The sequence below is a fragment of the Bradyrhizobium sp. BRP56 genome (genome assembly GCF_020194035.1).
GTDB lineage: Bacteria > Pseudomonadota > Alphaproteobacteria > Rhizobiales > Xanthobacteraceae > Bradyrhizobium > Bradyrhizobium australafricanum.
The window spans coordinates 1-54,988 of the sequence record NZ_JADYVV010000056.1 but is presented as its reverse complement, the minus strand read 5'-3'; the positions used below and the strand labels follow the sequence as shown (position 1 = coordinate 54,988).

At 64.8% G+C, this 54,988-nt stretch carries 55 protein-coding genes and 1 tRNA gene (1 of these 56 cut by a window edge); 34 read left to right on the top strand and 22 right to left on the bottom strand.

From position 1 onward, the window contains the following. Positions 1-155, top strand: partial view of a nitroreductase family protein gene (locus tag I6F38_RS31530; protein ID WP_225163153.1) — the 3' portion only. The gene continues 463 nt to the left of window position 1, outside the view; 155 of the gene's 618 nt are visible here — the last part of the coding sequence; its start codon lies off the left edge, out of view; its stop codon occupies positions 153-155. Between the two features lie 21 nt (positions 156-176). Continuing rightward, entirely contained in the window at positions 177-722 is a 546-nt protein-coding gene (locus I6F38_RS31525; protein WP_225163152.1) for a peroxidase-related enzyme, read from the top strand. Positions 723-1,262: 540 nt separating this feature from the next. Here the strand turns inward: I6F38_RS31525 and I6F38_RS31520 are convergent. After that, complete coding sequence (locus I6F38_RS31520) at positions 1,263-2,321, bottom strand: polysaccharide deacetylase family protein (RefSeq protein ID WP_076834987.1); 1,059 nt, start codon at positions 2,319-2,321, stop codon at positions 1,263-1,265. A 311-nt stretch (positions 2,322-2,632) separates the two neighbouring features. Here I6F38_RS31520 and I6F38_RS31515 point away from each other — a divergent pair, with 311 nt between their 5' ends. Then, on the top strand, positions 2,633-2,848 hold the full coding sequence (locus I6F38_RS31515; RefSeq protein ID WP_057021318.1) for a cysteine rich repeat-containing protein: 216 nt from the start codon (positions 2,633-2,635) through the stop codon (positions 2,846-2,848). Positions 2,849-2,963: 115 nt separating this feature from the next. On the opposite strand, the gene I6F38_RS31510 is transcribed toward I6F38_RS31515, so the two are convergent. Beyond that, positions 2,964-4,643 carry an MFS transporter gene (locus I6F38_RS31510; protein ID WP_092087790.1) on the bottom strand — a complete coding sequence of 560 codons (1,680 nt, stop codon included), beginning with the start codon at positions 4,641-4,643 and terminating at the stop codon, positions 2,964-2,966. 184 nt (positions 4,644-4,827) lie between these two features. Here I6F38_RS31510 and I6F38_RS31505 point away from each other — a divergent pair, with 184 nt between their 5' ends. The 7 genes from I6F38_RS31505 (at position 4,828) to I6F38_RS31475 (ending at position 12,680) form a co-directional block, all read left to right on the top strand. Next, positions 4,828-6,189, top strand: a complete 1,362-nt coding sequence (locus tag I6F38_RS31505) for a hydrolase (protein ID WP_225163151.1) — start codon at positions 4,828-4,830, stop codon at positions 6,187-6,189. Between the two features lie 83 nt (positions 6,190-6,272). Beyond that, on the top strand, positions 6,273-7,658 hold the full coding sequence (locus I6F38_RS31500) for a cytochrome P450 (protein WP_225163150.1): 1,386 nt from the start codon (positions 6,273-6,275) through the stop codon (positions 7,656-7,658). A gap of 41 nt (positions 7,659-7,699) precedes the next feature. After that, positions 7,700-9,109 (top strand): adenylate/guanylate cyclase domain-containing protein, encoded by a 1,410-nt coding sequence (locus tag I6F38_RS31495; protein ID WP_076834983.1) that lies wholly within the window; start codon positions 7,700-7,702, stop codon positions 9,107-9,109. A 175-nt stretch (positions 9,110-9,284) separates the two neighbouring features. After that, positions 9,285-9,788, top strand: a complete 504-nt coding sequence (locus I6F38_RS31490; RefSeq protein ID WP_016847256.1) for a TerB family tellurite resistance protein — start codon at positions 9,285-9,287, stop codon at positions 9,786-9,788. Positions 9,789-10,014: 226 nt separating this feature from the next. Further along, positions 10,015-10,794, top strand: coding sequence for an SDR family oxidoreductase (locus I6F38_RS31485; protein WP_225163149.1), 780 nt, complete (start codon positions 10,015-10,017; stop codon positions 10,792-10,794). A gap of 144 nt (positions 10,795-10,938) precedes the next feature. Beyond that, on the top strand, positions 10,939-11,754 hold the full coding sequence (locus I6F38_RS31480) for a glutamine amidotransferase (RefSeq protein WP_225163148.1): 816 nt from the start codon (positions 10,939-10,941) through the stop codon (positions 11,752-11,754). Between the two features lie 116 nt (positions 11,755-11,870). Continuing rightward, positions 11,871-12,680 (top strand): enoyl-CoA hydratase, encoded by an 810-nt coding sequence (locus I6F38_RS31475; protein ID WP_225163147.1) that lies wholly within the window; start codon positions 11,871-11,873, stop codon positions 12,678-12,680. Between the two features lie 137 nt (positions 12,681-12,817). Here I6F38_RS31475 and I6F38_RS31470 read toward each other — a convergent pair. Beyond that, positions 12,818-12,893: transfer RNA gene (locus I6F38_RS31470), tRNA-Ala, on the bottom strand. A 297-nt stretch (positions 12,894-13,190) separates the two neighbouring features. Between I6F38_RS31470 and I6F38_RS31465 the strand changes: the two genes are divergently transcribed. Genes I6F38_RS31465 through folD form a run of 3 tightly spaced genes read left to right on the top strand, consistent with a single transcriptional unit; the run spans position 13,191 to position 14,724 of the window. After that, a complete protein-coding gene (locus I6F38_RS31465) occupies positions 13,191-13,481 on the top strand; it encodes a YggT family protein (RefSeq protein ID WP_016847252.1) in 291 nt (96 codons plus the stop codon). A 21-nt stretch (positions 13,482-13,502) separates the two neighbouring features. Next, positions 13,503-13,838: a DUF167 domain-containing protein gene (locus I6F38_RS31460; RefSeq protein ID WP_016847251.1), complete on the top strand. Its 336-nt coding sequence runs from the start codon at positions 13,503-13,505 to the stop codon at positions 13,836-13,838. A 1-nt stretch (position 13,839) separates the two neighbouring features. After that, positions 13,840-14,724 (top strand): bifunctional methylenetetrahydrofolate dehydrogenase/methenyltetrahydrofolate cyclohydrolase FolD, encoded by an 885-nt coding sequence (gene folD / locus I6F38_RS31455; protein WP_225163146.1) that lies wholly within the window; start codon positions 13,840-13,842, stop codon positions 14,722-14,724. 173 nt (positions 14,725-14,897) lie between these two features. On the opposite strand, the gene ppa is transcribed toward folD, so the two are convergent. Both ppa and I6F38_RS31445 read right to left on the bottom strand, forming a co-directional pair. Further along, positions 14,898-15,428 (bottom strand): inorganic diphosphatase, encoded by a 531-nt coding sequence (ppa, locus tag I6F38_RS31450; RefSeq protein WP_028337382.1) that lies wholly within the window; start codon positions 15,426-15,428, stop codon positions 14,898-14,900. A 165-nt stretch (positions 15,429-15,593) separates the two neighbouring features. Next, a complete protein-coding gene (locus tag I6F38_RS31445; protein WP_016847248.1) occupies positions 15,594-16,103 on the bottom strand; it encodes a GNAT family N-acetyltransferase in 510 nt (169 codons plus the stop codon). A 374-nt stretch (positions 16,104-16,477) separates the two neighbouring features. Here I6F38_RS31445 and I6F38_RS31440 point away from each other — a divergent pair, with 374 nt between their 5' ends. From I6F38_RS31440 to I6F38_RS31430, 3 genes are all read left to right on the top strand, one after another. Next, positions 16,478-16,945, top strand: a complete 468-nt coding sequence (locus I6F38_RS31440) for a DUF2269 domain-containing protein (RefSeq protein WP_225163145.1) — start codon at positions 16,478-16,480, stop codon at positions 16,943-16,945. Between the two features lie 125 nt (positions 16,946-17,070). Beyond that, entirely contained in the window at positions 17,071-18,399 is a 1,329-nt protein-coding gene (locus I6F38_RS31435; protein ID WP_225163144.1) for an SDR family oxidoreductase, read from the top strand. Between the two features lie 58 nt (positions 18,400-18,457). After that, positions 18,458-18,865, top strand: a complete 408-nt coding sequence (locus I6F38_RS31430) for a thiol-disulfide oxidoreductase DCC family protein (RefSeq protein ID WP_225163143.1) — start codon at positions 18,458-18,460, stop codon at positions 18,863-18,865. Between the two features lie 88 nt (positions 18,866-18,953). Here the strand turns inward: I6F38_RS31430 and I6F38_RS31425 are convergent, their stop codons facing one another. The 6 genes from I6F38_RS31425 to I6F38_RS31400 form a co-directional block, all read right to left on the bottom strand. Next, a complete protein-coding gene (locus tag I6F38_RS31425) occupies positions 18,954-20,201 on the bottom strand; it encodes an NAD(P)/FAD-dependent oxidoreductase (RefSeq protein WP_225163142.1) in 1,248 nt (415 codons plus the stop codon). 179 nt (positions 20,202-20,380) lie between these two features. Continuing rightward, the gene (gene typA / locus I6F38_RS31420; RefSeq protein WP_016847242.1) at positions 20,381-22,207 is read right to left on the bottom strand and encodes a translational GTPase TypA; all 1,827 of its coding nucleotides are present in this window, start codon (positions 22,205-22,207) and stop codon (positions 20,381-20,383) included. A gap of 276 nt (positions 22,208-22,483) precedes the next feature. Continuing rightward, on the bottom strand, positions 22,484-22,705 hold the full coding sequence (locus I6F38_RS31415; protein ID WP_057021309.1) for a hypothetical protein: 222 nt from the start codon (positions 22,703-22,705) through the stop codon (positions 22,484-22,486). A gap of 11 nt (positions 22,706-22,716) precedes the next feature. Continuing rightward, positions 22,717-22,995, bottom strand: coding sequence for a hypothetical protein (locus I6F38_RS31410; RefSeq protein ID WP_225163141.1), 279 nt, complete (start codon positions 22,993-22,995; stop codon positions 22,717-22,719). After that, positions 22,992-24,437 carry a radical SAM protein gene (locus I6F38_RS31405; RefSeq protein ID WP_225163140.1) on the bottom strand — a complete coding sequence of 482 codons (1,446 nt, stop codon included), beginning with the start codon at positions 24,435-24,437 and terminating at the stop codon, positions 22,992-22,994. The genes I6F38_RS31410 and I6F38_RS31405 overlap by 4 nt, the downstream gene beginning before the upstream one ends. Continuing rightward, a complete protein-coding gene (locus tag I6F38_RS31400) occupies positions 24,418-25,137 on the bottom strand; it encodes a prolipoprotein diacylglyceryl transferase family protein (RefSeq protein ID WP_225163139.1) in 720 nt (239 codons plus the stop codon). Before I6F38_RS31400 ends, I6F38_RS31405 begins: the two co-directional genes overlap by 20 nt. A gap of 304 nt (positions 25,138-25,441) precedes the next feature. On the opposite strand from I6F38_RS31400, the gene I6F38_RS31395 reads away from it, so the two are divergent. The 4 genes from I6F38_RS31395 (at position 25,442) to I6F38_RS31380 (ending at position 30,902) form a co-directional block, all read left to right on the top strand. Next, positions 25,442-26,821 (top strand): hypothetical protein, encoded by a 1,380-nt coding sequence (locus tag I6F38_RS31395; protein WP_225163138.1) that lies wholly within the window; start codon positions 25,442-25,444, stop codon positions 26,819-26,821. A gap of 264 nt (positions 26,822-27,085) precedes the next feature. After that, positions 27,086-27,544: a hypothetical protein gene (locus tag I6F38_RS31390; protein ID WP_225163137.1), complete on the top strand. Its 459-nt coding sequence runs from the start codon at positions 27,086-27,088 to the stop codon at positions 27,542-27,544. A gap of 146 nt (positions 27,545-27,690) precedes the next feature. Continuing rightward, positions 27,691-29,430 carry an ATP-binding cassette domain-containing protein gene (locus I6F38_RS31385; protein WP_225163136.1) on the top strand — a complete coding sequence of 580 codons (1,740 nt, stop codon included), beginning with the start codon at positions 27,691-27,693 and terminating at the stop codon, positions 29,428-29,430. Further along, the gene (locus I6F38_RS31380; RefSeq protein WP_225163135.1) at positions 29,427-30,902 is read left to right on the top strand and encodes an HlyD family type I secretion periplasmic adaptor subunit; all 1,476 of its coding nucleotides are present in this window, start codon (positions 29,427-29,429) and stop codon (positions 30,900-30,902) included. Before I6F38_RS31385 ends, I6F38_RS31380 begins: the two co-directional genes overlap by 4 nt. A 15-nt stretch (positions 30,903-30,917) precedes the next feature. On the opposite strand, the gene I6F38_RS31375 is transcribed toward I6F38_RS31380, so the two are convergent. The 3 genes from I6F38_RS31375 to I6F38_RS31365 form a co-directional block, all read right to left on the bottom strand. Continuing rightward, positions 30,918-31,688 carry a response regulator transcription factor gene (locus I6F38_RS31375; RefSeq protein ID WP_225163134.1) on the bottom strand — a complete coding sequence of 257 codons (771 nt, stop codon included), beginning with the start codon at positions 31,686-31,688 and terminating at the stop codon, positions 30,918-30,920. Between the two features lie 206 nt (positions 31,689-31,894). Next, positions 31,895-32,479 (bottom strand): hypothetical protein, encoded by a 585-nt coding sequence (locus tag I6F38_RS31370; RefSeq protein ID WP_225163133.1) that lies wholly within the window; start codon positions 32,477-32,479, stop codon positions 31,895-31,897. A 200-nt stretch (positions 32,480-32,679) separates the two neighbouring features. Continuing rightward, on the bottom strand, positions 32,680-33,444 hold the full coding sequence (locus I6F38_RS31365) for a Crp/Fnr family transcriptional regulator (protein WP_225163132.1): 765 nt from the start codon (positions 33,442-33,444) through the stop codon (positions 32,680-32,682). Positions 33,445-33,646: 202 nt separating this feature from the next. Here I6F38_RS31365 and I6F38_RS31360 point away from each other — a divergent pair, with 202 nt between their 5' ends. Both I6F38_RS31360 and I6F38_RS31355 read left to right on the top strand, forming a co-directional pair. Continuing rightward, complete coding sequence (locus tag I6F38_RS31360; protein WP_225163131.1) at positions 33,647-34,021, top strand: response regulator; 375 nt, start codon at positions 33,647-33,649, stop codon at positions 34,019-34,021. Between the two features lie 92 nt (positions 34,022-34,113). Continuing rightward, positions 34,114-35,235: a hypothetical protein gene (locus I6F38_RS31355; protein ID WP_225163130.1), complete on the top strand. Its 1,122-nt coding sequence runs from the start codon at positions 34,114-34,116 to the stop codon at positions 35,233-35,235. 22 nt (positions 35,236-35,257) lie between these two features. Here I6F38_RS31355 and I6F38_RS31350 read toward each other — a convergent pair whose 3' ends face one another. The 3 genes from I6F38_RS31350 to I6F38_RS31340 form a co-directional block, all read right to left on the bottom strand. Beyond that, positions 35,258-36,190 (bottom strand): N-acetylmuramoyl-L-alanine amidase, encoded by a 933-nt coding sequence (locus tag I6F38_RS31350; RefSeq protein ID WP_225163159.1) that lies wholly within the window; start codon positions 36,188-36,190, stop codon positions 35,258-35,260. 211 nt (positions 36,191-36,401) lie between these two features. After that, a complete protein-coding gene (locus I6F38_RS31345) occupies positions 36,402-37,964 on the bottom strand; it encodes an alkaline phosphatase D family protein (RefSeq protein WP_225163129.1) in 1,563 nt (520 codons plus the stop codon). A 181-nt stretch (positions 37,965-38,145) separates the two neighbouring features. Beyond that, positions 38,146-39,549: a TAXI family TRAP transporter solute-binding subunit gene (locus tag I6F38_RS31340; protein ID WP_225163128.1), complete on the bottom strand. Its 1,404-nt coding sequence runs from the start codon at positions 39,547-39,549 to the stop codon at positions 38,146-38,148. A 212-nt stretch (positions 39,550-39,761) separates the two neighbouring features. Here I6F38_RS31340 and I6F38_RS31335 point away from each other — a divergent pair, with 212 nt between their 5' ends. Both I6F38_RS31335 and I6F38_RS31330 read left to right on the top strand, forming a co-directional pair. Beyond that, positions 39,762-40,067 carry a 4a-hydroxytetrahydrobiopterin dehydratase gene (locus tag I6F38_RS31335; protein ID WP_225163127.1) on the top strand — a complete coding sequence of 102 codons (306 nt, stop codon included), beginning with the start codon at positions 39,762-39,764 and terminating at the stop codon, positions 40,065-40,067. Positions 40,068-40,158: 91 nt separating this feature from the next. Continuing rightward, positions 40,159-40,536, top strand: coding sequence for a YkvA family protein (locus I6F38_RS31330; RefSeq protein ID WP_225163126.1), 378 nt, complete (start codon positions 40,159-40,161; stop codon positions 40,534-40,536). A gap of 355 nt (positions 40,537-40,891) precedes the next feature. On the opposite strand, the gene I6F38_RS31325 is transcribed toward I6F38_RS31330, so the two are convergent. Then, on the bottom strand, positions 40,892-41,872 hold the full coding sequence (locus I6F38_RS31325) for an NADPH:quinone oxidoreductase family protein (protein ID WP_225163125.1): 981 nt from the start codon (positions 41,870-41,872) through the stop codon (positions 40,892-40,894). 105 nt (positions 41,873-41,977) lie between these two features. Here I6F38_RS31325 and I6F38_RS31320 point away from each other — a divergent pair, with 105 nt between their 5' ends. From I6F38_RS31320 to argG, 7 genes are all read left to right on the top strand, one after another. Further along, complete coding sequence (locus I6F38_RS31320; RefSeq protein WP_225163124.1) at positions 41,978-42,814, top strand: SDR family oxidoreductase; 837 nt, start codon at positions 41,978-41,980, stop codon at positions 42,812-42,814. Between the two features lie 154 nt (positions 42,815-42,968). After that, positions 42,969-43,562: an invasion associated locus B family protein gene (locus I6F38_RS31315; protein WP_050383624.1), complete on the top strand. Its 594-nt coding sequence runs from the start codon at positions 42,969-42,971 to the stop codon at positions 43,560-43,562. Between the two features lie 125 nt (positions 43,563-43,687). Continuing rightward, positions 43,688-44,902, top strand: a complete 1,215-nt coding sequence (gene rlmN, locus I6F38_RS31310; protein ID WP_092087850.1) for a 23S rRNA (adenine(2503)-C(2))-methyltransferase RlmN — start codon at positions 43,688-43,690, stop codon at positions 44,900-44,902. Between the two features lie 150 nt (positions 44,903-45,052). Beyond that, complete coding sequence (locus tag I6F38_RS31305) at positions 45,053-45,538, top strand: hypothetical protein (protein ID WP_225163123.1); 486 nt, start codon at positions 45,053-45,055, stop codon at positions 45,536-45,538. Between the two features lie 19 nt (positions 45,539-45,557). Then, positions 45,558-45,860 (top strand): hypothetical protein, encoded by a 303-nt coding sequence (locus I6F38_RS31300; RefSeq protein ID WP_156436599.1) that lies wholly within the window; start codon positions 45,558-45,560, stop codon positions 45,858-45,860. Positions 45,861-45,897: 37 nt separating this feature from the next. Further along, the gene (locus I6F38_RS31295) at positions 45,898-46,680 is read left to right on the top strand and encodes a phosphatase PAP2 family protein (protein WP_225163122.1); all 783 of its coding nucleotides are present in this window, start codon (positions 45,898-45,900) and stop codon (positions 46,678-46,680) included. A 90-nt stretch (positions 46,681-46,770) separates the two neighbouring features. Next, positions 46,771-48,108, top strand: coding sequence for an argininosuccinate synthase (argG, locus tag I6F38_RS31290; protein WP_225163121.1), 1,338 nt, complete (start codon positions 46,771-46,773; stop codon positions 48,106-48,108). 168 nt (positions 48,109-48,276) lie between these two features. Here the strand turns inward: argG and I6F38_RS31285 are convergent, their stop codons facing one another. Beyond that, positions 48,277-48,864 (bottom strand): TetR/AcrR family transcriptional regulator, encoded by a 588-nt coding sequence (locus tag I6F38_RS31285; protein WP_225163120.1) that lies wholly within the window; start codon positions 48,862-48,864, stop codon positions 48,277-48,279. Positions 48,865-48,961: 97 nt separating this feature from the next. Between I6F38_RS31285 and I6F38_RS31280 the strand changes: the two genes are divergently transcribed. Both I6F38_RS31280 and I6F38_RS31275 read left to right on the top strand, forming a co-directional pair. Then, positions 48,962-49,327, top strand: coding sequence for a hypothetical protein (locus tag I6F38_RS31280; RefSeq protein ID WP_028340880.1), 366 nt, complete (start codon positions 48,962-48,964; stop codon positions 49,325-49,327). 110 nt (positions 49,328-49,437) lie between these two features. Next, positions 49,438-51,195, top strand: a complete 1,758-nt coding sequence (locus I6F38_RS31275) for an alkaline phosphatase (RefSeq protein ID WP_225163119.1) — start codon at positions 49,438-49,440, stop codon at positions 51,193-51,195. A gap of 298 nt (positions 51,196-51,493) precedes the next feature. Here the strand turns inward: I6F38_RS31275 and I6F38_RS44285 are convergent, their stop codons facing one another. After that, positions 51,494-52,705 carry an OmpA family protein gene (locus I6F38_RS44285; RefSeq protein ID WP_346657147.1) on the bottom strand — a complete coding sequence of 404 codons (1,212 nt, stop codon included), beginning with the start codon at positions 52,703-52,705 and terminating at the stop codon, positions 51,494-51,496. A gap of 412 nt (positions 52,706-53,117) precedes the next feature. Here I6F38_RS44285 and I6F38_RS44280 point away from each other — a divergent pair, with 412 nt between their 5' ends. Then, on the top strand, positions 53,118-53,846 hold the full coding sequence (locus tag I6F38_RS44280) for a hypothetical protein (RefSeq protein ID WP_346657146.1): 729 nt from the start codon (positions 53,118-53,120) through the stop codon (positions 53,844-53,846). Positions 53,847-54,069: 223 nt separating this feature from the next. On the opposite strand, the gene I6F38_RS31265 is transcribed toward I6F38_RS44280, so the two are convergent. Together I6F38_RS31265 and I6F38_RS31260 are read right to left on the bottom strand one after the other, a co-directional pair. Then, on the bottom strand, positions 54,070-54,303 hold the full coding sequence (locus I6F38_RS31265; protein ID WP_225163158.1) for a hypothetical protein: 234 nt from the start codon (positions 54,301-54,303) through the stop codon (positions 54,070-54,072). Between the two features lie 109 nt (positions 54,304-54,412). Continuing rightward, positions 54,413-54,799, bottom strand: coding sequence for a VOC family protein (locus tag I6F38_RS31260; RefSeq protein WP_225163117.1), 387 nt, complete (start codon positions 54,797-54,799; stop codon positions 54,413-54,415). Positions 54,800-54,988 lie beyond the last annotated feature (189 nt).

Sequence of the window (54,988 nt, the reverse complement as noted above, 5' to 3'; positions counted from 1 at the left end):
CGATGATCGGTTTCGATGCCGAACCGGTGCACCGCGAGTTCGGATTGGCGAAGGACGAAGTGCCGGTCCTGCTGTTGGCCGTGGGGCCGGAGCGTCCGGGAAACTGGGCGCAGAAGCCGCGCCGTCCGGTGGCCGATGTGCTGGACCTGGTATAATACGATCTACGGAGATTACTGATGGCTCGAACTGCATTGCCAACACCGGCTCAGGTGCCGGCAGCTTCGAAACCGACTCTCGATGGATTCACCAAGAACATCGGGTTCACTCCGAATATGATGACGACCTTCGCGCTGAGCCCGATCGCGTTCAACGCATGGGCTACACTGCTCAGCTCTTTGAGCAAGGCGCTTGACGTGAAGACACGTGACAGCATCGGCCTCGCTGTCTCCGAAGTGAATGGGTGCAACTACTGCCTGACGGTTCACAGCTTTACGGCCGAGCATATGGCCAAGCTGCCGGCTAACGAAATCATTCTCGCTCGGAAGGGTCATGCCAGTGATCCGAAGCGGGACGCCGCTCTCCAGTTTGCGCGCAAAGTCATCACAACCCGCGGCAAGGTCGGTGACGCCGATATGAAAGCCGTCCGGGACGCTGGCTACACGGATGCGAACGTCATGGAGATCGTCGCGCTAGTGGCCATGTACTCCCTGACGAACTTTTTCAATAACGCGTTCGATCCCGAGCAGGATTTTCCCGCCGTTGCGCCGGCTGGCTCGATCTGAACTCTATCCGATCGCATCGGCGTTTCCGAAGATGGTTGGAGGTTTCATGTGATGCGAGCGTGAGACCGGACAATTCATCTCGGCCGATCCGAACACCCGCTGCGCCCGCGCCGGGGCGAAGGTGAGGATGCGCCTGGCCGGCACAATCGAGCAACCCGGTCAACGTTCCGGTGCTCCCGATCCGAACCACGAATGGAAACAAGCCGGTAGATGCTGCGTCGAGGGCTCAAGCCTTCGCCGTCTTGCAAAAGGAGGGCTCCAGAGGGCTATGGAGTAAAGATAGTTCTCGTCTTCACTTGGTGCGGCGCACCAGCCCTCAAACGGTCAGTCTGGAGACGGCATCTGCCAGCTCCTTTGCATGGGGTTGTTTTCGATATTTTGGTTGAGCCGCAGCCACCGGGCGCGATGGTGCCACTCTCGAAGGCACATGGGCGTTCAACGTCGTCCGGCCGTGTCGGACCAGCACAAGGTGGCTCAGAAAGCGAAAGCGCCCCTGGATCGGATCCAGGGGCGCTTTACGTTGAGAGTGCGTCTGCGGCGTTACTCGGCGACCGTCTGCACGACGTTGCCGATCGGCCGGCCCGTTGCGATCGGCTTCTCGGTCTTCGCCATCATCGCGTCGTATTCCGGCAGCGTCTCGAGCTGGGTCTTGGCCTTCATCCAGACCACCTTGTAGCCGCCGGCCTTGAGCTTGCGGAGCAGCGTCGGCAGCGCCTGCGCGGTGTGCTTCTGCAGGTCGTGCATCAGGATGATGCCCTTGTGCTCCTTGTCGAGCTTGGTCATCACGTTGTTGATCACCTCGTCCGCGCTCTTGGACTTGAAGTCGTTGGAGTCGACGTCGACCGAGAACATCGCAATGTTGCGGGTGCCGAGATAGGCGGTTGTCGCCGGGGTGTGCGCCAGCGCCGGGAAGCGGAAGAACGGTGCCGGGTTGGCACCCAGCGCCAGCTTCACCGCGCTAAAACCCTTCTCGATCTCGTCCTTGGCCTGCTGCTCGGTCAGCTTCTTGCTGGCGAGATGCGCATGCGACCAGGTATGGGCGCCGATGGTGTGGCCGGCGGCGGCGACCTGGCGCAGGATGTCCGGGTGATAGGTGGTGTGCAGGCCGATCGGGAAGAACACCGCCTTGGTGCATTCGTCAGCCAGCGCCTTGAGCACGGCCGGCGTGGTCGGCCACGGACCGTCGTCGAAGGTCAGCACGACCTCCTTGTCGGTCAGGAAGTCATACTGCTTGTACTGCAGGAAACCGAAGCCCGGGCCGCCATTGGTGTCGACCACGACGGTGCGGCTGATGCCGAGCGCGTCGGGGTTGGCGCATTTGGGCGCGGCCGCGACGGGCGCCGGCGCCGGCGCCGGGGCAGGAGTGGCGGCCGGTGCCGCGGCCTGGGTGGCATCGGCGCGCTTCGACAGCGCGGCGGTCGTCTCGACATCGTCCCTGGCGGCCTGTTTTGCCGCCGCAGGCATCGGATCGGCCTTGGCCGCAGCCGTGGTTTGCGGAGGAGCCGCGTCGGCACGCGGCGAGGAGGTCCAGAACCACACGCCGGCGATCACGATCGCCGTTACAACACTGGCCAGCATCAGGCCCAACGCACTACGCATCGCTACACACTCTCTCGGAACTTAAGGATACGCCACAGCCGTAACGAGCGATTAATGCCAACAAGGTCTTAACGCGATCCCAACAAGGCGCCGGAAGGACAAGAAAAAGCGGGCGTTACCATGCGTGATGACCGTCACAGTCGGTTTCAAGCTTCTTTGCGGCACGGAAACGCTATAGAACCGGCGTCGCATTCCCTGGAGCCGCTTCCGCTGCGATGAAATCGGAACGGGGCTCCGGATTCCTTATTTGACGCGTTTTCTTCACGCGAACCGCACCCCTTCGCGCGGAAACGCTTGAGAGGCTTTGAGAGATGACCCGATTTCTGTTCGCCGTCGTTCCGCTGGTTTTGTTGACGTCGGCCGCCCCGGCGCAGCAGCAGGGGCGCGATGCCTGCTCACGCGATGCCTCGCGGTTCTGCCGCGCCCATCTCAGCGAGGGCGATCAGGTCGTATTGGCGTGCCTAAAGGAGCATCGCAGCCGCCTCAGCAAGGCCTGCCAGCAGACGCTCGCCGATCACGGGCAGTAGACCCATCAACTGTCATTCCGGGGCATCGCGGAGCGATGAACCGGGAATCTCGAGCTAATAATCTCCAGATTCCGGGTTCGCGCTATTCGCGCGCTTCGGAACGACAATGGAGAGACTACGTACTGCTTCCCGCTGCGGTCGCGACCACCGGGATCACCTCCTTGGCGGCGCGGTCGGGGGTCTCGTCCTTCCAGCGCACCGATCCGAACGGACGCTCCAGCATCCGGCGCACGCGGATCGGCTCGGCGCCGATGTGGAAGTCGGCCGCCTTCTGATGCAGTTCGCGCTCGATCTGCGTGGCGCGGTTGCGCTGGCGCAGGAAATCGAGCCAGGTCGGGCAATGATAGCGCTCGGTCCACAATTCGGGATCGGCGATGTCGCGCGCGATCGACCAGCCATAGGCGCCGTTGCGCTGGCGGCTGAGCTGCACGTCCTGCATCACATTGTGGAACGCGCGGGCGTTGTCCTGCGCCACCCGGTATTCGATCTCGACCACCAGCGGGCCGCTGCGCCCGCTCAGTTGCAGCCGCACCTCGGGATCGGCCAGCGCATCGGTCGCGTCCTCGTTGCGTGCGCCGATCGGCGGCATCCTGAGCCAGATGCCGAGCAGCGGCGACAGCAGCATCAGACCGGCGGAGATCAACAGCGCCATCTCGACGCCGCCGACGTCCGTGATGCGGCCCCAGCACCAGCTGCCGATCGCGATACCGCCGGCGATCGCGGCCTGGAAGGCCGCCAGCGAACGTCCCGCGACCCAGCGCGGTGCGGAGAGCTGCACGCCGATATTGAACAGCGCGATCGCCAGCATCCACACCGCTCCGGCAACCACCAGCGCGGCGGCGGTGATCACCGGCTGCTTGCTCACGGCAACCGCGGCGATCGCCGCGCCCATCGTCAAAGCGCAGACCCGTATGGCGGCTTCGCCGCTGAGCCGGCTGCGGATCTCGCTGATGTTGAGCGCGCCGATCACCGCGCCCATGCCGAAGGCGCCGAGCATGATGCCGTAGGTTTGCGCGCCGCCATGCAACAGATCACGCGCCACCAGGGGCATCAGCGCCGAGACCGAGCCGCCGATGATGCCGGTCACCATGGTGCGGGTCAGCACGATCTTGATCGACGGCGAATTGGTGATGTAGCGCACGCCGGAGACGATGGCGCGGTTCAGCCGCTCGCGCGGCAGGCGCGACGGCTCGCTGACGCGATTCCACAGGAACAGCACGACGAGCAGCGGCAGGTACAGCACGGCATTGGCGGCGAAGGCGGCGACGGCGCCCGCGGACGCCACCACGATGCCGCCGATCGCCGGACCAAAGCTGCGCGCGATGTTGTAGCTGATGCCGTTCAGCGCGACCGCCGCGGGCAGCGTCTCCGGCGGCACCTGCTCGCTGACCGAGGACTGCCAGGCCGGGCCGAACAGCGCCATGCCGCTGCCGACCACGAAGCACAGCGCGAGCAGGATGTTCGGCGTCACCAGATTGAGCCAGGCCAGCACGGTCAGGATGGTGGCGCCGGTCAGCGCAATCGCCAGCGACACGAGCGCGACGATGCGGCGGTCGTGCATGTCGGCGATCGCTCCGGCCGGCATCGAGATCAGCATCACCGGCAACATCAAGGCGGTCTGCACCAGCGCGACCTTGTCGGCCTCCGCGGTCATCTGCGTCATCGCCCAGGCCGCGCCGACGCCCTGGATCAGGATGCCGAGATTGGAGAGCAGGCTCGCGAGCCAGATTCGCCTGAAGATTGAATGCCGCAACGGTGCAGTGATACTGTCGGAGCGATCACGCGGTTCGGTCATATCCGGTTCCGGTTGGCCTGCTATGGTTTGTTGGACGATTCCGGCTGCACCAACTGATGCCCGCGAAACGCGTGTCCTGTCCAGCGATTACGGCATCCTTGGCGTGGACAGGGCACAGCTAAAGCACTGAAAGACCTGAGGAAGGCCAAGGGCAGGTCAAGGGAAGGTCGGGGGAAGAAGGCCAATGGCGCTGTCGCGGCGGAGAATATTGCAAGGGGCCGGCGCCCTGTCCCTGCTGGCCGGCCGCCTTGGCGCCCCGGCCTTGGGTCAGCCGGCGCCTGCCGGTGACACCCCGCCGATCCTGTTCGTGCACGGCAATGGCGATCACGCCGCGCTTTGGATGACGACGTGCTGGCGGATGGAATCGAACGGCGTGCCGCGCGAGCGCATGGCGGCGATCAATTTCACCGATCCGTTGGCGCGCGGTGACGACAAGATCGAGCAGGCGGGCCGCTCCTCGACCGAGGACCAGCGCCGCGAGCTCGCCGAGGCGATCAGGGAGCTGAAGCAGAAGACCGGCGCGCCGCGGGTCGCGCTGGTCGGCAGTTCGCGCGGCGGCAATGCGATCCGCAATTACATCAAGAATGGCGGCGGCGGCGACATCAGCCACGCGGTGCTGTGCGGCACGCCCAATCACGGTGTGTATGCGTGGGACGACGGGCTCGGCAACGAATTCAACGGGCGTGGTCCGTTCCTGCGCGGACTGAACGATGGCGACAGCGAAGTGACTGTTGGCACCCTGTTCCTGACGCTGCGCAGCGATGGCCTCGATAAATATGCGCAAGCCGACGGCCGCTTCGTCGGCAAGCCGGGCACGCCGACCAACGTCACGGCGGAAGGGCCAGCGCTGAAAGGCGCGACCAATCTGGTGCTCGGCGCGGTCGATCATCGCGAGACCGCCTTTCATCCGCGGGCCTTTCGCGAGATCTACAAATTCATCGCAAGGCACGAGCCGTCGCGGATCGAGATCGTGCCGGAGACGGCGGTGAGGCTGAGCGGCCTCGTCACGGGTACGCCCGGCGGCGTGCCGACCAACCGGCCGGTGCCGGGCGCCACGGTCGACATCTATCATGTCGCGGCGGAGACTGGTGAGCGCATCGGCGGCCCGCTGCACAGCTCGCAGACCGGCGCCGACGGTCGCTGGGGTCCGGCGCAGGTCGACCCGTCGTGGCCGCTCGAATTCGTGCTGACGTCACCTGGTACGGCGACGACGCACATCTATCGCTCGCCGTTTCCGCGCTCGTCCGAGATCGTGCATCTGCGCGCGGCGCGGCCGCTGGGGCCGGCCGATGCCGGCGCAGGCGCGGTCGTGCTGATGTCGCGGCCGCGCGGCTATTTCGGCCTGCCGCGCGACATCGTGCTGTTCGACGGCAAGGAGCCCGCCGATGTAAAACCCGGCGTGCCGACCGATTCGGTGACGACGCTGCGGCTGGCCGCGGCCGACGTCGGCCGTCCGGTCGCCGCGATCTTCAACGGGGAGCGCATTATGATGCGGGCCTGGCCGGCATCGGAAAATCGGATTGCGGTCGCCGAGCTGACTTATTAGGTCTTGTGCAGGGTCCGCGCGCCTTCTTGGCGCCGGGATCGCATGGCCGGATCGGCCGTCGCGTGAGGCAGGAAGCGAGGACCATGAGCATAGCCGAGGTCTACGATATCACGGTCACGCGGCGGCCCCTGGTCCCGCCGGCCCCGCCGCGCGCGCCGGACGATATGGGCGCGTTCCAGCGCATGCGGGTGATGCGCAACTCGCCGATCGAGACCTGGGGCCAGCGCGCCTATGAGGACGACATTGTCCAGGGCCGTTTTCTCGGCCACTCGAGCTTCATCCTCAACACGCCGGATGCGATCCGCCATGTGCTGGTCGACAATTACGAGAATTACACCCGCACGCCGGCCGGCCTTCGCGTGCTGCGTCCGATGCTCGGCGAGGGGCTATTGATCGCCGAAGGGCGTGCATGGAAACACCAGCGCCGCACGCTGGCGCCGGCGTTCACGCCGCGCGCGGTGACGACGCTGGTGCCTTACATGATTGCGGCGGTCGACGAGACCATCGCCAAGCTGAACTCCGCCAGCGGCGGCCCGGTCGATCTGCGCGAGGCGATGCAGCGGATGACGCTGGAGATCGCCGGCCGCACCATGTTCTCGTTCGGCATGGATCGCCACGGCGCCGCGCTGCGCGACTTCGTGATGGAGTATGGCGATACGCTGGCGCGGCCGCACATGCTCGATCTGGTGCTGCCGTTGAACTGGCCGACGCCGCAGGATTTCCGGCGCGCCCGTTTCCGCAAGCGCTGGACCGCGTTCGTCGGCATGCTGATGGCCGAGCGACGTGCGGCCGGCAAGGATGACAATGCGCCGGCGCGGGACCTGTTCGACCTGATGGGCGCCGCGCGCGATCCTGAAACCGGCGAGGCCTTCACCGATGCCCAACTCGGCGACCAGGTCGCCACCATGATCCTGGCCGGCCACGAGACGACCGCGACCGCGCTGTTCTGGGCGCTCTATCTGCTGGCACTCGATCCCTTAACGCAGGAACAGCTGGTGGCAGAAGTCACGAGTGCGGCGACGTCTGGCGCGCTCGACATCGAGCGGCTGAAATTCACCCGCGCGGTGATCGACGAAACCATGCGGCTTTATCCGCCGGCGTTCCTGATCGCGCGTGCCGCAGGCGGTCCCGATACCATCGCGGGCCGTCCGGTCAGGAAGGGTGACGTAATCCTGATTGCGCCGTGGCTGTTGCACCGGCATGAGAAGCTGTGGCGCGATCCGAACGCGTTCGTGCCGTCGCGTTTCATGACGGGAACGCCGCCCGATCGGTTCGCCTATCTGCCGTTCGGGGTCGGCGCGCGGGTCTGCATCGGCGCGCATTTTGCGCTGGTCGAGGCGACGCTCGCGCTTGCGAAGATTGTCGGCGCATTCCGCGTAGCGCTGGCGGACAAGGATCCGGTGCTGCCGATCGGCGTGGTGACGACACAGCCGAACCGCTCGCCGGTGTTTACGATCAAGCCGCGCTGACCTTGCGCGGCGGTGTCCCAATGCTCATCTAGGGGCTCACCATGAGCGATACGCAGGCCCATTTCGCAGTCCTCAGGCAGACGACCGATCCGGCCGTCGTCGATGCCATGCAGCAGCTGATCGCGGACGGTCATGATAGGGATCTCAATCGCATCAATCTGCTGGATTTCTCGAGCCGCACCGGGCTCGACCAGGAGAAGGTGATTTCCGGCTTCCTGCATGCGTCGCGGCTCGGCCTGTTCGACATGAGCTGGAATGTGCTGTGCCCGGGCTGCGGCGGCGTGCTCGATGCGCATTCGACGCTGAAGTCGTTGCGCCATGACGACTACAATTGCGCGCTGTGCGCGGCCGGTTACGAGGCGTCCGTCGACGATCTGGTCGAGGTCGCCTTCACCGTCAGCCCGCGCGTGCGCCGCATCGGCGCGCATGATCCGAACACGCTACCGATCTGGGAATATGTCCGTCAGATGTTCTGGAGCTCGGGTATCGAGCTCAACGAAGATTCGCTGGAGCGCCTGCTCAAGGAGGTGACGCTGGAATCGCTGGAATTGCCGGCCGGCGAAAAGGCGCTGCTGTCGCTGCAATTGCCGAAGCAGTTTCTGATCGTGTTCGAGCCGGTGACGCACTCGGCGCATTTCTTCGACGTGCAGGGCGAGCCGACCACCGAGCGCCAGCAATTCTCGATCGTGTTCAACAAGCTGCAGGCGCCGACCGGCACCACGGTGCTGCGACCGGGGCCGCTCCGGCTGTCGCTGGACAACCAAACCGACACCCGCGTGCTGCCCGCTGTTTGGGTAGCGGCCGATGCGCTGCATGAGCTGCTCGGCAAGCGCAAGCCGATCCTCACCGCGAAGCGGATGCTGTCGAACCAGACCTTCCGCGATGTGTTCAAGGCCGACAACCTCACGGTCGACCAGCGGCTGAAGATCACCGCGCTCACCTTCCTGTTCACCGACCTCAAAGGCTCGACTGCGCTCTATGAACGGGTCGGAGATCTCGCCGCATTCGATCTGGTGCGCGCGCATTTCCACGCGCTGCTCGAGATCATCGCTTCCGAGCACGGCGCCGTCGTGAAGACGATCGGCGACGCCGTGATGGCGACCTTCATCCGGCCAGAGCATGCATTGTCGGCGGGCCTGCGCATGCGGGCGGCGATGAAGCAGCTCAACACCGCGCGCGGCAAGGAAGATCTGATCGTCAAGATCGGCATCCATGAGGGGCCGTGCCTTGCGGTGACGCTCAACGAGCGGCAGGATTATTTCGGCCAGACCGTGAATATCGCAGCCAGGGTGCAGAGCCTGTCGACGTCGCAGGAAATCCATTTGACCCAGCCGGTGATGGAATCGGCTGAGGTCGCGGGCATCCTCGATCGCGCCGCGATCAAGCCGATCCAGAAGGAAGCGGCGCTGCGTGGCATTGCCGACAAGCTCGTGGTGTACGAGATACCGTAGTCATATTGCTGAAACGTAATGCTTGCCGAAACGTAATGTCGCAGCGGGAACCTGCGCGGATTGCACCGGTTCTGTTTCCACGCCATATAGATTTCAACGGAGCGGGATCCGGAAAAACTTGATAGCCGGATAGATCGCGCTCAAATCAGGCAGACTTCATTCCACAGAGAGAACGATGCTCGACGGACTTCGCCAATTCATTGCCGATATCGTTTCCCCCGACGCCCAGGCCGACCGCACCTTCGATGACGGCGACTATCGCCTGGCGGCAACCGCGCTGCTGGTGCATGTCGTCTCGCTGGACGGCGAGCCGACGCCTGCCGAGACGCGCAAGCTGCACGGCCTGATCGAGAGCCGTTTCCAACTCGATCGCGGCGCGGCCGACAAGCTGATCGCCTCTGCCATGCGCGTCGAGGGCGAGGCCGTCGATCTCTATCACTTTACCAGTGTGATCATGCGCTCGGTCAACGAGGAGGGACGGCTGCGCATCGTCGAGATGATGTGGGAGCTGGTCTATGCCGACGGTCAGGTCAGCGAGTTCGAGGACAATGTGGTCTGGCGCGCCGCCGATCTGCTCGGCATTTCCTCGCGCGACCGCATCGATCTCAAGCATCGGGTGGCCGAGAAGCAGGCGGCGCTGCCAAAGGGCCCCTGGGGCACGGCGGACGCCGCAATCTGACGCGATCGCCTGCGCCGGCGGAGGCATCGTCATCGGCGCCAGGGATGACGAAATTTTAATGTCCGCCGCGATTATGGTCGATCCGACTGAAAATCTGGCGTTTCATCACGAAACCAGTGCCTCGCCACTGTCCACAAGCTTACACACGGCTTGCGTCCCACCGCATCCCTATGCTCTCGTCGCCTTGTTGGGGACCTCACTAGAATTTGCAGTAAGAGTTTGAAACGTGACCGAGCGTGTGACGCTGATAACCGGGGCATCGGCGGGCATAGGTACCGAACTGGCGCGCGTATTTGCATCGAATGGTCACCGTGTGGCGCTGGTGGCGCGGCGCGCCGACCGCCTGAAGGCGCTTGCCGACGAGCTCGGGGCCAAGGGCAGCGCAGCGCCGATTGTGATCCCCTGTGATCTCCAGCACGCCGATGCGGGCGACCGGATCGCGCAGGCCCTGACCGACGCCGGGGTTGAGGTCGAATTTCTCGTCAATAATGCCGGCTTCGGTCTGTTCGGCCGCGCCATCGAGCGCGACCGTGCCGAGCAGCTCAACATCATCAACGTCAACATCCGCGCGCTGACCGATCTGACGCTGCGCTTTGCCGACCAGCTGATCCGCAACCGCGGCGGCATCCTCAATCTCGGCTCGATCGCCGGATTTCTGCCGGGCCCCGGCATGGCCGTGTACTACGCCAGCAAGGCCTATGTGCTGTCGTTTTCCGAGGCGTTGCGCTGTGAGCTGGCGCCGCAGGGCGTGCGTGTCACCGTGTGTTGCCCGGGCCCGGTACCATCGGAGTTTCAGGATCGCGCCGGGTTTGCCCCCGGCTTCGATTCCGCCATCCTCAACGTTTCGCCGGAAGAGGTGGCCCGCCAGGCCTATAGCGGGTTGATGGCCAACAAGCGCGCGGTGCTGCCTGGCGCCTTCATCAAGCTGGTGCCGTTCCTGCTCCGGCTGTTTCCGCGCTCCTTCATCCTGACGGCGGTCGGCGGATTTCAGCTCCGCAAGCGCTAGCTGTCCCTGAAACGCGCCCCACTCGCCGTTAAGGCTGTTTTCTGGCCCGCGATTTGCTTCGCCTGGGTGTGCGCAAACTCACACGATGTTAACGACCACTTAGCTATGATCGCGCCTTACGTGCCGAAACTTTAAGCAGAGGCAATGTCGTTCCGGACTGACCAGAGCCGTGTCGTGGTGCCCTTCGCCAGCCGAAGGCCAGCCGCGGTCACGCCCAGGGATCAGATCTTGGATCAGGTCTCGTTGCGGCCGGTGCTGATCGTGCTGCATCAGGAGACATCGACTCCCGGCCGGATCGGCAACGCCCTGCGCGCGCTGGGCTACCGCCTCGACATCCGTCGCCCGCGCTTCGGCGACGCGCTGCCCGAAACGCTCGACGCGCATGCCGGCGCGGTGGTCTTCGGCGGTCCGATGAGCGCCAATGATGGCGACGACTATGTGCGGCGCGAGATCGATTGGATCGCCGTTCCGCTGCGCGAGCAGCGCCCGTTCCTGGGCATCTGCCTCGGCGCGCAGATGCTGGCGCGGCAGCTCGGCGCCGAGGTCGCGCCGCATCCGCAAGGCCGTGTCGAGGTCGGCTATTATCCGGTCAGGCCGACCGAGGCGGGCCGCGCGCTCTGCCCCGACTGGCCGGCGCGGGTCTATCATTGGCACGGCGAGGGATTTCAATTGCCCGCCGGCGCCGACCTGCTCGCGGCGGGCGATGATTTTCCGGTGCAGGCGTTTCAGTTCGGCAATGCCTTCGGCCTGCAATTCCATCCCGACGTGACCTACGCGATGATGCATCGCTGGACCACGCACGGTTGCGCACGGATGGATTCGCCGGGCGCCCAACCGGGCCATCTGCACTTCGCCGAGCGTGCTGTGCACGATGCCGCCGAGCGCGCGTGGCTGAAGCATTTCATCGACGGCTGGATCGCGCGCGTGCCGCAGCGGCAGTTGCTGCAGGCCGCGGAATAGCCGCCACGCGGAATTTCGCGTCGGCTTTTCATTCTGGTGAATGTGTTACTGTCGGCCGCCGCGCGCAGGCCGCATCGCCGCGCGTCTCAACAACAACAAGGCACAGGGAGATCGCCGTGAGCTACGAGCACATCCTCTATGAGGTCAGCGACAGGATCGCGACCATCACGCTCAATCGCCCCGATCGCATGAATGCGTGGACCGCGATCATGGAGCGCGACGTGCGCCACGCGATGGAAGCGGCGGCCAACGACGACAACGTTCGCGTCATCGTGCTGACCGGCGCGGGCCGCGGCTTCTGCGCCGGCGCCGACATGGACGCGCTGAAGGGAATCGATCCCAACGAGGTCAGGCGCGGCGAGAACATCCCGTTCGACATGAACCGCCGCGCCGATTGGCAGACGCGCTACGCCTACTATCCCGCGATCAGGAAGCCCGTGATCGCGATGCTCAACGGCGCCACCGCCGGCATCGGCCTGGTTCACGCGCTCTATTGCGATTTGCGCTTCGCCGCCGACACCGCGGTGTTCACCACCGCCTTCGCGCGGCGCGGCCTGATCGCCGAACACGGCATCAGCTGGATGCTGCCGCGGATCGTCGGCCACGCCAACGCGCTCGATCTGTTGATGTCGGCGCGGCGGGTGTCGGCCGAGGAGGCGCTGCGCATCGGCCTCGTCAACCGGCTCTCCGCGCCGGAGAAGCTGCGCGAGGAGACCTATGCCTATGCCCGCGACCTCGCCGATTTCGTCTCGCCGAGCGCGATCGCTGTGATCAAGCGCCAGGTCTACGACGTGCCGTTCCAGACGCTCGCCGAAGCCACCATCGATGCCAACCGCGAGATGCAGATCGCGCTGAAGGGCAATGATTTCAGGGAAGGCGTCGCGAGCTTTGTGGAGAAGCGGCCGCCACGGTTTACGGGGACGTGAGGGGGAGGGGGTTGGGTCGGAGTTCATAACACCAGCCCGGCTTCGCCCTTCGGGCTACGCCGCGGCAGCCTTCGCTCGCATCGCTACGATGGACTATCCGGGCTTGCCGAGCCGAAGCTCGCGAAGCGAGCGAAGGCTGGTGGAGCCAGGCGGGATCGAACCGCCGACCTCGTCATTGCGAACGACGCGCTCTCCCAGCTGAGCTATGGCCCCTTCGCGGCCGGGTGTTGCTGAGTATCCCGGCCGTCAGTCGGGCGCCATTTACAGTCCCGCCCAAGGCCAAGTCAAGAACAGTGAAACAGCGGTTTTCGGGCCCGCTGGCCGGCAGTTCCCTTGTTTGCGGGGGGATGAACCGATATCTAGGGCGTGATCCCGACCCGGCGGACCGCGCGAGCGCCCAGCGCATAGCGGTTTTCCGAAACGATCCTGGCCAAAACAAGAAGCGCGATGGCGGCTCAGTCCGGTCTCGTTGCGCCTCAATCGGTTGTCTTACCCGCGAGCCCCCCTCATATGCGCGCTGTTCTCGACATCGTCATCATCATCCTCGACCTCTATGTCTGGCTGCTGATCGCCTCCGCCATCCTGTCCTGGCTGGTCGCCTTCAATGTGGTCAACACGCGCAACCAGTTCGTTTCCGCGGTGGCCGAGTTCCTCTACCGGATCACCGAGCCGGTGCTGCGGCCGATCCGCAACGTGATGCCGAATCTGGGCGGGCTCGATATCTCGCCGATCATCGTGATCCTGATCATCATGTTCATCCAGCGGGTGATCGCCTATTACATCTATCCCAACGTGATCTGACCCTTTCTCGACGGGGCCTTGATGGATCCGTGGCGCTATTCCACCGAGGGCATCAGCATCGCGTTGCGCGTGACGCCGCGCGGCGGCCGCGACGACATCGACGGGATCGAGACGCTGGCCAACGGCCGTTCGGTGGTGAAGGTGCGGGTACGCGCCATCGCCGAGGGCGGCGAGGCCAACCGTGCGGTGACTGAGCTGCTGGCCAAGGCGCTCGGCGTGCCGAAAGCCAGGGTGAAGCTGTTGTCCGGCGCCACCTCGCGGCTCAAGCAGGTCGCGGTGGACGGCGATCCGAAAGGGCTCGGCGATACATTGAGGAAGCTGACTGCGGCCAAGCCGAATCAGCAGACAAGGGACTGACATGACTGCCCGCATCATCGACGGAAAAGCCATCGCCGCCGAGCTTCGCGCCCGCGTCGCCGACGAGGTCGCCCGCGTCAAGCGCGACCACCAGCTCACGCCGGGGCTCGCCGTCGTGCTGGTCGGCCATGATCCCGCGAGCGAGGTCTATGTCCGCAGCAAGCACACCCAGACCCAGGCCGCCGGCATGGCCTCGTTCGAGCACAAGCTGCCGGATGATGTGTCGCAGGCCGATCTGCTGGCGCTGATCGCGCGGCTCAACCGCGATCCCATGGTGCATGGCATCCTGGTGCAGCTGCCGCTGCCGAAATCGCTGCACACCGAGACCATCATCAACGCGATCGATCCGGCCAAGGACGTCGATGGCCTGCACCCCAACAATGCCGGCCGGCTCGCCGGGGGCTTGGCCGCGCTGTCTCCCTGCACGCCGCTCGGCTGCATCATCCTGACCAAGAGCGTGCACGCCTCGCTCGAAGGCATGAACGCGATCGTGATCGGCCGCTCCAATCTGGTCGGCCGTCCGCTGGTGCAATTGCTGCTGAACGAGAACGCGACGGTGACGATCGCGCATTCGCGCTCGCGCGATCTGCCGAAGCTCTGCGCCCAGGCCGATCTGGTCTATGCCGCGGTCGGCCGGCCCGAGATGGTGCGGGGCGACTGGCTGAAGCGGGGCGCGACCGTGATCGACGTCGGCATCAACCGTATCCCGGTGCCCGGCGGCAAGCCGAAACTGGTCGGCGATGTCGCGTTCCAGGAAGCGCTCAATGTCGCCGGCGCAATCACGCCGGTGCCCGGCGGCGTCGGGCAGATGACGGTGGCGTGCCTCCTGGTCAACACGCTGCGCGCCGCCTGTGCGATTGCCGGCCTGGCGGCACCGGCGGTGTGAGTTAAGGGCAAACTACTTCCACCGTCATTGCGAGGAGCGAAGCGACGAAGCAATCCATCGTCCCGCATGTGCGGTGGCATGGATTGCTTCGCGGAGCCTGTCATCCGGCGGCGCTTTGCGCCGACCGGGTGGCTCGCAATGACGAAATCGGCCCGGGAATGACGGCTGCGCCGTCACTTCTTCTTCGCGCGCTCGATGCCTTCGAGGATCAGCCTGCGGGCTTCGTCGGCGTCGCCCCAGCGCAGCACCTTCACCCACTTGCCCTTCTCGAGGTCCTTGTAGTGCTCGAAGAAGTGCTGGATCTGCTGCAGCGTGATGTCGGGCAGGTCGCTGTAGTTCTGCACCTTGTCGTAGCGCTGGGTCAGCTTCGATGACGGCACCGCGATGATCTTCTCGTCGCCGCCGGCCTCGTCCTCCATCAGCAGCACGCCGACGACGCGGACGCTCATCACCGCGCCCGGCACGATCGCGCGGGTGTTGACGATCAGCACGTCGCAGGGATCGCCGTCGCCGGACAGCGTGTGCGGGATGAAGCCGTAATTGCCGGGATAGCGCATCGGCGTGTAGAGGAAGCGGTCCACCACGAGCGTGCCGGCTTCCTTGTCCATTTCGTACTTGATTGGCTCGCCGCCGACGGCAACCTCGATGATGACGTTGACGTCGTGGGGCGGATTTTTTCCGATCGATATGGCGTCGATACGCATGGATTGCTCCGCGTGGCCTCTGGAAGTTGAGAACGATGTGATTTTTTGGTTGGCGCCGCCGGGCCGCGAAACGGCTCCCGGCCCGGCCTTGAGGCCGGGCTGGCCGACGCGCGCAGCGCTGGAGGCTGGTTTAGCCTTGCTGCAGCTGCGAGAGAAGCAGGATTTTCAGTTGGCCCAGGCGAAAGCGACCTTGTCGAGCGACTTGGGCCCGAACCGCTCCGAGGAGCGCGCCACCATCCGGCCGCCCAGCGCACGGTAAAACTCGGTCGCCGGCTCGTTGTCGGAGAGTGCCCAGATCACCATGCTCTTGAGGCCGCTCTGCATCAGGTCGCGGCGAGCGGAGGCGAACAGGCGCCGGCCGAAGCCAAGCCCCTGGAATTCCGGCCGCAGATAGAGCTCGTAGATCTCGCCTTCGAAATGCAGGCTGCGGGCGCGGTTGCGGCCGTAATTGGCGTAGCCTGCGATCCGGTCGCCGAACACCAGCACGCTGACGCGGCTGCCCTTGCGGATGGCGCTGTCCCACCACTGCGGGCCGCGGCGATTGATCAGCTTTTCGAGTTCGGCGCCGGGGATGATTCCCTGATACGCCGAGCGCCAGGCTTCGTCATGGGTAGACGCCACCGCCGCCGCGTCTGCAGCTTTGGCCGGCCGGACCTCGATTAGCGTTGTGCTCATGGGTGTAATCAAAGCAAGTCGGCGGGCCGCCTTCAAGGTCCATCGTTAATTATCGGTTAATCTGTGGATTTTTTGCATCAGTGTCGTGAGAACTTGTTCCGAAAGAGGACACTTGCCGGAGTTCAAGCGGCCAACCGCCGATCCGGAGCTGTGCAAAGCGTGTATCGCGAGCGCAGTATGACACTGCCATAGTTGGAAAAAGCTCATTCGGGGGCTGATTCGCGGCCAGGATTCTGCGAGCGAATCCAGACGCGATGTAGGTACTCCGACCGCGCCACGCCTGCGCCGCCGCAGTGGATTTTCGCGCCCGCCCGGCCTATGGCAGCGGCGGTATTTGTGCGCGCCGAAGTTGGCCTGATTACGAGCGGACTGCGATGACGCTCTACTTCCTGATCAAATATCTGCACGTACTCGGCGCCATCGTGATCCTGGGCACCGGGACCGGCATCGCCTTCTTCATGCTGGCGGCGCATCGCACGCAGGATGCGGCGTTCATCGCGCGCACGGCGGCGACCGTCGTGATCGCGGACATGATCTTCACGCTGAGTGCCATGCTGCTTCAGCCGGTGAGCGGCGGACTGCTGATGCTGTTGTCGGCAACGAGCATCACCGCGCGCTGGCTCGTGGTTTCGCTTGCGCTCTATGTGCTGGCCGGCGTGTTTTGGGTTCCCGTCGTCTTCATGCAGATCGAGATGCGCAATCTCGCGCAGGCGGCCGTCGAAAAAGGTCTTCCGCTGCCGCCGCGTTATTTTGCGCTGTTTCGCCGCTGGTTCCTGTTCGGTATTCCCGGTTTCGGCTCCGTGATGATCATCCTCTGGCTGATGATCGCGAAACCATTTTAGAGCAGTGTCGGCATTCCGGGGCGATGCGAAGCATCGAACCGCAGATGCGCAATTGCGCATCGGGGTATCTCGAGATTCCGGGTTCGCTTCGCGCCCCGGAATGACGCCAAATAGTCTGGGGCCTCATGAGTGACGACGCATCACATAACATCCTCGTGCTCGGCGCGTCGGGACTGATCGGGCGCGCCGTCACCGACGATCTGAGGGCGCGCGGCTTTCACGTGATCGGCATCGCGCGGCATTTCACGCCGGCGCAAAAGATGAGCGCAGCCGACATCGAGCTGCCCGTCATGTCGATGGATGCCGCGGCGCTGACGCAGCTGCTTCGCACGCACGAGGTCGACATCGTGGTGAACTGCCTCGGCGTGCTGCAGGATGGTCCGGGCAGCGACACAAGCGCGGTGCATCGCGACCTCGTCGCGCGGCTGTTGCAGGCGATCCGTGACAGCCACCGCGCCATCCGTCTCGTTCACATTTCGATTCCCGGCACAGCCGATGCGGACCGCACCGCCTTCAGCACCACCAAGCGCGAGGCCGAACGGCTGATCGTGGCATCCGGCATCCCCCATGCGATCCTGCGTCCGGGCTTCGTCATCGCGCCGTCGGCTTATGGCGGCAGCGCCATGCTGCGCGCACTGGCGGCGCTGCCGGTCGATCTGCCGGCCGAGGAGGCGGCGACGCCGTTCCAGCCGGTCGCAGTCGAGGATATCGCCGCCACCATCGCCTGGCTTGCGGCGCGCGATGTCGCCGATGAAGCGATTCGATCGGTGACATGGGACCTGATGCAGGAGCAGCCGATCTCGCTCGGCGGCGTCATCGCCCAGTTCCGCCGGTCGTTCGGTACGGCAACGCATCTCCGCATCGCGACGCCGCCGGTCCTGATCGATCTCGGCGCCCGCCTCGGCGATCTCGCGAGCCGGCTCGGCTGGATGCCGCCGCTGCGCTCCACCGCGATCGCCGAACTGCGCCGCGGCGTCACCGGCGATCCCGCAGGCTGGATGCAAGCGACCGGCATCGTGCCGAAGACAATCGCGCAAGCGGTCGGCGGGCGCCCCGCGACCATTCAGGACAAATGGTTCGCGCGGCTGTTCCTGGTCAAGGCGCTGATCTTCGTAACCCTCGTGCTGTTCTGGGTCGCATCCGGCTTCATCGCGCTGGTGATCTCCTATGACGCCGCCGCCGGCATCCTGAGCGCGCACCATTTCCCGCCCGCTTTGGTCGGGCCGGTCACGGTGTTGACCAGCCTGATGGACATGAGCATTGGAGTGCTGATCGCGATCCGCCGCACCGCGGCGTTCGGTCTGATCGCAGGCATCATCGCCTCGCTCGGCTACATGGTGGGATCGGCGATCCTGACGCCCGATCTCTGGATCGAGCCGCTCGGCGCGCTGGTGAAGACGGGACCTGCGATCGTGCTGATGCTGGTCGCGCTGTTGATGCTGGATAACCGGTAGCGTTTTCGAGCGAAGTGGGAACCGGTTCGCGTGAAGAAAACGCGTTGAGGGAATCGAGATGAGCACTTGGCCCGACGACGACGTGATCCTCTATGACGGCGTCTGCATCTTCTGCTCGCGCTGGGTCCGCTTCGTCATCGTCCGCGACACGGCACGCCGCTTTCGCTTCACGCCGATCCAGTCCGGCTACGGCACGCGACTGGCGAAGAGCTTCGGCATCGATCCTGACGACCCCGACACCAACGCCGTCGTCCATGGCGGCGTCGCCTACATGAAATCCGATGCGGCGCTGACGGTGCTGAGCCATCTGCCCGGCTGGCGCTGGACCCGCACGCTGTTCGCGGTACCCAAGCCGCTGCGCGACGCCGTCTACAGCCTGATCGCCCGCAACCGCTATCGCATCTTCGGGAAGTACGAGACGTGCTTCGTGCCCGACGCGGACATGCGGGCGAGGGTGCTGGAGTAGTCTCCGTCATTGCGAGCGAAGCGAAGCAATCCATCTCTCCGCTTGTGGCAGCATGGATTGCTTCGCTGCGCTCGCAATGACGATGCGACTATTTGCGCGGCAGTGCCGCCACCACTTCCCTCGCCGCCCGCTCCCCCGAGTCCCGCGCGCCGTGCGCGGTCGAGAAAAACTCCGGCGAAGTCGCTTCGCCGGCGAAGAACAGCCGGCCGTCGACCGGCGCGGCCAGCACGGCGCGCTTGTCCGCGTGGCCGGGCAGTGCGTGCGAGTAGGAGCCGCGGGCGAATGGGTCGTGGGCCCAGCGGGATTCGCTGAGCGGCTTCAGCTTGCGGCGGAAATCGGTGCCGAGGAAGGAGACGATCTCGTCGATGCTGTGCGCGGCGATGGCGCCGTCGCCGGCATTTTCGAGCTGTCGCGCAAACCGGCCGCCGAAGAAGCCTTCGATGCAGGGCTGGCCGAACGGGCGGATGTGATAGGTGCCCATCTCGGTGCGCATGGTGGCGCCGCGCAGATTGCCTTCCTTCGGCAGCGCCTCGGGCTCGGCGAGCGCCAGCGTCACCTTGTCGGCGAGGCCGAGCGGCAGGCCGCGCGCGGCGTCGAGCTTGTCCGGCAGCGCAGGCGAAAAGCGGATCGCCTGATCGGCGATCAGGTTGGTCGGCACGGTGACGATCACCTTGTCCGCCTCAAGCACGCCGCGCGAGGTCTCGATGCGGATGCGCTTGCCGGAGTGATCGATCAGCCTGACCTCGCAGTTCAGCGCGACCGGCACCTGCGCGCCATAGGCCGCGATCAGCGTGCCATAGCCGCGCCGTACCCGCCAATTGATGTCGGTGTCTTCATAGGCGTCGACGTCGAGGATCGAGACCTGGTCGAGCTCGCAGCCGTTCACATAGGTCGAGATCGCATCGATCATCGGGTTCCAGCGGTTGCCGGGCTCGAGGTACAGGCTGGCCGGGCAGTCCTTGCCGTGCCGCGCCGCCTGCTCGATGCGGTCGTAGAATTGGTCGAGTGCGTGCGTGAAGTCGTCGCGAGCGGCCTGCGGGAACGCCTCGCCGTAGGCGCGCTCGCGCCACGGCGGCAGGTCCTTGTTGAGCTCGAAGTTGAGTTGCCGGGCGATGCCGACAAAGCTGTTCTGGTCGGCCGAGTGCAGCCAGCCGCAGCCGACGTCGAACACCACGTCAGGCGCGGCCTGAATCGTATGCGCGCGGCCGCCGAGGCGGTCGCGGGCTTCCAGCACGATCGTGGAGAGGCCGGAGTCCTTCAGTGCGTTCGCGGCACCGAGGCCTGCGGCGCCGGCGCCGATGATGGCAACATCGATCGTGGAGGGAAGGGAAGTCATGTCCCGGCTCTAGCACGTCCGCCGCCGGGCCTGAAGCCGCCACATGCATGACTGTCATCACCCGCGCAGGCAAAGGCGGGTGATCCAGTATTCCGGAGACAGCAGTGATTGAGCCGATGAGCCGCGGCGTACCGGGTGCCCCGGTCAAGCCGGGGCACGACAGGCTACTACGCCGCCGCTTAAGCTACAGCTTCCTTGGCCTTTTCGGCGCGCTTGCGGTCGTTCGGGTCGAGGTGCTTCTTGCGCAGCCGGATCGACTTCGGCGTCACCTCGACGAGCTCGTCGTCCTCGATATAGGCGAGCGCCTTTTCCAGCGTCATCCGGATCGGCGGCGTCAGGCGCACCGCCTCGTCCTTCGAGGTGGTACGGATGTTGGTGAGCTGCTTGCCCTTCAGCACGTTGATCTCGAGGTCGTTGTCGCGGGTGTGCTCGCCGACGATCATGCCCTTGTAGACCTTCCAGCCCGGCTCGATCATCATCGGGCCGCGGTCCTCCAGCTTGAACATCGCATAGGCCACCGCTTCGCCCTGGTCGTTGGAGATCAGCACGCCGTTGCGGCGGCCCTGGATCTCGCCCTTGTAGGCGGCATAGCCGTGAAAGATGCGGTTCATGATCGCGGTGCCGCGGGTGTCGGTGAGCAGTTCGCCCTGGTAGCCGATCAGGCCGCGGGTCGGCGCGTAGAACACCAGCCGCAGGCGGTTGCCGCCGGAGGGGCGCATCTCGATCATCTCGGCCTTGCGCTCGCTCATCTTCTGCACGACGACGCCGGAATGCTCCTCGTCGACGTCGATCACGACTTCCTCGATCGGCTCCTGCCAGGCGCCGGTCGCCTCGTCCTTCTGCAGCACGACGCGCGGGCGCGACACCGAGAGCTCAAAGCCCTCGCGGCGCATGGTCTCGATCAGGATCGCGAGCTGCAATTCGCCGCGTCCGGAGACTTCCATGGAATCCTTGTCGGCGGCCTCGACGACGCGCAGCGCGACATTGCCCTCGGCCTCGCGCATCAGGCGGTCGCGGATCATGCGCGAGGTCACCTTGTCGCCTTCGGTGCCGGCGAGCGGCGAGTTGTTGACGATGAACGACATCGACACCGTCGGCGGATCGATCGGCTGCGCCGGCAGCGGCGTCTCGACGGTGGGATCGCAGAAGGTGTCGGCAACGGTGCCCTTGGTGAGGCCCGCGATCGCGACGATGTCGCCGGCCTCGGCCTCCTCGAGCGGGGTGCGCTCAAGGCCGCGGAAGGCGAGGATCTTGGTCAGGCGGCCGCTCTCGATCAGCTTGCCGTCGGCGGACAGCACCTTGACCTGCTGGTTCGGCTTGATCGAGCCCGAGGAGATGCGGCCGGTGATGATGCGGCCGAGATAGGGGTTGGCCTCGAGGATGGTGCCGATCATGCGGAACGGACCTTCCTCGACCTTCGGCGGCTCGACGTGGCGCACGATCAGGTCGAACAGCGGCTGCATGCCGAGGTCCTTCGGACCCTCCGGGCTCTCCGCCATCCAGCCCTGCTTGGCCGACCCGTACAAGATCGGGAAGTCGAGCTGCTCCTCGCTGGCGTCGAGCGCGGCGAACAGGTCGAACACCTCGTTGATGACTTCGGTCGGGCGCGCGTCGGGACGGTCGACCTTGTTGATCACGACGATCGGCTTCAGCCCGATCTTGAGCGCCTTCGACACCACGAACTTGGTCTGCGGCAGCGGGCCCTCGGCGGCGTCGACCAGCACCAGCGCGCCGTCCACCATGTTGAGGATACGCTCGACCTCACCGCCGAAGTCGGCGTGGCCGGGGGTGTCGACGATGTTGACGCGAATGTCCTTCCACTGCACCGAGGCGGCCTTGGCCAGGATGGTGATGCCGCGCTCGCGCTCCAGGTCGTTGGAGTCCATGGCGCGCTCGGTGACCTTCTGGTTCTCGCGGAAGGTGCCGGATTGCTGCAGCAGGCGGTCGACGAGGGTGGTCTTGCCGTGGTCGACGTGGGCGATGATGGCGACGTTGCGAAGGTTCATGGCTCTTCTTCTGGTCGTGCAATGGTCAGATGCGCGATCTCGCCGGACCAGTTTGGCCGGCCGCTCGCTCGCGTGGCCCATTCGGGCCCGGATCACGCTCATACCCAAGAAATTTGACGGGGACGCATCACCCCAAAAAGGAAGCCCGGTCAGAGGACCGGGCACCTTGCGCGTTGCGGCGCAATATAGTCAGAAGACGCCAAAAAACAATGATTTATTGGCTGTTTGGAGGGCTGATTTTGGTTCCAAAAGCGGGTTTTGAGGGGCTTTCAGGTCTTACTTCCGGGTAATCGCGAACACGATCAGGCCAAGCCCGCCCAGCGCCACCATCATCACGAACATGGTGATGGGGTCGCCGCCGGCCCCGGCGCCCATCTTGGCGTTGAGAATGGCGCACAGGACGCCAGGGATCAGCAGGATCACCCCCACCACCAGCATGAGGGCGGTCAGGCAGCCGTTGCGCTGTCTCTGTTCCGGGTTTTGCTGAAAACTGCTCACGATACCCCGGACTAGCGTCCCTTAATCGCGGCGCGGATCAGCATCACGCCGGCGAAGCAGACCGCGAGCCCGAGCAGGATCAGGAAAAGAATGGAGGGATCGGTCTTCGACTCGCTCAGGACGCCGAACCCGAACAGCAGGGCGCAGAGCCCGGGCAGCAGCAGGATCAGCCCGAACACCACCATGAACGCGGTGGCGCAGCCGCTGCGTGGCGACTGCGGCGGCGGGACGTATTTGTAGGGTGGCTCCGATGGTGCAGGCGGGATGGGCGGTGGATTGGTCTCGCTCATCGCGGCACCTCCTCGCTTTGCCGGACTTCACGGTAGGTCTGGCCGGCCAGCGCGGCGCGGATGCCGTCGATCTTTCCGTCACGGTAGAACAGATTGTAGGTGTCGAACGGGATGATCGCGCCGCTCTCGGTGACGAAGTGGATGCAGCTTCGCTTGACGTTGCCGACGCAGAAATTGAAGCGGTCGAGAAACTGCACGATGGTGACGCGGAACACGTTCTCGTAGGTCAGCCCCTCCGGCACCTCGAAGCTCGGCAGGCAGCACAGCAATTCGCAGACCCGCTCCGAGGTGTTCAGCGGCCCCGACGACAGCGAGAACAGGTCGACAAACTTCTCCCGCAACACCGGATATTTCTCCGGGCTGATGGTGTTGGGCATCACGGCGATGAGCTGCTCCTGCGGGATCAGCGACGTCAGCGGCAACACCTTGTCGCCGTTGCGCAGGCCATAGCCGATCGAGATGCTCTCGGGATTGCAGGGCAACGGGATCATGTCGTCAGCGCCGAACACCCCGGTCTCGATCACGCGCCGGCGGATCTCCGACAGCATGATGCGGTCGGTGTCCTTGTTGAAATGCTCGTTGCGGCCGGCATCCTGCACCGGCTGCAGCGTGACGCCGCGGACGCACTTCCAGGTCAGCGCGTGGCGGACGATGTCGCCGATCTCGCCGTCGTTGACGCCGCGCTTGATGGTCGCGACCAGCGTGGTCGAGACGCCCTCGCGCTCGAGATTCTCCAGTGCCTGTTGGCGGATCTTGCGTAAGTCCGCGCCGCGCAGATTGACCAGCGCCTCGCGCTGCAGCGAATCGAACTGCAGATAGACCTCAAGCCCGCGCTTGTTCTCGGCGAGCTTCGCCACGAAGTCGGGCTCGCGCGCGATCCTGAGGCCGTTGGTGTTGATCATGACATGGCGGATCGGGCGCGCGCGCACCGCATCCAGAATGGCGAAGAAATCCGGATGCAGCGTCGGCTCGCCGCCGGATATCTGCACCAGGTCGGGCTCGCCCTCGCTCGCGACCAGCGCGTCCAGCATCTTCTCGATCTTCGCCAGCGGCGTGAAGCCGGTGCGTGCCGGCGAGGAATCCGCAAAGCACACCGGGCAGGTCAAATTGCAATGCTCGGTGATCTCGATCAGTGCCAGGCAGGAGTGCTGCTCGTGGTCGGGGCACAGCCCGCAATCATAGGGGCAGCCGAATTCGGTGTGGCGCTGGAACGCGAGCGGCCGGTCGCCGGGCTTGATGAAATCCTTGCACAGCCGCCAATAGGCCGCATCCGTCGAGACCAGCGTCGACTGCACGCCATGCTGCTTGCAGCGCTTCTCGTACCAGACCTCGTTGCCTGATATCTGGATCTTGGTCGGCACCAGGGCCAGGCAGGTTTCGCATAGCGACTGGGTCTGGCCCCAGAAGATGTAAGGGCGTGCCTTACGCAGCGGCGCGTTCATGCTTCAAGCTCACATTCGGCGCCGTCGCCAGCATGACGGCGGCGTAAATCATGACAAACAGCGACAGCAGGTGAAACAGCGAGAATGGTCCGATCAGCGCGCCATAGGGCTTGATGAATTCCCACAGGAAGCGCTGCAGCCCGTAGTAGAACAGCACGAGGTAGAATCCGTTGGTGATGACGGCGGCATTTCGGTTCAATACGGCCCAGACATAGAATGCCGCGAACCCCGCCATCGCCAGGCTTTCATAGAGCTGCACCGGATGGCGCAGCACGCCGTCGCCGAAATCATGGCCCCAGGGCAGCGTGGTCGGCGTGCCATAGGTGAAATCCTCGAGCCCCGCGAAATAGCAGCCGAGACGGCCGACCGTGACGCCGATCGCAAGCGGCAGCGCGAACCGCGCGCCGGTGCGCAGCGAAATCCCGTGTCGCCATTTGTAGAGCTCGATCGCGACGATGCCGCCGGCCAGCGCGCCCTCGACCGAGCGGGCGACGCCCGCCATCCCCGAAAACCACAGGTTCAGCGTGCCGAAAATGTAGGCGCCGGCCCCGGCGCCGAACAGCAACGCGGCGATGTAGGGCAGTTCGAAGGATTGCCGGGGGAACTGCAGCCCGCGCCGGCGCGACAGCCACCACATCGCGAGCGCGGCCGCGCCCCATGCTGCAACATCGAAGACGGCGTGAAGTTCTGCCCCACTCATGAGGCGAGTGTAGCGCGGTTTTCGCGGTCCGCGATAGCGCCTTCCCGATTGCAATGGCGGGGCGAGGTTATCAACCCGTCCGCCTGGGAGCGGCGGGCTGATGGACCACGCCGGCGACGCCGGCCCGCGCAAAACGACAAAGGCTGTAACCGCGCCAGAACGGATATAGCCGATGTTACGGCGTCCATCCGAAGCGCTATATCCGAACTGACGGCTGGGCTTTCGACCTTCCCAGGATGACATTCTGTCCGGAGTGCAGGACCCGTCCCGATTGCGCGGAGCGATTGCGATGAGGAAGGCTACGATGGATTTTTCGCGGATGTCGGATGGGATCCGGCTGCATCACGCCTCTCATCGCGACGATGGACACGATGGTGACGACGAGTCGGGTCCGGCACCGAGCAGCCCGTTTGCAGGGCTCGATGCGCATCCCGCAACGTCGAATTCCCCGCCTTATGACTCTGGCCCGGGCCAATCCGACCATCCCACCGCGTCGGGGGTCGACACGTACGGCCACGTCGGCAACCACACTGCGGCGAGCCTGGATGCTTCGGCAACGAAGCCTGCTGCCGGCGCATCCCATTCCGCGACGGGCATCGCTTCGATCGAGAGCGGGGCGAACACCGCCGGGAACGGCGGAGACGGTTACTTTTACGGAGGCATCATTCACGCATCCCTGTTGATCTATGAACCGATCAACATTTCGGTGAGTTTGGGATACGGCTCGGCCGCCGTGGCCAACCAGTCCAACGATTTGAATGTCGATCAATCCGCCTTTCAGATGGCCGGCGTCGGCGGACATGGTGGGAATGACAACCTTGCATCGGGAGGCAGCATCAGTGCTTCCCTGGGCCCCGGCGTGATCGGGAGCGGCGACAACGGCGCCGGAAACGGCGGCAGCGGCTATTTCTCGGGTGCGTTGGTGGACGCTCCGGTGGTGATCTATCATCCGATCAATATTGCGGTGGCGAGCTCAGGCGGCACGGCCCATGCAAGTCAATCGAACACAGTCGACATCGATCAATCGGCTACGCAGGTCGCGGGCGTCGGCGGCAGTGGCGGAAATGGCAATGTGGCCGTCGGCGGCAGCATCATCACGCTCGACCCCAGCTGGGGATCAAGCAACGGAGGGAGCGTCTGGGACGCTCAAACGGGCGGGAGTCAGGCCGGCAATGGCGGCGACGGCGCGTTCCACGGGAGTCTCGTGCATTCCTCGATCTTAGTGTACGACCCGATCAACATCGCAGTCGCGGGCTATGGCTCCAACGTTCATTCAGTCCAGACGAATGACGCCGACGTGGATCAATCCGTACTTCAGATCGCCGCCATGGGCGGGCACGGCGGCAATGGCAACGCCGCGACGGGCGGCCATGCAAGCCTTCTTTCCCACGGCTTGTGGGGCGGCTCCGACACGATTGCGACCGGCTCGAACGGCGCAGGCAACGGCGGCAACGGCTATTTTGCCGGCAGCCTGATCGATGTCAGCGTCGCGATCTATGCACCCGTCAATATCGCAATGGCGGGGCCCCATTCGACGGCCGTGGCCGATCAGGTCAACAACGTGCACATCGACCAGAGTGCGGTCCAGATTGCCGGACTTGGTGGGGACGGCGGCTACGGCAATCTCGCGCTGGGTGGCGATCTTTCCGCCCATCTTCTGTCCGATCTTCACCTGTTGGCATAGCGAAGCATCGCGCCGCTCGCGCAGGCCGGTCGCAAGGTAGCGGACTCCCTGCGCATGCAAATCTCGCGCAGAGGCGCCTCCCGATGTTTCGAGCTCCGATGTTGCGCGACGAATGTCATACTTTCGTACGTAGGTCGACCAACCCGGATGGTGTCCGATTTGACATCTATCGGCAGCGCGCATCGCCGGATCAGACTCGCCCGTGCGCGTCCGCCTGATCGGGATGGATGATGCACGACAGCCAACACAAGGACGGAGGCTCAAATGTTGCCCAAGGCGATCAGCATCTCGGATTCGATCGAATTCAAATCGATCAACACCGGTGGTCAAAGTGTCGGAAATGGCGGCGACGGTACCTTCAAGGGAGCTATCATCAGCAAGCCGACCCTCAACTTCGATCCAACCAACAAGGCAGAAGGCGCCGATGTGCATGTGAACACCGGCGACCACGTCACTCAGACGGCAGATTGGGACGCCGGCGGCGCGAACGCGACGGCCTCGGTGTTTGCGAAGGCCCATGGCGGAAGCGCCGAGTCGAACGGAAGCCAGAAATCCTACAGCGGCCACGATACCTCCAAGGTATATGCCAATACGGATGCCACTCAGATCAACAAGCTCTCGGTGGACCAGCACCAAGATGTCCTGGCCGGCATCGGCGGCAATGGCGGAGACGGCAACGCCGCGCTGGGCGGAGAAGTGAGCTTCCACCTCGATACATTCTGACCATCGGCTCGTCCGACCGTGGCGGGACCGGCGGCCATTGCTGCCGGTCCCGCAGTTCAAGCCGATGCCCCGCCGATGCGCTTCTTGGCAGATCGCGTTGGCTGTCGGGCAAGTGCGCCGGACTTCGATTTCAGGCGGTGACGATCATGCTGATGCCGCCCATACGGTTGCCTGTCCTGCCGCAGATCTCGACGCCACTGCACGCGGCCCTTTGGTCCTGTGCGGGACCGCTTGGTCTCGTATTCGCGTATAGCTGCAGCTACAACCTGCTTTTATTTGCGCCCTCCATCTACCTTCTTCAGATCTACGACAGGGTGTTGTCGAGCCGGAGCGGCGACACGCTGCTCCTGCTCACGCTCATTGTCGCGATCACGGTCGTGGTCGGCGGCGTTTTCGATGCCTTGCGGCGCGCTGTCCTGGGTCGCCTTGGCGCCTGGCTCGACGATCGGCTCCGTCCTTGCGCGCTTTCGGCCAGCCTCGAATCCGCGTTTCGCAGCGATTGGACGCGGGCGTCGGACGCATATCGGGATCTCACCGCGCTGCGCCAGTTCATCGATTCCGGCGCATGTCCGATGCTGTTCGACGCACTCTGGGCGCCCCTGTTCCTCCTGGTCCTCTTTCTCATCCATCCCCTGCTTGGCGTGGTAGGCGCCTGCTGTGTGGCTTTCCTCTTCGCTCTCACGGTTGCCGGAGATCTGGTTACCGAGGACGTTCTGCTCAGATCCGGCGCCGCGCTGTCCAGAAGCTACGGCCGCCTCCAGGCCGCCGCAGGCAACATCCACATGATCCGCGCCATGGGAATGCTCGATAGCGCTGCGCGCACGATCTACCATGACGCGCAGGAGGCACGCAGAGAGCACGATGTGGCAGTCCGGCGAAGCGAGATCGTGATGCTGGTCACCAAACCGGTCCGCGCGCTGTCGCAGGTGTTGATAATGGGGGCTGCCGCGTGGCTTGTCCTCGAGCACGGAAAGAGTCCGGCGATCATTTTTGCTTCGACACTGATGTTCAGCCGCGCGCTCGCGCCGGTCGAAAGTGCGATCGCAGGCTGGAAGTCACTCAGGTCGGCCGTGCGTGCCTGTCAGCGGCTCGGCGCGGTTCTCGCCGCGTCCCCCGCCGCCGCCGGACGGCAGGATCCGGAGGGTTCGCAGCGGCAGACGTCGGGCGGTCTCGTTGTCGACAACGTCGGCGTGAGGCTATCGGGGACCAACCACCTTCTGCTGAACGGTGTCTCGTTCACGCTCGCGCGCGGAGAATGCCTTGGCATTATCGGTGCGTCCGGGTCAGGCAAGTCCCTGCTTGGCCGGGTGATTGCCGGGCTGTCGACGCCAACTCATGGCTGTGTCCTGCTCGACAATACCGACGTCTCGCTGCTTCGCGAGGGCCTAAGCGGTCACCGTCTCGGTTATCTCCCCCAGGACATCGACCTGCTCGGCGATACGATAAGCGATATCATCGCACGGCTTGATGATGCCGATCGGCGGAAGGTCGTGGAAGCGGCCAAGCTGGTCGGAATTCATGAGGCGATCATGCGTCTGCCGAACGGGTACGACACGGTGATTCACCGTGAAAAATCCTTCTCGCGCGGATATCGGCAGCGCCTCGGTCTTGCCCGGGCCTTTTTCGGCGGTCCACGCCTGATCGTTCTCGACGAACCGAATGCCAGTCTCGATTACGGGGGCGAGCGAATGCTGCTGGACGCTATCGAGCGCATGAAGCTCGCCGGTGTCATCCTGGTCGTCGTCACTCATCGTATGGGTCTCCTTGCAGCCACAGACAAGATTGCCATCATGGAAGAGGGGGCGGTCGTCGCTTTCGGCGACAGCGAGGAAATCTTTGAGCGGCACCTGAGCCGACCCCAGGTTACATCGCGGACTGCGCCATGATCCGCAATCCTCTCACCATCTGGAAGCTTCCTACGATATCGAGGCTACCCGCGATCTGGGACCGGCTCGTGCGACCGCCGGCAAGCCCCCCGCTCGCCGCCGGACGACTCGGAGCCGTGGTTACCGCGATCGACGATTTCGAGCCCCTCGAATATCCATGGTGTGCGACCCCGACAGCCATCTCTCCGCGTAGGCGGCTTCGCGGTATCACCCTGGCGGGCAACCTGCTGGTGCTCTGCTTCATGCTGGGGCTTGGCACATGGGCGTGCCTCGCGCCTCTCGAGAGCGCCGCGATCGCTTCCGGCGTCGTGGAATCGGAATCGAGCCGCAAGACGATTCAGCACCTGGAAGGCGGGATCGTCAGGAAGATCCTGGTTTCGGACGGCGATATCGTGCGAAGCGGACAGACGCTGATCGCGCTGGACGACACCCGGCCCGGTTCGGAGGTGCAAAGCCTTCAAGGCCAGTTGTGGGATGCAATTGCTCGTGCCGCACGGCTTCAGGCCGAGCAGCAGAATTTTGAGAGCATCGCAATCCCGAGCGCGCTGGAACAGGACAGCAAGCGAAATGGGGTGGCCGCCGCCGCGGTATCGGCGCAGCAGTTCATTTTTCAGGCGCGCCGGCAGGTTCATGAGTCGCAGCTTGCGGTCATTCGCGAACGGAGGCTTCAAGTCGAGAGGGAGATCGAAGGTCTCAAGGCTCAGCAGAGCGCCACCGGGCAGCGGGTCGACATCGTCCGGGAAGAACTGGATATGGTTACGACGCTCGTGAACAAGGGACTCGAACGGCGGCCGCGGCTTCTGAACCTGCAACGTGAACTGGCCGACGTTGAAGGTCGCCGCGGCGAGATCACCGCGCAGATTTCTCGCGCCGGACAGGTCATCAGCGAGCAGCAGGCCACCTTGTTCAAGCTCGAGAGCGACAGGCAGAACGAGATCGCACAGTCGCTTCGTGAAGCACAGAACCAGATATTCCAGCTCCGCGAGCGGTTGCTTGCGGCCAGGGATCAGCTATCGCGAACGGAGGTGAAGGCGCCTGAGGACGGCGTGATAACCGACTTGCGGATCCATACGACGGGAGGCGTCATCGGGGCGGGTGCTCCGCTCATGGAGCTGGTGCCGCGGCAAGACCGCCTCATCGTGACCGCCCGCCTGAGGCCCGAGGATATTGATGTGGTTCATTCCGGCCTCAATGCCGAGGTGCATCTCGTGCCGTACAATCAGCGTCGCGTACCGCGCCTGAAGGGAATCGTCGTGCACGTATCGGCAGACCGGCTACTCGACAAGCGTACCGACCAGCCATACTACGCGACCAAGATCCGGATCGACGATGCGCAGATCGCCGCAAACGACTTCCAGATCGTCCCCGGTATGCCGGTTCAAGTGTTCATCACCACGGGGCGCGGTACCGTCGCACTTTACGCGCTCAGGCCCCTGCTCGACAGCTTCCGTGGTGCATTCAGAGAGGATTGATCCCGCTCAGCGTGACTAGGTCTCCGGCATTGGGGCTGTGCCCGGGTCGTGATCGCGATTCTGCGCGAGCGACCGGCCGCGCCAGCGGAGGACCGCCTCCGTGCGATTGTGAGCGGCACATTTCCTCATGATATGCTGAATGTGCATTTTGACGGTGCTTTCCGAGAGCTTCAATTTGGCTGCGATCAGCTTGTTGGGCAGGCCGAGCTCCAATTCCGCCAGGACGTGCTGCTCTCGAGGCGTGAGATCGCTCCGGTCGATGACCGCCCTGGCTGCCTCGTTCATCAGGTATGCGGACGCGAGCCCGCGCGCGTCCGGCGGATCGAAACCCGGCATCCTGTTCATTTCGGCGACCGGCAACGGCCTGTAGACGCCGCCGACAAGAACAAGGCGCAGGCCGGCTATGACGACCTCGATTGGTAGCGAGGTGGGAAGAAAGCCGCGAACACCCCGCTGCATCGCGGCTTGCGCGGTCGGCTCATCGTCATGGTTTGACAGGATTGCGACGGCGGCATTGGGACAGTGCTCGGCCACGAAGGCGAGATCGTCCTCGACCGAGGGATCGCCGATGGGCTTGTCCGCGATGCTCAGCAGCACCAGACGAACGTCGCGGGCCGACATGCAGTCCAGGCCCTGGACCGTTGCCATGTCGAGGATCTCGAAGTCGGCCAATTCCCGTCTGAGGACGTTGAGAATACATGTGCGCGGCAACAGGTGCGGCTCGATGATCACCAGAACCGGTACGTGAAGCGCTCCATTGAGCCGTTTTGAGGTTATGTCGTCCATGATTTCCTCGGAATGAAAAGAATTTCTGCGACAGTCCCATCGATCCGTATTGCGCATTTACCGTTGCGGCATTCATCCTGAATGCATCATCACGCGCAGCCCCGACATCAGGATCGCATCCATTGCGGGATAGCCTGGCGCCTCGGTGGGAAATTCTTTCCGCTCAAATCATTTGGACGCGCGCCGTGGCGCGGTCGACGCATCCCCTATTTGCAGATATTTCGATACGCCGTTGACGCCGCCGACCCCGACTTGCCGTCGACGACATACGCTTCATCCTCCTTCACAAGATACAGAAACGGCCTCCCTCCAGTCTCTCCGCCCGACGCACTTCTTCCTTTCACGCGCCCGCAAATCGTATCCACGGCGCGTCCGAACGTGTTCTTTCGCATGGCGCGCTTCATGTCGCTGAATTCGGCCGATCCCGGATCCTCTATCTGCGCTGCAATCGTGACCTTCGCTTTGGTGAGGACAGGATCTGCCATGTCCGCGGCGTGTTCGGGTGTCGGGAGGTTGATCCTCGTCCGCGGGGACGCCGCCTTGGCGAGGTCGGGCGGTCCGTGTTTCTTCGATGATGGTCTCCTGCCGGATTTTGCCGGGGTTGCAGAATTCGATTTGACGATCGCAGGCGCAGGCGCTAACGCCGCCGGCACTGGCTCTGTGGGTCGGGCGACTGCAACCTTGTCGAAACAGGGTCTTGACTCACACCCAAGGAAATCCCCTCGGGAAGGCGCGAACCAGCCAAAGCCGATCAGGATTCCTGCCAGCGCTCCGACAAAAAGCAGTCCCATCCGATTCCCCTCCTCGGGAGCTCGGCTCGCACTCATAACTAGGACTAATTCCGCGCTGGTGATCCTATCTGTTGCGCAAAAGCGTTAAGCGCTCATTAAGCGCGCGGGGTTGGGGCGATAGGACGAACCCCTACGGCGATGTCGGGTTTAGCGTCGGCTTCCGGAAGCATGGCGGATGCGACGAATAATGAGTACACACCCTAGTTCTGCGGGTTGTCCTCGCTTGGATACACGCCGCGCAGCACTTCCTCGAAATGATCCTTGACGGCGTCGTTGCACAGGCAGGAGCGCTGCCGCAGCTTGTCCGGGTCGCGGATCACGATCGCGCCGCGGCGCGTCTCCAGCACGCCTTCCGCCTTGAAGTTCTGGATCACGCGGCTGGTGTAGCTGCGGCCGACGCCGAGCAAAGTCGAGAGCTGTTCATGCGTGAGTGGCACCATGCCGTTGCCATTGGTGCGCTCCATCGCCGAGATGATCCATTTCGCCGCGCGCTGCTCGATCGAGTGGATCGCATTGCAGGCGGTCGACTGGAAAATCTGCGCCAGCATGCAGTCGGCATAACGCGCGAAGATGTTGCGCACGGAGATCGACGTCAGCTTGGCGGCGTCGAGCTTGCTGACCGGCAGCCGCGCGAACGGGCCGCCGAACTTGACGGTGATGCGGGTATAGGCCGGCAGGAAGCCCTGGCTGACGATGCCGCCGACCGCGCCCTCGCGACCGACCAGGATGGTCTCGACATCGCGGCCGTCCTCATTGGGCACCATGTAGGACGCAAGGCTCGGCCCGCATGGAAAATGCACGGTCTGGACGTCGTCGCCGGGATTGTAGAGCAGATCGCCGGCCGCGGCCTCGACCAAGGCAAGGTGCGGCGCGATCAGTTCGTAATCGGCGGCGTTCAGCCGGCGCAAAAGATTGTTGAACGGCCGGTCACTCGTCCCGGCCAACTCGGTCCGTTTCGTGATCATTGGAAATCCTGAGAACCCAACGCGGACCATAATCGGAAGGTTCCCGGATTTATGTTCACTAGTGAACAGACGCGGCAGCCCGCGATGTGATGGGTTTCACCTCGGGAACAGCCGGCGTGCTTTCAGGCGCCGGTCGCGGGCCAATCCGGCCGGACTGATCCGGTCTTTTCATCCATGCTTTAAAAACGGAAACTGGCACGCCATGGACTTCACCCCCAATGCCGGCATGCCCGGTGACGTCCTCGTGGTTGAGGACGATCCGATCATCTCGCTCTATTTCGAGGACACCATCCTCGGCTTCGGCGCCCGGACGGTGCGCACCGCCACGAACGTCGCCCGGGCGCTCGAGCTGATCGCCGAACGCGCGCCGGATTTCGCGCTGCTCGACGTCGGCCTCGTCAGGGGCGAGAAGACGTTCGCCATCGCCGAGCGGCTGGATGTGCTGAAGGTGCCGTTCGCTTTCGTCACGGGTTACGGTGCGGATATCCGGCTGCCGGCATCGCTCGCCGGCAAGCCGCGGCTGACCAAACCGTGCTCGAGCGAGGCGCTGGAGGCGGCGCTGCGAAACGGACGTTGACGCATTGCCGGCTTCGGCCTCGCCGTCGGCGCGTTCGTCGTCTACCATACAGCCTGTCGGATTCGGTGACGCAAACGCTTCGGGAAAGCGTCATGGTGGTCAGGATATTTGCCGCGCCCGCAGCCGCGCTCGCTCTCGGGCTGCTGCTAGCGCCGCCGTTCGGCTCGGCCGTCGTCGGTCGCTTCGTGTCGCCAGCTCTCGCTACGCCGGCCGCACTTTCGAGCGAGCAATCGGCCGCGCTTGAGACCTATGACAAAGCCTTGAAGGGCTTCGAGTCGATCCTGCGCCAGCGCCGCGCGCAGATCGATTCGAAGCAGCCGTTGCCCGACTTGCCGGGCCAGGCGATCTATCTGGCCCGTGTCGAGATGATGAGCGCCTACAAGGACCTCACCGATGCGCTTCCGTCCAGGATTGGAAGACCCAACAGATTCGGAATTCCCCCGGCCTACTTCAACGCCGACAATGAGCCGCTGCTCGATGAGTACAGGAAGCTCTTCGACGTCATGGAGGCCCCGCCCGCCGGTGCGCAGACATCCGATACGCCATTCAAAGACGTGGTCGATCTGGCGACGGTGATCGCGCGGGCCAAGGGTCTTGACGCCGCCGACGCCGCCGTCGCGGGCCGTATCAGCCTCGGCCTCTTCTTTGCCGAGACGAACGGCAAGCAGAATGCGGGCAATGCACGATCGAACACCTATAAAGGAAGCCTGCAGACCGGCCCGTCCGAGGATCGCGACGGCCGAAGGAAATGGGCCGCCATCAAGGGGTCGATCGCGACACTCGATCCTGCGCTGAGCCGTCGCGACGACCGGGAAGAGGCGCGGGTCGGCAACCTCGACCACAGGTTCAATCACTGGACCGCCGTGCGGGACGGCCTCATGAACGCACACGCCGAACTTTTCCCGCAGGTCGCGGCGATCCAGAAAGCGCTGCCGGACCCGATCGATCAGATGAAGGTCTTTGAGCTGATCCAGATCATTCCCACGCCGACCAGGGCAGCGCTCAAATCGGGCAACCTCGTCGGCTACAGAATTTCCGATCCCAGGATCATGCGATATCTGCGCAACAACAGCGTCTTCGCGTTCGGCCGGGCCGACCGGGCAAGAACATCCGCGACCTTCCGCGAGATCCTCGATGCGATGTGGCTGTTCAACGCCAAGTTCGAGCAGGCGCTTGCCAAGTTCACGGAGATCAAGTCGGGCAAGCCGGGCTGAGGAGGAGTCGATCGCTCGGCCGTCAGGGTGGACCGAGCAGCGCCCATCGCGGCTCGCAGAATTCCTTCACAGCGGAAGCGACGCTGCTGCTGATGAGGTTTTGGCGCTCGGGCGAGTCCATCTCGCGTTCCTCGTCCCGGTTGATGATCGAGCCCGCCTCCAGCAGGATCGCGGGCATCGCGGTCTTTCTCAGCACGATGAGTTCATCATTGCTGTAGACGCCGGTATCCTTGTTCAGCAACGGGTGCTGGTAACGACCCATGATGGCCTGGCTGTATTGCTCGGCATAATGCAGGCCCTGGGCCTTCATTTCCCCGGCGACCAGTTCGGCGAACCGGAGGCTGGTCTTGAAGTCCGGATTGTCCCGGGAGACGAACACGGAGTAGCCGCTGAAGCGGTCGCTGAAGTGGCTTTTCTTGCCCTCGAACTCCCAGTCCTCGAGCATCTTGTTGGGCACGGAGTCATGGTGGATCGACAGCAGCAGATCCGCGTGCAGATTGTTGGCGGCGGCGACCCGCTTGAAGAGGCTCGGTCTCGCTTTGCCTTCGGTCAGCAGTAGCCTGGTTTCGGCAAAGCCTTCGGCCTTCAACCTCTCCTCGATCAGCTTCGCAAGGCGCAGGTTGAAGGTGAACTCGGCGACATTCCGCGCGCTGATCGCGCCTTCCGATTGCGCGGTATGTCCGACATCCAGCACGATCCGGAACGTCGCGGGATCGCATTTGGCAGCGGCCGGCTTGAGAGCTGAAAGCGGCAGGGTGACTGGCCCAAGGGCGGCCAGCCGCATGGCGCGGTGCCTGGGTGGAGCGCGGTGCCTCGCCAATTTGCCAGCCCTTGTCGCCTTCGCGCGCTTCGGCGACTTGGCATGCTTGGGTGAGCTCTTGAAGAGATCGGGCAGCCAGCCGGCATCGCTGACTTCGATCGGCAGCAGCGCGAACACTGCGATCGCGACAACCAACAAGCGGCGAGGCCGAAACCTCGCAACGCTACCACCGAGCACGCGAAAGAATTCGCAGCGCCTCATGCTCCGCCCCTCCGGGCCCCCAGCATAACGGCTCTGACATCGGTACCGGAAGATGCCGGGGAGGTCCATCCCCGGCAATCGCGTTGCCGCGCCTTGGCAAGGCCGTCAAGACGAAGAGTCCGGTTCCGTCGTGGCTGTGATCGAACTAGACCGGCTTGGGATCGAGGGTGATCGCCCACAGCTCGGCGTCGACGCGGTCGCGCAGGCTCACCGTCATCTGCCCGCTCTTGCCGTCGATCCTGACGTGGCCGAAGAACTGCATGCCCGCCGACGGCGGCAGGTTCTGGTTGCCTTCGCCCGGCGCCTTGATGAACTTCACCTCGGGGCCGAAGGTGTTGTCGAGCTCGTTCGGACCGAACGTGCCGGCATGCAGCGGGCCGGAGACGAATTCCCAGAACGGATCGAACTCCTGGAACTGGGCCTTGTTCGGGTTGTAGTAGTGCGCGGCGGCGTAATGCACGTCGGCGGTCAGCCACACCGTGTTGACGATTCCCGCGGTCTTGATGAAACGCAGGATGTCAGCGATCTCGAGCTCGCGGCCGCGCGCCGGGCCATCGCCCTGCGCAAAGGCTTCCGAGCCCTTCTTGTTGGCGGCGTCGTCATAGACGATCAGCGAGAGCGGCATGTCGGAGGCGATCACCTTCCAGGTGGCGCGCGAGTTGAGCAGCGCGCGCTTCAGCCAGGCCATCTGGTCCGGGCCGATGAAATAGGCGTCGGGGCCGTACTGCTCCTGCAGGTTCAGGCCGTTGGGGCCGCGATAGCTGCGCTCATCGAGCATGAAGACGTCGAGATGCGGACCGTAGCTCAGCGTGCGATAGACGCGGCCCGGCTCGACGATGCTCTCGCGCATCGGATACATCTCGTGGAAGGCCTTTGCCGCGCGCGCCGCGAGCACGGTGATGTCGCGCTCCTTGTAGACCGCCGGCAGCTGCTTCGACGGCGACCAATTGTTGGTCACCTCGTGATCGTCCCACTGCACGAAGATCGGCACCTCGGCATTGAAGGCGCGGACGTTGTTGTCGAGGAAGTTATACTTGTGGGCGGCCCGGTATTCGTCGAGCGTCTCGGCGACCTTGGCCTTCTCGGGGATCGTGACGTTCTTCCAGACCTTGCCGTGGGGAAGCTTCACCTCGGACGGGATCACGCCGTCGGCGTAGATCGTGTCGCCGGAGTGCAGAAGGAAATCCGGAGCGTGCTTCTTCATCGCGGCGAAGGTGATCATGCCGCCGTCGTCGGGATTGATGCCCCAGCCCTGGCCGGCGACGTCGCCGCCCCACACGAAGGAGACGTCGCGGCGATCGCTCGGCGCGGTGCGGAAGCGTCCGACCACCGGCTCGCCGACGACGTCGATATGGGCGAGGTCGCGGAAGCGGACGCGATAGAAGATGTCCTGGCCGGAGGGCAGGTTCTCCAGCAGCATCTTGGCGGTGAAGTCGCTCTCGGGCAGCGCCGTGATCGGCGGCAGCGTATGGGCGTCCTTGAACGATTCAGCGGTCGCGACCTCGACCATCATCTGCGACGGCCGGTCCGCACGCGCCCACACCACGCCGCCGTCGACGCCGACATCGCCGGACTGCACGCCATGGGTGATCACGGGACGGTCGGCGGCGCGCGACAGATAGGGCATCGCAATCACGCCGGCGCCGGCCGCAGCCGCCGTGGAGAGAAAGCGTCGGCGGGTGAGATTTCGCGAGAACCGGATCGTCATGGGGAGCCTCCTCAGGTCACAGCGACAATGCGCCGCAGGCGCGCCAAGACCTAGAAAAATTCCATGACGGAGAGATTACAGCGGCGGGAGTGCGGGACGTAAGGGAAGCACATCTGTCAGGCTCCCTCTCCCGAGTGCGGGGGAGGCAAGGGGAGTTTGCGGATAAAGATTGGCGGCGCCCCTACGCCGTGCCCGCCGCCCTGAACTGCGTCGCAGCCCGTTGCAAATTCTGCGGCATGCTGAACAACAGCGCCTTGCGGTCGGCGACGGCGTTATGAAGCTGCTCGAGCGCGATGTTGAACGCGGTCAGCGTGCCTTCCTCGATGGCGCCGTGCTCGAAGCAGTCCAGCGTGTGGCGCAGGATGTCGTCGGCCTCCGCCTGCATCTGGTCGAGTTCCTCGATCGAATCGCTTTGCCGTGCGGTCTTCAGCATCTCCAGCAGGCGTTCGCGCTGCGAGGTGTTGGTGTTGCGCTCGTCCTGCTTGAGATAGCCGGCGAACCACGCACCGGCCGAACCCATCGCCGAGAACGCCATCAGGCTCCACCAGATGTAGTCGCTGTAGCGGTCGAGGAAGGTTTTTTCCTCGCCGTCGACAAACGCCGCGGCGCCCGGATGCACCGGAATGGTGGCATCCTTGTCGGTGTCCGGCGTCTCGATCTTGGCGGCGAGCGGGAAATCGGTCTTGAGCGACTGCCGGATCGCGAACAATTGCCGCGTGAATGCAGCGACCGTCGAGTCCGACAGGCCCTTCCGCGCAACGATGTGGTGCGAGAAGCTAATCGTCTTCACCTCATCATCGGGCCGGTCGGCGGAGCCGAGCGAGCCGGCGGGGATTTCCGCGGCCTCATAGGCCGGATGGTTCTGCGCGATCGCCTCGGAGGCGTCGATCGCAAGGAAGCTGGGCTCGCCGCCGTCGCGGACCGACGCCGTGATCGCATCGATCGTGATCTTGCTGTTGGCCGGGCCGACGGCGAGATAGGCGTCGGCCTTGAGATTCTTGATCGCTTCCGCCGCCTCATTCGCCGGGAATTGAACGATCTCGACCTTCATCGGGTCGACGCCGTATTGCGTCAGGATCAGCTTCAGCAGATTGACATTGGCCGGGGTGCGGCCGACGACGCCGATCTTGCGGCCGGCGAGCTGCGCGATCTTGGTGATCCGCGCGGATTTCCGAACCTTGCCCTTGGCGGGCGGAACCCACATCACCACGACATTCTTGCGCAGGGTCGCGACCGCCTGGGCATTCTTCGGCACCTCGAGATCGCCGCGGATGATGGCGAGATCGGCCTTGCCGTCGGCCAGCGTCTGGGCGCTGGCAGTGGCGCCCTCGGTCTGCACCGGCCTCAGCTTGACCTGGGTGTTCTGCTGGTTGTTGAAGGCCTGCGCCAGCGCCTGCACGACCTTGACGTCATCGCTGTTGGCAGGACCGACCGCGATCCGCAGCGTCACCGGACGCACGGCGAAATAATAGCCGGCCAGCAACGTGCCGATGATGGCCAATGCGCCCGCGATCAAAACGAACATCAGCCGCCGCTTTGCCGAACGCAGCGGCTTGGGCGACATGCTGGCGGAGCCGTCTGTCATCGATCTCGCAAACAATCGTCGGGGCTCAATCTCGCAAAACTACCAACGCGCATACATCCTCTATGTGTAGCAAATTACTGAACGGACAGATGTTACAACTCCGTCATGGTTACCAGCGGCGATAGGACGCGATTTCGGCCTTAATTTGGGCGTGGATCCCATCCCGGAGGCCGGTTGTTAGGCTAAAGTCGGCGTCAAACGGGAGGGTTATCATGGTCGAACGGCTGTCAGCGGAGGCGAGGAAGGCCGCCCTTTGGGAACTGGCCGGCTGGTCGGAGGCGTCTGGCCGCGAGGCGATCGCCAAGACTTTCGTGTTCAAGGACTTCAATGAGGCCTTCGGGTTCATGGCCCGTGCCGCCCTGGTCGCCGAGAGGAGCGACCATCACCCCGAGTGGAAAAACGTCTACAAGACCGTCGAGGTGGTGCTGTCGACCCACGACGTCGGCGGGGTGACCAAGCGCGACATCGACCTCGCCAAGGCCATGAACGCGATCGCAAGGCAGCTTGGGGTCAGTTGACCCCGGCGCGTGGAACCTTGCGCGGGTCCGCCGATATCCCCAGATTCGCATCGTCCGCCGCCGAATTGGCGCGGCGTCGAGGAACCTTGCGATGACATCGAGCGAACACGGCGCGGGATTTGGGCCTGCCGATCGGCTGGCGCAGGATCCTGAGAGCGTGCGCCGCCGTTTCTGGATCAAGTTCAAGAAGGTGGTGGCGAGCCTGCCCTTCGCGGAGGACCTGCTGGCCGCCTATTACTGCGCCTTCGACCGGCAGACGCCGCGCCATGTGCAGGCGGCGCTGCTCGGGGCGATCGCCTATTTCATCCTGCCGTTCGATTTCGTGCCCGACATGCTGCCGATTCTCGGCTTCACCGATGACGCCGCAGTGCTCGCAACCGCGCTCCGCATGGTGGCAAGCCACATCACGTCGGAGCATCGCGATGCCGCTCGCGCCGCGCTGAAGCGCGGGGTGCCGGACGAGGAGTGAGATCTGCCTTCTCCTTCCCCCTGAAAGGGGGAAGGTCGGGATGGGGGTCAGCCACAGGCGACGCTGCAAGCCGGCAGATTTGATCCCCACCCGCTTTGCTCTCGCGAGCAAGGCGACCTCCCCTTTTCAAGGGAAGATTATGATGCATCCCGGATTTCGCTGCGCTCCATCCGGGCTACGAAACTTTCGATCCGTCATCCTGAGGAGCGCGAAGCGCGTCTCGAAGGATGTACGGCCACCAGCGGGGCCGTCGACCCTTCGAGACGCGCGCAAGAGCGCGCTCCTCAGGGTGACGGAGACGGTAGGGAGCGCCATGGTAATCTGTTCGGCTCCTTCCGGGCTGCGCAATCTCGGTTCAGCTTCCCGGGTGCAGGATCACCTTACCCATCGCTTTGCGGCCGGCGAGCACCTTCAGGGCTTCTGATGTCTGCGACAACGGGAAGGTGCGGTCGACATGCGAGGAGATCTTGCCTTCCGCGGTCCACTGCACGAGCTTCTCGAGGTTCTTGCGATTCTTGTCCGGATTCTGCCGCGCCCAGGCGCCCCAGAACACGCCGCGGATATCGCAGCCCTTCAGCAGCGCGAGGTTGAGCGGGATCTTCGGAATGTCGCCGGCGGCAAAGCCGATCACCAGGAAGCGGCCTTCCCATGCGGTCGAGCGCAGCGCGGCCTCGGCGTAGGAGCCGCCGACCGGATCGAACACGATGTCGGCGCCCTTGCCGTCGGTCAGCTTGCGCAGGCCTTCCTTGAGATCTTCCTTGCCATAGTTCAGCGTCAGCTCGGCGCCGTGCTGCTTGGCGAATGCCAGCTTCTCGTCCGACGAGGCGCAGGCAATCACCTTCAACCCCATCAGTTTGCCGAGCTCGCACGCAGCAAGGCCGGTGCCACCGGCGGCGCCTAACACCGCGAGCGTCTCGCCCGGCTTCGGGCTTGCGCGATCTTCCAGCGCATGCAGCGCGGTGCCGTAGATGATGATGATGCCGGCGGCGCGGTCGTAGTCGAGATTGTCGGGAATCTTCACGATCGAATTCGCCGGCAGCGCGATCTTGTCGCGCGCGCCGTTGTGGCCGCAGGAAGCGACGACGCGATCGCCGACCTTCAGGTCAGTGACGCCTGCCCCGACGCTTTCGATCACGCCGGCAACTTCGGCAGCCGGCGAGAACGGGAACGGCGGCTTGATCTGGTACTTGCCCTGGATCATCAGGATGTCGAAGAAATTCAGCGCCGCCGCCTTGATCGCGATCACGGCTTCGCCGGGACCCGCCACCGGATCGGGCACATCAGCCAGCACGAGATCGTCAGGTTGACAGTATTGCGAGCAGAGGATGGCTTTCATGGACACACCTGAGTTTCGGACGCAGAAAGAGCTGCAAGATCTTGGACTACAAGCTTCATGCCGGATTTGCGGCGGAGCGACAATACAGTGCGGAGGGATCAAACTATGTTTGAAAAAGGCCTGCTAGCGAAAAAGCGCATCCTGATCACCGGCGGCGGCTCCGGCCTTGGCGCGGCGATGGGCTACCGCTTCGCCGAACTCGGCGCCGAACTGATCATCTGTGGGCGGCGCGAGGGGCTGCTGGAGGAAACCGCAGCGAAATTCCGCAGCGAGCTCGGCGCCAAGGTTTCCATCGCGCGCTGCGATATCCGCGACGGTGCGGCGGTCGAAGCGATGATGGATCAGCTCTGGCAGGACGCGCCGATCGACGTGCTCGTCAACAATGCTGCCGCAACCTTTATTGCGCAGAGCGAACATTTGTCGTTCCGTGCGGCGGACGCGATCCTCGCGCCGACACTGCATGGCACGATGTACTGCACGCTCGCCGCCGGCCGCCGCTGGATCGACGGCAAGCACAAGGGCGTGGTGCTCTCGATCCTGTCGACCTCGACCATCACCGGCCGCGCGTTCACGGTGCCGTCCTCGATGGCCAAGACCGCGGTGCTGGCGATGACCAAGAGCCTGGCGGTGGAGTGGGGCCCGAAGGGCATCCGCACCGTCGCGATCGCGCCCGGCGCGTTCCCGACCGCCGGCGCGACCGGACAGTTGCGCCCCGAAGGGCGCGGCGAGAGCTGGGCGCATCGCAATCCGCTCGGCCGCGCCGGCGAGCATTCGGAGCTCGCCAATCTCGCGACCTTCCTGATCTCGGATCAGGCCGGCTACATCAACGGCGAGATGGTGGTGCAGGATGGCGGCTCGCACTTACGCGGTTCCGGTGCCGAGGACCTGCTGCAATGGACCGATGCGCAGTGGGAGAAGCAGCGCGCTGCGCGCGCCAAGTGATAACGCGTCGCGATTACGCGCCCGACGGTGAGCGGCGTTCGCCTTTCGGCCTAACTGCCTTCCCAAAAAAGCGTTTCCCGGTTATCCATCCGAGCCGGCGGAGGGGAATCGCCGGGCCATCTTGCAGTCACAATGATGGGGGAACCAGTTGGCCGTGCGGCAGATTCTGACATCACTGGTTGCTTGTATCCTGTGCGGGTTCATCACCCTCGCGCCGGCGCAGGCTGCGCCCAAGAAAGATACGGCCAAGGAAGCAGCCAAGCCGGCGCCTTCGGCTGCCGCGGCTGCGGCCGGCGGCGCCGAGCCGACGCTGATCGGTCAATTCGGGACCTGGGGCGCGTACACGGCATCGCCCAACGGCAAGAAGGTGTGCTTTGCGCTCGCCAAGCCGTCGTCGTCGAAGACCAATCCGGCGAACCGGCCGCGTGATCCGGCCTATGCCTTCATCTCCACCCGTCCGGCGGAGAAGGTCGTCAACGAAGTCTCGATCATGATCGGCTACACGGTGAAGCCGGGCTCCGAATCGACGCTTCAGGTCGGCGGCGGGACCTATGCGATGTACACGCAGGGCGACGGCCTCTGGATCAAGAATGCGGCCGAGGAGGAGCGGATGGTGGAATCCATGCGCAAATCGGCCGAACTGACGGTAAAAGCCGTCTCGGCCAAGGGCACCGAGACGACAGACACCTTCTCGCTGAAGGGCCTGGCGCAGGCGCTTGACCGGCTCGGGCAGGACTGCCGGCGCTAGAGCATGATCCGGAAAAGTGTGAAGCGGTTTTCCGGAAAGATCATGCTCTAAAAATCGACTTAAGGCCTGAAATCGAGGTATTTGGTGGCTTTCCAGCACCGGCTGGAAGGCCTATTTGAGGTTTCATGACCGACACCGTGACCACCCATGCCGTCTCCGGCGCCAGCGCGCTGGTCGAGAAGGTTCCGCTCGAGACCTATGTGCCGCCGGCCAAGCCGTCGCTGATCGGGCTGTCGCGCGCCGAGATCGCCGAGCGCCTGGGCGAGATCGGGGTGCAGGCCGGCCAGCGCAAGATGCGCACCCAGCAGCTCTGGAACTGGATGTATTTCCGCGGCGCCAAGAGCTTTGCCGAGATGACCAACGTCTCGAAGGACATGCGCGCCGAGCTCGAGAAGCATTTCACCGTCGACCGTCCCGAGGTGGTCGCCGAGCAGATTTCCAATGACGGCACGCGCAAATGGCTGCTGCGGCTGCCGAGCGGCGACAAGGTCGAGCGACCGCACGAGGTCGAGTGCGTCTACATCCCCGAAACTGATCGCGGCACGCTGTGCGTTTCCTCGCAGGTCGGCTGCACGCTGAACTGCGCGTTCTGCCACACCGGCACGCAGCGGCTGGTGCGCAACCTCACCGCCGGCGAGATCGTCGGCCAGGTGATGGTGGCGCGCGACCGGCTGAACGACTGGGCCGATCGCGAGGACGGCACGCGCCGCGTCACCAACATCGTGATGATGGGGATGGGCGAGCCGCTCTACAATTTCGACGCAGTGCGCGATGCGCTGTTGATCGTCGCCGACAATGAAGGCATCGGCATTTCCCGCCGCCGCATCACGCTGTCGACCTCGGGCGTGGTGCCGAACATCCAGCGCACCGGTGACGAGATCGGCGTGATGCTCGCGATCTCCTTGCATGCGGTGCGCGACGAGCTGCGCAACGAGCTGGTGCCGCTGAACCGCAAATATCCGATCAAGGAATTGCTGCAGGCCTGCCGCGATTATCCCGGCGCCTCGAACGCGCGGCGCATCACCTTCGAATATGTGATGCTCAAGGGGGTCAACGATTCGCTCGATGACGCCAAGCTCCTGGTGAAGCTGCTCAAGGGCATTCCGGCGAAGATCAATCTGATCCCGTTCAATCCGTGGCCGGGCACCGCCTACGAATGCTCGGACTGGGAGCAGATCGAAAAATTCTCCGAATACATCTTCAACGCCGGCTATTCCTCTCCGGTGCGCACGCCGCGCGGCCGCGACATCCTCGCCGCCTGCGGCCAGCTCAAGTCGGAGACCGAAAAGCTCTCCGCCCGCGAGCGCCAGGCGCTGCGCGCGATGGCGATGACGGATTGAGTGTGTTTCCATATTTCGTCATGGCCGGGCTTGTCCCGGCCATCCACGTCTTAGCTTTCTCCGCGAGAAGACGTGGATGCCCGGGACAGGCCCGGGCATGACGGAGGAGAGGCTAGTGCCTGGCTTGATGTTCGATGATGGGATGACCCGATGGCCCTGATCGGCCGCCTGTTCGTCGTCGCCTTCGGCTTCCTGATGGCCTGCTTCGTGGCAGGGATCATCGTGGTCGTCGCGGTGCTGTATCCCGAGATCAGCGATTTCGGCGGGCAGATCGACCAGAGCGCGATCAACGTTGTGCTCGGCTTCGGGTTCATCTTCATTTCCGGCTTCGCACTGCTGCCGGCGCTGATCGTGGTGCTGATCACCGAGGCGTTCTTCATCCGCAGCGTGCTGGCCTACGCCGTCGGCGGCGCCATCGTCGGCGCGGCCTGCTATCTCGGCCTGGTTCCGTTCGATCCCGATATGATGCAATTCCACGGCATCGTGCGCCGGCACATGGAGATCATGACCGGCGCCGGCATCGTCGCGGGCCTGGTCTACTGGCTGATCGCCGGCCGCACCGCCGGCGCCTGGCGCGAGCCGGCGCGACCGTTGCCGCCGCCCCCGCCATTGCCGTCGCAATCGCAGCGGCCGTGACCTCGTCCAGAGTGCCAACATGGATTCGAACCAGAGAGCCGCATCCGCAATCTTGGGAAGCGTGATAAGCGCGCAGTCGGGCAAATTGTCACTTCCCGAGCTTGAACGAGATATCCTCGCTCAATTGCCGGCGATCGACTCAACCTTGCCCAGAGCGACCCGGGAACTTCTGGATGGACTAGTATTGAGCGTTTTTCAGGCGCAGACGAAAAATGGTGCTGCAGCGCTCAATACTCCGCGGCAGTTTAACTACGACGAAAATGAAGGTGTCGATCACCTGTTTGATCAAGCGGCAAATGCCCTTCGGGCTTACTTGAAATGATTGCGCCACCTCATCCGCGTCGGCTAAACCGCGCGCCATGAACCGGACCGGACTTTTCATCGCGCTGGCGCTGGCGCTCATCGTCGGCATCCTGTTCGGGATCTATCCCGAGCTCGATCTGAAGCTGGCGGCGCTGTTCTACGATGTGGCGCAGAAAACCTTCCCGCTGAAGCTCGACGCGGTGGCGTCGTTTGCGCGCGATGCGGCGATGTGGATCGCCTGGGCGCTGGTGCTGCCGGCGATCGTCACCATCGTCTGGAAATTCATCCGGCCGGATCGGCCGATGCTGATGTCCGGCCGCGCCGCGGTGTTCCTGCTCACCACGATGCTGCTCTCGGCCGGCGTGCTCACCAACCTTACCTTCAAGAATTATTGGGGCCGGCCGCGGCCGGTGTTCGTGACGCAGTTCGGCGGCGACCTGCAATTCGTGCCGTGGTGGGACCCGCGCGGCGGCTGCCCGCGCAACTGCTCGTTCTTCTCCGGCGAGGGCGCCACCGCGTTCTGGACCTATGCACCGGCGGCGCTGACACCGCCCGCGTGGCGGCCGCTGGCCTTTGCCGGAGCGACCGTGTTCGGCATCGTCACCAGCGGGCTTCGCATGGCCTTTGGCGGCCATTTTTTCACCGATGTGGCGATCGCGGGCCTGGTGTCGTTCTTTACGGTCTGGCTGTTCTATGCGCTGATCTACCGCTGGGCAGCGACCCGGCTGACCGACGCCCAGGTCGATGCCGCGCTGACGCGCCTTGCAATGCCCGGCTACCGGTGGATGCAGCGCTGGCGCCGGGGCGGCCGGGCGGCGTCCAGCCAGCCCGAGGCCTGATTTGGGCCTGATTAAAGGCGTGCTCAGCGTTCGGAAATTTGATATCGCCACCCCGAAAACATCATTGATTTCGACCGATTGGACCGTCCCATGAGTACGATTCTGAAAAGCCTGCCCACCGGCGAAAAAGTCGGCATCGCGTTCTCGGGCGGGCTCGACACGTCGGCGGCGCTGCTCTGGATGAAGCTGAAAGGCGCCAAGGTCTTCGCCTATACCGCCAATCTCGGCCAGCCCGACGAGGCCGACTACGACGCGATCCCGCGCAAGGCGATGGATTTCGGCGCCGAGAAGGCCCGCCTGGTCGATTGCCGCACCCAGCTGGTCCATGAGGGCATCGCCGCGATCCAGTCCGGCGCGTTCCACATCTCGACCGGCGGCATCACCTATTTCAACACCACGCCGCTCGGCCGCGCGGTGACCGGCACGATGCTGGTCGCGGCGATGCAGGAGGACGGTGTCAACATCTGGGGCGACGGCTCGACCTTCAAGGGCAACGACATCGAGCGCTTCTATCGCTACGGCCTGCTGACCAACCCGAGCCTGCGGATTTACAAGCCCTGGCTCGACCAGCAGTTCATCGACGAGCTCGGCGGCCGCGCCGAGATGTCGGCGTTCATGACCGCGCAGGGCTTCGCCTACAAGATGAGCGCCGAGAAGGCCTATTCGACCGACAGCAATCTGCTCGGCGCGACGCATGAGGCCAAGGATCTCGAGAGCCTTGCGAGCGGCATCACCATCGTTAACCCGATCATGGGCGTGCCGTTCTGGCGCGCCGATTGCGACGTTAAGGCCGAGAAAGTCGTGGTGCGGTTCGAGGAAGGCCAGCCGGTCGCGCTGAACGGCAAGACGTTTGCCAATCCGGTCGCGCTATTCCTTGAGGCCAATGCGATCGGCGGCCGCCACGGCCTCGGCATGAGCGACCAGATCGAGAACCGCATTATCGAGGCGAAGAGCCGCGGCATCTACGAGGCGCCCGGCATGGCGCTGCTGCACATCGCCTATGAGCGTCTCGTCACCGGCATCCACAATGAGGATACGATCGAGCAGTACCGCATCAGCGGCATGCGGCTCGGCCGCTTGCTGTATCAGGGCCGCTGGTTCGATTCGCAGGCCTTGATGCTGCGCGAGACCGCGCAGCGCTGGGTGGCACGCGCCGTCACCGGCGAGGTGACGCTCGAGCTGCGCCGCGGCAACGACTACTCGATATCAAACACCGAGAGCCCGAACCTCACCTATGCGCCGGAGCGGCTCAGCATGGAGAAGGTCGAGGACGCCGCCTTCACGCCGGCCGACCGCATCGGCCAGCTGACGATGCGCAACCTCGACATTGCTGACACCCGCGCCAAGCTCGGCCTGTACAACAAGACCGGCCTCATCTCGAGCGACGAAGGCTCGCAGATCTTCCAGCTCGAGAACGACAAGGACTGAGGCGGCACCCTCTCGCCTTGTCGTCCCGGGCAAGCGAAGCGCGACCCGGGACCCATAACCACCGGCCATGGTTATGAAGCACACTGGTGCTCCAGCGCGCTTCCACGACTCCTCCCTGTGGTTATGGGTCCCGGCCTTCGCCGGGACGACGTGGGGAGAGAGGCCTGCCTACTTCACCCTGAGCGCATCGAGCAGCGAGCGGAACGCCCGCGCGTAATCGGTGCCGGTCTTGCCGATGTCCGGCCCCGCGGAGACCGCAACCGCGGCTTCCGTCACCGCGCCGAGCAACAGCCGCGCCAGCGGTTCGATCGGCTGCCTGGCGATCACGCCGGCGTCCATCGCGGCGGCCAGCGCGCGCGGAAACTTGCCGCCGAAATGTTTGGCGTCGATCTCGCGCCAGCGTTCCCAGCCGAGCACGGCGGGGCCGTCGCGCAAGATGATCTGGCCGGTCGGGCCTTTCGAGCACGCCGCGAAATAGCCCTGCGTGCCCGCCGCCATCGCCGCCAGCGGATCGTTCTCGGCGCGCGAGATGCGGTCGAGATCGGCAACAAGGTCGATCGACACCTGCTCGAACACCGCCTCGAACACCGCCTCCTTGGTCGCGAAGTGATGATAGACCGCGCCCTTGGCGACACGCGCGCCGGCGGCGATGTCGTCCATCGTCGCAGCGGCGAAGCCGCGCTCGCCAAAAATGCGCCGCGCCGCCTTGACGATGGCGGCTCTGGTTTTCTCGCGCCGTTCGGCCTGGGTTGCCATGGCGCATCTCTAGCCCAGGTTCCGTAGCGGCGCCAGTTGACTTACCGACTACTAGTCGATAAATACCGACCGTAAGTCGGTAAATGGAGAATGTCCCATGCCTTCGCTCAGGACGTTGCAAGCCTTCGCCGACACGGTCGAGTCCAACGACCATGTCGGCGCGATCAGGAATTTCTATTCAGTCGATGCCCGCACCCAGGAGAATGACGGTGAGTGGCGCGTCGGCCGCGAGGCGCTGGCGGCGCGCGAGGCGGCGGTGCTGGCCGCGGTCGCCGGCGTCAAGACCACGCGGCTCGGGCCGCTCCTGCTTGACGGCGATCATTCGGCGATCTGCTGGCGCTTCGAATTCACCGGCAAGGACGGCAAGGTCCGCAGCATGGAGGAGGTCGCCTGGCAGACCTGGCGCGGCGAGGAGCTGGTCGAGGAGCGCTTCTTCTACGATCCGCAGCAGATGGCGCGCTGAAATCACGCCGGCCTTGCGGCAATACGCCCCGGCGCGCCTCATTGCGCCGTCATCCGCCGCAACTAGCCTCCGCTCCGATGCGCATGATGCGCGAGAGCGGAGCATCGATCATGATCAAACAAGTTGCCGGTATAGCCGTCACGCTGGTGTTGTCGGCAGCGCAGGCGTTCGCCCAGACGATCTATCCGATCGATCGCGCCGATATCCTCGTCGGCGCCAAATTCGACTTCAAGGTCGAGCTTCCGGGGGTGGTCGATCAAGCAAAGCTCAAGGTCACGCTGAACGGCGCGGACTATGCCGCGGTGTTCGGCCAGGGCGGCACATTCACCGCGCACGAGGCCGGCCGGGAGCAGTCGGCGCTGTTGCTGCGCGATGTCTCGCTCGTCAAGCCCGGGCAGGTCGCCGTCGAAGTCAGTGACGGCGCGCAGAGCCGGACCGTGACCTGGACCGTCTACGACACCGGGGCACGCAAGGCCAGGAACGTGATCCTGTTCATCGGCGACGGGATGTCGCCGTCGCACCGCGTCGCCGCGCGAATCCTCTCCAAGGGAATCGCGGAGGGCAAGAGCCGCGGCAAGCTTGCGATCGACGACATGCCGCATATGGCGCTGGTCGCGACCGCAGGCTCGGACTCGATCATCACCGACTCGGCGAATGCCGCGAGTGCCTACGCCACCGGCCACAAGGCCGCGGTCAATGCGCTCGGTGTCTACGCCGATCGCACGCCAGATCCGCTCGACGATCCCAGGGTCGAGACCATCGCGAGCCTCGCCAAGCGCCGGGCGGGCCTTGCTGTCGGCATCGTCACCAACACCGAGGTCGAGGATGCGACGCCGGCGGCGATGGTTGCGCATACCCGCCGCCGCGCCGCCTATGACGCGATCGTCGCGCGATATTTCGACGCGAAGCCCGACGTGCTGATGGGAGGTGGGTCCGCGAACTTCCTGCCGCAATCCGCGTCCGGATCGAAACGCAAGGACGATGTCCATTATCTCGCGCGCTTCCGCGACGCCGGCTATCCGGTCGCGACGACCGCAGGCGAACTCGCCACGCTCGCAGCTAAGCCGGACACCCGCCAACTGCTCGGCCTGTTCGCCGCCGGCAACATGGACGGCGCGCTCGACCGCAAGTTCCTGAGGGGCGGCGGCGTCAGGAAATTCCCCGAGCAGCCGGACCTGACCGAGCAGATTCAGGCCGCGCTCACGGTGCTGTCGAAACACGAGGCCGGTTTCTTCCTGATGGTCGAGTCCGGCCTGATCGACAAATACGCCCATCTGCTCGACATGGAGCGCGCGGTCTACGACACCATCATGCTCGACAATGCGGTGCGGCTGGCAAAGGACTGGGCGAAAGCGCGCAACGACGACACGCTGATCCTGGTCGTGGCCGATCACAACCATCCGAACAGCCTGGTCGGCACCATCAATGACGACATGGCGGCGACACCCAACGTGCCGCTGCGCGAGCGCGTCGGTGTCTACGAGAAAGCCGGGTTCCCGAATTATCCGGCGCCGGACGCCGAAGGTTATCCGTCACGCGTCGATGTCAGCCGGCGGCTTGCAATCTTCTCCGCCAGTCTGCCGGATCACTACGAGACGTTCCGCCCGAAACTCGACGATCCGAACGAGCCGACCGTGAAGGGCGACCAGCCCGACACGTTCAAGGCCAATGACAAGTACAAGGATGTCCCCGGCGTCGTGCTGCGCTTCGGCAATCTGCCGGCGATGATCGGCGCCAGCGTGCATTCCGGCGAGGACGTCATTCTCACCGCGACGGGCCCGGGCAGCGAGCGCGTCCACGGCTCGATGGACAACACTGAGGTGTTCCGCGTGATGGTCGAGGCGCTGGGACTGGGTGCGGGCAAGTAACGCATGATGAGATTGAGACGAGGCATGCCCGCTGTACCCCTCCCGCTTGCGGGGGGCGAGATGAGCAAAGTTTGCTGTTGGAGGGTTGGCGTGAGCGGCGAGGCTTCTCCGACCTCCCCTTGAAAAGGGGAGGTCGCTTTGCTCGCGAGAGCAAAGCGGGTGGGGATCTGCTCTCTCCGTAGACACCGTCACCTGCGGCTGACCCCCATCCCGACCTTCCCCCTTTCAGGGGGAAGGAGAACAAACAAAAATGGCCGGGATCGCTCCCGGCCATTCCGTCGCGTCATGTCGCGCCGGCTCAGCGCGGCGGCGCGGCCGAGGCGGTGCCGCCGTTGAGCAGCGGGGTGATGCGGCGGACGGTGACGCGCCGGTTGATGCGGCTCGGTCCGTCGGTCTGCTCCTTCGGATATTGAGAGCCATAGCCCTGCGAGGTCAGGTTCTCAGCCGGCACACCGAACTGCTGCGTCAAGAGCTCGGCGGCGGATTGCGCACGGCGGTCCGACAGTGACAGATTGTCGGTGTCGTTGCCGGTCGCATCCGTGTGGCCCTCGATCAGGAACACCTCGCGCGGGTTGCGCTGGATGGCTCGGTTGAGGCCGTCGGCGATCACCTGCAGCCTCGCCGCCTGGTCCGGTGGGATGGTCCACGATCCGGAGTCGAAGTTGATCGTGTTGACGTCGATGCTCGGCATCTGCATGCGGACATTGGGGCTGTAGCGGATCTCGTCCAGCGAGTAGCGCCGTTCGATCCGCTGCACCGGCGGTGCCTCCATGGTCTCGTAGATCACGTCGGGCGATGCGTCCTGAGCATCGACGATGTAGCGATCGTAGGGGATGTTGACCACCGGCGGCGGCGCGTCGACATAGAAGCCGCCGACCGCCCGCGGATCGCGATAGCTGTTGTCGATGATGACGACCTCGCGGCCGCCAGTATCCCTGCGGATTCGGCGCAACATCTGGCCGTCGGAGCCGACCACCGTGATGATCTCGCTGCCGTCGGGACGAACCACCACGGTGCGGGTTTCGCCGCCGATCGTCTCGGTGCGGATATCGCGCGCGCCATAGCGGAAACGATAGACGTCGTCGCCGCGGACATAGGCCTGGCCGCCGGGATCGCGGATGATGACGCGGTCCGGCTCGGTGTAGATGGTGCGGCCGCCCTCGACCACCTCCTGCCGCTGGCTGTGCAGGTCGGCGATGCTGCCGCCGATGATGGCGCCGGCGACCACGCCGGCACCGACGGCGGCACCGATCGCGAGCGGCTTGATGTTGTCATGGCGCGGTGGCGGCGGCAGCGGCGCTGCGACGGCAGGCGCGGCGCGGAAGGCGGGCGCAACCGTCGGCGGCGCATATTGCGCGCGGCCGGGCGGCGGCGTTGCGGCGGCCGAGCCGGGGACGACCGATGGCGCGGGCGCGCCCATCGCGGCGCCCTGGGCCGGCGATACGCCGGGCGCGACGCCCGGACGTGCTGCCGGCTGACCCGGAGCCGGGGCCGCGCCGGGCGCGCCCATTGCCGCGCCCGGGGTTGCCGGTGTTCCGGGCGGTGTCGCCGGACGTCCCTGCTGACCTGGCGCCGGTGGCGTCGGCGTCGCGCCGGGTGCCGGAGGCGTTGTTGCGGCAGGCGGGGTGCCTGGACGCGCGGGCTGTGCGCCGGCTGCCGGAGGTGTCGGCGTCGGTGTCGCACCGGGAGCTGTCGCGGCGGGCGGCGTGCCCGGTCGTGCCCCTGCTGCCGGCGGCGTTGTCGTTGCCGAAGGCGCGGGCGTTGAAGTCGCCGCGGGCGGGGTGCCCGGCGGTTGCTTGGCGCCGCCAGGGCGTTCACCGCGTTCGCCACCCGGACGATCGCCGGGGCGGCGTTCGGCCGGCGCCGTTGTCGGAGCTCCCGGCGTTGCGGGCGTCGGAGTTGGCGTTGCCGCCGTGGGCGGGGTGCCGGGACGTGCTGCCGGCGCGGCATTCGGCGTGGCGCCGGGCGCCGGCGTCGGCGGCGTGTGCGCGGGTCCTGCGCCGGGCGGCGGCGTGCCGGGTCGCTGCGGTGCTGCGGCCGGCGGCGGTGGCGTCGGCGTCGGCGTCGGATGTGCGGGGGCGGCCGCCGGCGGTGGCGGGGTTGGCTTCGCAGGCGCTGCTGCGGGCGGCTCCGGCCGTGCCGGTGCCAGCGATGGCTTCGCGGGTGCGGCCGCAGGCGGCGGCGGTGTGGGATGTGCGGGAGCAGCCGACGGCGGAGGTGTCGTCGGGCGCGCCGCAGGCGGCTCGGGCCGTGCGGGAGCCGGCGGCGGTGCCGGATGCGGTGCGGCTGCCGGAGGCGGCGTCGGCTTTGCCGGTGCAGCTGCGGGCGGCTCCGGCCGGGCCGGTGCCGCAGGCGGGGTCGGCTTCGCGGGCGCTGCGGCCGGCGGCGGAGCAGGATGTGCGGGTGCCGCGGCGGGAGGTGGCGCCTGCGGATGCGGCGCTGCGGCCGGCGGTGCGGGACGTGCAGGAGCACCCGGCGCGCCCGGCGCCGGCCGCGCCTTCGGCTTTCCGTCAGGTCCGGTTTCTTCCTTCTGCTGCGCCTGTGCGACGACCAGAGGCGAAGTTTGGGCGTGCGACGCTGAGGTGGCGAATTGCATCACCGTCAGCGCAGTCGTGGCAAGCAGCACGAGACGAAGCTTTGTCATTGTCTAGGAGTCCCCGGCGGAAAGTCTGGGCAGGAAAGCAAAGTGAGAACCGAACAATTCGGCAGGACAATGAACCGCCAGCCGTTAGGCCGGATTGTGGCGAGCCACGAATCATCGGCGAAGTTTATTTCGACATTATAACGGGTTGCGTGTGTGATTGTTCACCGCGCGTTCAGAAGAAACGCGCCGACACATTTGCGATCGACGTGGAACTTGGGCGCAAGGGCGACTCATCGGCCGGCGAGTCGATCTGTCGCAGGCGGCGGGCCGGACGGTCCAGGCGGTCCACGCACCGGTGATTCGTCAGGTGTCTTGCCGGGCAACTCGTCCGGTCGCGGCGGCTCGCCGGGTTCGCGCACCGGCTCCGGAATCTCGGGGCGCGGACTGCCGGGCGGAATTCCCGGCGGCGGTTCGCTCGGTGTACCCGGCGTCGTCGGCGGAATCTCGGGAGGCTCGATCGGCATCATATCGAGGCCCCGCGGCGGTTGCCGATGCCAGATCGCGTCGCGCGCATTGATCGCTCCATCGAAGTTCGCAGCGACAACGGATCGCGCGCCGCGGCGTTCCGATGTTTCACCCGGGCGTGTGGCAGACCGCCTCGATATTGTGGCCGTCGGGATCGAGCACGAATGCGCCGTAATAGTTCGGGTGATAATGCGCGCGAATGCCGGGCGCGCCGTTGTCGCGGCCGCCGGCCGCCATCGCGGCCTTGTAGAAGGCATCGACGGTGGCGCGGTCCTTGGCCGTGATGGCGATATGCACCGGCTTGTTCATGGCGCCTTCGCCGCCGATCCAGAAGTCCGGCCTGCCGTCGGAGCCGAAGCCCGCGGCGGGCGCGTGCCCGGTCACTTCCGCAGGCACTTCCATGATCAGGCCGTAGCCGAGCGGCGCCAGCGCCGTCTGGTAGAACGCCTTCGCGCGTTGATAGTCGGAGACAGAAAAGCCGATATGGTCGATCATCGCGAGCCTCCCTTGTTGTGATGCACTTGCATCCGCGTTCTCGTGTCACCTCCCCTTGCAAAGGCTCTCGTATGCACACATCTTGCTAGGCGATTTGATTGCTGATTCCGTGGGTTGAGTGATGATTCACGGAGCGTTTGATGTTGGGACTGGAATTTGGCCTGGGGCGGTTCGGCGACCTGCGGCTGG

What these genes read in the sequence shown, in the direction of transcription:
- I6F38_RS31525 (WP_225163152.1), top strand. Translation starts at nt 177, where the DNA reads ATGGCTCGAACTGCATTGCCAACACCGGCTCAGGTGCCGGCAGCTTCG.
- I6F38_RS31520 (WP_076834987.1), bottom strand. Translation starts at nt 2,321, where the DNA reads ATGCGTAGTGCGTTGGGCCTGATGCTGGCCAGTGTTGTAACGGCGATC.
- I6F38_RS31515 (WP_057021318.1), top strand. Translation starts at nt 2,633, where the DNA reads ATGACCCGATTTCTGTTCGCCGTCGTTCCGCTGGTTTTGTTGACGTCG.
- I6F38_RS31510 (WP_092087790.1), bottom strand. Translation starts at nt 4,643, where the DNA reads ATGACCGAACCGCGTGATCGCTCCGACAGTATCACTGCACCGTTGCGG.
- I6F38_RS31505 (WP_225163151.1), top strand. Translation starts at nt 4,828, where the DNA reads ATGGCGCTGTCGCGGCGGAGAATATTGCAAGGGGCCGGCGCCCTGTCC.
- I6F38_RS31500 (WP_225163150.1), top strand. Translation starts at nt 6,273, where the DNA reads ATGAGCATAGCCGAGGTCTACGATATCACGGTCACGCGGCGGCCCCTG.
- I6F38_RS31495 (WP_076834983.1), top strand. Translation starts at nt 7,700, where the DNA reads ATGAGCGATACGCAGGCCCATTTCGCAGTCCTCAGGCAGACGACCGAT.
- I6F38_RS31490 (WP_016847256.1), top strand. Translation starts at nt 9,285, where the DNA reads ATGCTCGACGGACTTCGCCAATTCATTGCCGATATCGTTTCCCCCGAC.
- I6F38_RS31480 (WP_225163148.1), top strand. Translation starts at nt 10,939, where the DNA reads ATGTCGTTCCGGACTGACCAGAGCCGTGTCGTGGTGCCCTTCGCCAGC.
- I6F38_RS31465 (WP_016847252.1), top strand. Translation starts at nt 13,191, where the DNA reads ATGCGCGCTGTTCTCGACATCGTCATCATCATCCTCGACCTCTATGTC.
- I6F38_RS31460 (WP_016847251.1), top strand. Translation starts at nt 13,503, where the DNA reads ATGGATCCGTGGCGCTATTCCACCGAGGGCATCAGCATCGCGTTGCGC.
- folD (WP_225163146.1), top strand. Translation starts at nt 13,840, where the DNA reads ATGACTGCCCGCATCATCGACGGAAAAGCCATCGCCGCCGAGCTTCGC.
- ppa (WP_028337382.1), bottom strand. Translation starts at nt 15,428, where the DNA reads ATGCGTATCGACGCCATATCGATCGGAAAAAATCCGCCCCACGACGTC.
- I6F38_RS31445 (WP_016847248.1), bottom strand. Translation starts at nt 16,103, where the DNA reads ATGAGCACAACGCTAATCGAGGTCCGGCCGGCCAAAGCTGCAGACGCG.
- I6F38_RS31440 (WP_225163145.1), top strand. Translation starts at nt 16,478, where the DNA reads ATGACGCTCTACTTCCTGATCAAATATCTGCACGTACTCGGCGCCATC.
- I6F38_RS31435 (WP_225163144.1), top strand. Translation starts at nt 17,071, where the DNA reads ATGAGTGACGACGCATCACATAACATCCTCGTGCTCGGCGCGTCGGGA.
- I6F38_RS31430 (WP_225163143.1), top strand. Translation starts at nt 18,458, where the DNA reads ATGAGCACTTGGCCCGACGACGACGTGATCCTCTATGACGGCGTCTGC.
- I6F38_RS31425 (WP_225163142.1), bottom strand. Translation starts at nt 20,201, where the DNA reads ATGACTTCCCTTCCCTCCACGATCGATGTTGCCATCATCGGCGCCGGC.
- typA (WP_016847242.1), bottom strand. Translation starts at nt 22,207, where the DNA reads ATGAACCTTCGCAACGTCGCCATCATCGCCCACGTCGACCACGGCAAG.
- I6F38_RS31410 (WP_225163141.1), bottom strand. Translation starts at nt 22,995, where the DNA reads ATGAGCGAGACCAATCCACCGCCCATCCCGCCTGCACCATCGGAGCCA.
- I6F38_RS31405 (WP_225163140.1), bottom strand. Translation starts at nt 24,437, where the DNA reads ATGAACGCGCCGCTGCGTAAGGCACGCCCTTACATCTTCTGGGGCCAG.
- I6F38_RS31400 (WP_225163139.1), bottom strand. Translation starts at nt 25,137, where the DNA reads ATGAGTGGGGCAGAACTTCACGCCGTCTTCGATGTTGCAGCATGGGGC.
- I6F38_RS31395 (WP_225163138.1), top strand. Translation starts at nt 25,442, where the DNA reads ATGGATTTTTCGCGGATGTCGGATGGGATCCGGCTGCATCACGCCTCT.
- I6F38_RS31390 (WP_225163137.1), top strand. Translation starts at nt 27,086, where the DNA reads ATGTTGCCCAAGGCGATCAGCATCTCGGATTCGATCGAATTCAAATCG.
- I6F38_RS31385 (WP_225163136.1), top strand. Translation starts at nt 27,691, where the DNA reads ATGCTGATGCCGCCCATACGGTTGCCTGTCCTGCCGCAGATCTCGACG.
- I6F38_RS31380 (WP_225163135.1), top strand. Translation starts at nt 29,427, where the DNA reads ATGATCCGCAATCCTCTCACCATCTGGAAGCTTCCTACGATATCGAGG.
- I6F38_RS31375 (WP_225163134.1), bottom strand. Translation starts at nt 31,688, where the DNA reads ATGGACGACATAACCTCAAAACGGCTCAATGGAGCGCTTCACGTACCG.
- I6F38_RS31370 (WP_225163133.1), bottom strand. Translation starts at nt 32,479, where the DNA reads ATGGGACTGCTTTTTGTCGGAGCGCTGGCAGGAATCCTGATCGGCTTT.
- I6F38_RS31365 (WP_225163132.1), bottom strand. Translation starts at nt 33,444, where the DNA reads ATGATCACGAAACGGACCGAGTTGGCCGGGACGAGTGACCGGCCGTTC.
- I6F38_RS31360 (WP_225163131.1), top strand. Translation starts at nt 33,647, where the DNA reads ATGGACTTCACCCCCAATGCCGGCATGCCCGGTGACGTCCTCGTGGTT.
- I6F38_RS31355 (WP_225163130.1), top strand. Translation starts at nt 34,114, where the DNA reads ATGGTGGTCAGGATATTTGCCGCGCCCGCAGCCGCGCTCGCTCTCGGG.
- I6F38_RS31345 (WP_225163129.1), bottom strand. Translation starts at nt 37,964, where the DNA reads ATGACGATCCGGTTCTCGCGAAATCTCACCCGCCGACGCTTTCTCTCC.
- I6F38_RS31340 (WP_225163128.1), bottom strand. Translation starts at nt 39,549, where the DNA reads ATGACAGACGGCTCCGCCAGCATGTCGCCCAAGCCGCTGCGTTCGGCA.
- I6F38_RS31335 (WP_225163127.1), top strand. Translation starts at nt 39,762, where the DNA reads ATGGTCGAACGGCTGTCAGCGGAGGCGAGGAAGGCCGCCCTTTGGGAA.
- I6F38_RS31330 (WP_225163126.1), top strand. Translation starts at nt 40,159, where the DNA reads ATGACATCGAGCGAACACGGCGCGGGATTTGGGCCTGCCGATCGGCTG.
- I6F38_RS31325 (WP_225163125.1), bottom strand. Translation starts at nt 41,872, where the DNA reads ATGAAAGCCATCCTCTGCTCGCAATACTGTCAACCTGACGATCTCGTG.
- I6F38_RS31320 (WP_225163124.1), top strand. Translation starts at nt 41,978, where the DNA reads ATGTTTGAAAAAGGCCTGCTAGCGAAAAAGCGCATCCTGATCACCGGC.
- rlmN (WP_092087850.1), top strand. Translation starts at nt 43,688, where the DNA reads ATGACCGACACCGTGACCACCCATGCCGTCTCCGGCGCCAGCGCGCTG.
- I6F38_RS31305 (WP_225163123.1), top strand. Translation starts at nt 45,053, where the DNA reads ATGGCCCTGATCGGCCGCCTGTTCGTCGTCGCCTTCGGCTTCCTGATG.
- I6F38_RS31300 (WP_156436599.1), top strand. Translation starts at nt 45,558, where the DNA reads ATGGATTCGAACCAGAGAGCCGCATCCGCAATCTTGGGAAGCGTGATA.
- I6F38_RS31295 (WP_225163122.1), top strand. Translation starts at nt 45,898, where the DNA reads ATGAACCGGACCGGACTTTTCATCGCGCTGGCGCTGGCGCTCATCGTC.
- argG (WP_225163121.1), top strand. Translation starts at nt 46,771, where the DNA reads ATGAGTACGATTCTGAAAAGCCTGCCCACCGGCGAAAAAGTCGGCATC.
- I6F38_RS31285 (WP_225163120.1), bottom strand. Translation starts at nt 48,864, where the DNA reads ATGGCAACCCAGGCCGAACGGCGCGAGAAAACCAGAGCCGCCATCGTC.
- I6F38_RS31280 (WP_028340880.1), top strand. Translation starts at nt 48,962, where the DNA reads ATGCCTTCGCTCAGGACGTTGCAAGCCTTCGCCGACACGGTCGAGTCC.
- I6F38_RS31275 (WP_225163119.1), top strand. Translation starts at nt 49,438, where the DNA reads ATGATCAAACAAGTTGCCGGTATAGCCGTCACGCTGGTGTTGTCGGCA.
- I6F38_RS44285 (WP_346657147.1), bottom strand. Translation starts at nt 52,705, where the DNA reads ATGGGCGCGCCCGGCGCGGCCCCGGCTCCGGGTCAGCCGGCAGCACGT.
- I6F38_RS31265 (WP_225163158.1), bottom strand. Translation starts at nt 54,303, where the DNA reads ATGCCGATCGAGCCTCCCGAGATTCCGCCGACGACGCCGGGTACACCG.
- I6F38_RS31260 (WP_225163117.1), bottom strand. Translation starts at nt 54,799, where the DNA reads ATGATCGACCATATCGGCTTTTCTGTCTCCGACTATCAACGCGCGAAG.